This window comes from Saprospira grandis DSM 2844 (assembly GCF_000275825.1).
Lineage (GTDB): Bacteria > Bacteroidota > Bacteroidia > Chitinophagales > Saprospiraceae > Saprospira > Saprospira grandis_A.
In genome coordinates, this window is sequence record NZ_JH719942.1 from 2,177,594 (window position 1) to 2,235,264 (window position 57,671).

Here is a 57,671-nt window from a genome sequence, read left to right on the forward strand (position 1 = left end):
AAAGCTATTTTATATGCCTTAGGAACAACTAGCTGGACATTAGCTTTTTGCATTTCTATTAACTGATTTTTAGAAATTCCTTGTTGAAGCGTAAATAGATGTTTTTTAGGAATACGGTGGGCTTCATTAAGAATTTGCCTCCAACGGTCTTTGCAAGTTGTTTTAGCTGCTAATAGGGTAAGCTGTTTACTTTGAAAAAGCGGGTCTTGATAGGCTGTTTCATTAGGGAAGAGAAAATCTGGTTTTTTCTTCCCTTCAGTTTTTGCTTGAGTGGCAAATTCTAGTTTGTGAAGATAGAATACTTCCTCAAGATGATGTTCTAATGATTTGCCAGCACGACTTTTCCGTCGATTAAGCACTGTATTCGCGATAGCAACTAAATTATCTACAGAGCCTAAAGGATGTTTAATAAGCTCTTGATAGCGATTGTTTTCTAAGGCTCTAAATAACTCATATTCACTTTTAACCCAGTCTAAAAGAATAGCATCAGGATGCTTTAATACATCTGTGGGTTTAACTTGCTTGAATTGATTAAAACAGGTTCTTGCTTGTTTTGCAAGCGCTATAGTTTTGGGGAACTCAACGGTAAGTTGTTCAATATAACTCTGAAAACATTGGTCTATAGTTAAGGCAGATTTCTCAATAAGTTGGTTGCTATCTGTAGGTGATAGATTAAAGGCATTTAAGAAGTCCTCAATCTCTTCGTCTGTTTGTAGAACATAAGCTAGATATTCATCCTCTTCTGGTTGAGCAAGAATAAAGAGATCGCCAACATTACCCTCTTTAAGAAAGGGGAAACCTTTTCCAAATCGAGTTAAGCGATACTCATTTCTGCTCCCCTTACCATAGTAAATAAAACGGCTATCAGTAGTAAACTCATTTTGCCACTTTATTTGAATTAAACGATCCTTATTTGTGCCTTTAATGCCAGGCCCATCTTCAAACATTAAAGGAACTGTACTTTTGGGCATGTAGAAACCTGCTTGATGCCCCCCTGTTGTTCCAGCATCATTTGCAGATATAAATTTGAAGAAGGCGTAGCGACTATTGCTTACTGCGGTAATAGCTAGTTCTAGTGGGCTAGTCATACTGTAGTGTTTTTATCATTTCTTGACCAATAGCATGAATTAGGGGCATTACTACAGAGTTTCCAAATTGTCTATATGCTTGAGTATCAGATACTGGGATAATAAAGTTTTCGGGGAACCCTTGTAGGCGGGCACACTCTCTAGGAGTTAAACGTCTGGGGTTTGACTGTTCTTGAGGGATTAAGATTTCGGATCCGTCTTTATGATAACGTGCACTTAGTGTTCTTGTAATATTATCAGGTTGAGCTATCCCAAACCCAAAACCGTTGCCTTTTTCTTGGTGCTTTTTAGCATAAGCTTGAAGATATTCCCAAAGCTTATCACTTAAAGTATATTTTTGAGGTACATCAGATATTAAAATTTCTTCAACTACATGATTGGCTACAGGAAGGTCTGGAAACTGGAATTTCTCTTCCCGCTGAAAGTGAGTCTGGTCAAATCCGGCAATAAAAATACGCTCTCGATGTTGTGGCACAAAGTGCTTTCCATCTAGTACTCTAGTATGGATATTATAGCCTAAGCCCTCTAAAGTTTTTTTAATTACTTTGAAGGTATTTCCCTTATCGTGAGATACCAAATTTTTGACATTTTCGAGCAAAAAGGCTTTAGGACGTTTTGCTTCTAAAATCCGAACGATGTCAAAGAATAAAGTGCCTTGTGTTTCGTCTTTAAAGCCGTGTTTGCGCCCTAAACTATTTTTCTTACTTACTCCTGCAAGTGAAAAGGGCTGACAGGGAAAGCCACCTAAGAGTATATCGTGTTGAGGAATCTGTGACTCTTCAATTTTAGTAATATCGCCAAATGGAATTTCTCCAAAATTAGCTTCATAGGTTTTTTGAGAGAATCTATCCCATTCAGAAGTAAAAACGCATTTTCCTCCTAATTGCTGAAACGCTAAACGAAACCCCCCGATTCCAGCAAATAAATCAATGAATTTAAATTTGGCTGCTTCAGTAGGGGGGAAGGGAACATCATATTGGATTTCATTTTCAAGCTCAAAAAATGGGTGGGCTTCTAGTGCTCTTCCCGCTAAAAAGGTTTTAGCCGCTTCTGAAAAATATTTTTTAGCCCCATTTTCTTGATTTTGTAGATAATGAGTTAGAGCAGCTAAGCCATCATCAAATTTGGGAATTCGCTTTTCAATAGCCAATAATTCTCGAATGTCGGAATACTTGATACGTTCTTTATTCATAAAATAAGTCTATGTCGTAATTTTACACAAAGGTACAAGGAAAAAATTACGTTTGCCACAACTGTTTTGTTTTACTTCTTACAAACCTTCTTGGTTCCTACTACGGTAAGCCCCCATTTTTCATAGTTCTTAAATAAGTTCATTGAAAAATAGCCTCAAAAGTTGTAATATAGCAGCGTTCTTTGCGAAAAAGCTGAGCAACAGCTTCCTTTCCAACCTTATAATTACCATTTAAGCTATGCAAGAAGATATAGATTTAGCCCTAGAAGCTGCCGAAGAAGGCATGCAAAACAGTATTGTCCACTTTCAGCGCGAACTCATCAAGATTCGCTCTGGAAAAGCTAGCCCGCAAATGGTGGCGGACGTAAAAGTAGAGTATTACGGTATGCCTACACCACTCAACCAAGTGGCCGGCATCAAAACAACCGATGCTCGAACCCTCGTTATCCAACCCTTTGAAAAGAAAATGGTCCCTGTCGTAGAGCAAGCCCTCTATGGCGCTAATTTGGGAATTACCCCTCAAAGTGACGGAGAAGTGGTTCGTATGGTTGTGCCACCACTTACCGAAGAACGCCGTAAGCAATTGGTAAAGCAAGCTTCTGGCTTTGCAGAAGATGCCAAAGTGAGTATCCGCAACGCCCGCCGCGATGCCATCCAAGATGTAAAAGCTGCCGTTAAAGAAGGCTACCCCGAAGATGCCGGAAAACGCAGCGAGCAAACAGTACAAGAACTAACCGATAAGTATAGCAAGCAGGTGGATAGCATCTTTGCTAAAAAAGAAGAAGAACTCATGACGGTTTAATCTGCCTCAAGACAGACTTAACAAAAAAGAGCAACTGTTTTCAGTTGCTCTTTTTTTGTGACCAAAATCGCCATTTGAGGCTATAAGAGACAAAAAACTAAATCGCTTTTGTATCTTGATAGTCCATTTCAAAATTGTATAGTATGCCAAATACATTTACTTACTTGCTCAAGCGTCTCTGGGACGAAATTACCCGCCTGTTTAGCTTGCATCTAGATACCGATGAAGCCGGAACCACCGAGAACGTCAAAAAGAGCATCGAATTTAGAGGTGGCAACCTCTGGGCCCTCATTTTTGCCTGCCTGATCGCCTCTATCGGACTCAATACCAATTCTACCGCTGTGGTGATTGGGGCCATGCTTATCTCGCCCCTAATGGGACCGATCGTCGGGGTGGGCTTTTCCGTAGCCACCAATGATTTCGGTACGCTCAAATACTCTTTGCGCAATCTGGTCCTCATGATTGTCCTCAGCATCGGCGCCGCCGCTATTTACTTCTTAATGTCTCCCCTCAAAGAGCCTACCGCCGAGCTGATCGCCAGAACACAACCCTCGCTCTATGATGTACTCATTGCCGTTTTGGGTGGGGTGGTCGGTATTGTGGCCAGCTCTCGCCACGACCGAGGAAATGCTATTCCTGGGGTGGCCATCGCTACAGCCCTCATGCCCCCACTCTGTACGGCAGGCTACGGCTTGGCCACCCTGCAACTAGAGTTCTTTATGGGCGCCTTTTATCTCTTCTTTATCAACTCAATCTTTATTGCCCTGACCACCATGATCGTCGTGCGCTCTTTGCAATTTCCCCAAATTGAGTTCCTCGATAAGAAACGAGAAAAACAAATGAAATGGGCCATTTTATTCATCGTTGTAGTCACTGTGGTGCCCAGTATCTTTACAGCCATTCATGTGGTCAATGAGGCCATTTTTACCCGCCGCGCCAAAGATTTTGTTAGCGAAAACCTCATGATGATGGACAAAAGTGAGGTCCTGCAATATAAGGCCAAGTACGCTAGCGATTCCTCCGTCATTGAGGTCATTATGTTTGGTGAAGAACTTAGCGATGAACGCATTGCAGAGTTTAGCCGAAAACTGAAAAATTATGAGCTAGAACATACTTTTCTCGATATCCATCAGTCTACCGAAAAACGACCAATAGATCTCCCCCAACAAAATTTTGATGTGAGCAAATATGAGGAGATTTATCGCCGAAAAACCGAGGAGATCGAAAGCCGAGAAAGCCAAATCCGTGAACTAAGAGAGGAGATCGCCCGCATGAAGGAGGCCCAACATCCTATCCATAAAGCCAATCTGGACAAGATTTCTCGCAAAATTGCAGCCCTCTACCCCGATATTGAGGCTATCGGCCTGAGTGAGGTGGTCAAAAGTAGCCAGCTCCAAGATTCTGTCATTACAGATACCCTGCCCACAGCCCTCATCCACTGGAAAAATAACCGCCAAGCCGATAAATACACCCAAAACCTGAGTAGATATCTGCAACTAGAATTGGGCTTAGATACCGTAGAGGTGGTAAATTATTAGGTTTTGGGGCCTCCGCAGCAAAGCTGCGGCGCTACGTTTCGCAGCTCGCTATTCGCTCGGCCCTGCGCAAAAAAAAGTTTTTTGCTTGGTCTGGCCCTTCGGGCCACTGCTGCACATCGCTAGGCCGCTCAACGGTCTTTGGGCTTTTGGGCTTTCTTCTTCGGCGGTTAATTTAAGCTAGAAATATACATCCTACAGGCGGAGAAGCCGCCGCAGGCTGAGGGATGGTAGGGGGTGGCCGCAGGCCAGACCGAGCTTTTGAGCAAAGCGAAAAAGCGATGGGCCGAGCAGACCTGCGAGCCCCCACACAGCCCGACCCGCCCGCAGGGCGGGGCAGCCCCAAAACAACAGCAGACTCTAAAAACAAAGCATCTCCTAATGCCTGCAGCTAGGGAAATGTTTTCTATGCGCCGCTTTTTTCTTAATATTGAGCTCATCTATAGCAAAACTGGCTGTAGATGAGCTTTTTTATGATTTGATTGACTTGATGATATGGCAAAAAAGAAAAAACAACAACCGCCAAAAAAGGCGCCTAAGGTCCAGCAAGCCCCCAAAGCAAAAGCGCAAACTGCCGCCAAAGCTAGCTTTTGGCTAAAGACCAATTGGCAGCTCTACCTGCTATTTATTGTCTCTTTTCTGCTTTACGCCAATACCTTGGGCCACCAATATGCAGTAGATGATAGTATCGTGATTCAGAAAAATCAGTTTACTCGCCTTGGCCTGAAGGGCATGCCAGGCATTTGGGGGGAGGATACCTTTGTGGGCTTTTTTGGGAGCAAACGCAATTTGGTGGCTGGGGGCCGTTATCGGCCATTTACCCTAGCCACCTTTGCCCTAGAAATGCAGTTGTTTGGTACCCCCGCTAAGGATGCTCAGGGCAATCTGCTCAAAGACGAAAAAGACCGACAGCTCTATGATGGGAATCCCGAAATTAGCCATACTATCAATGCCATTTTATACGCTATCTTGGTGCTGGTCCTTTTTCTCTGGATTATGGCCCTTTTTGATCCTCAAATCAAGGACAAAAAGCTCTTGCACTTTTTGGCTTTTGCCACAGCCCTGCTCTTTGCCGCCCACCCCTTGCATACCGAGGCCGTGGCCAACATTAAGGGCCGAGATGAAATTATGGTGACCCTAGGCGCTATTTTGGCGGCCTATTGGAGTCTTAAAGCCGTGGACCAGCCCAAAAAACTCTTTCTCTATGCCGGCGGAGCAATTTTGGCCTTTTTTGTGGCCCTTTTTTCTAAGGAAAGCGCCATCCCCTTTATCGTTTTGATCCCGCTTTCGTTCTACTTTTTCCGTAAGCAATTGGGCATCGACAAACTATTGATTTGGACGGTTCCCTTTGTAGTAGCCGCTGCCGTATTTTGGTTTGCTATGCGCAATCCCGCTATTGGTTGGGATGGCAAAACAGAGCCCGCTGTAGAACTAATGAATGATCCCTACCTCAAGTTGGCCCCCGCCCCCGATGGCAAAACACAGGTATATGTTCCCTTTAGCGATTCAGAACGCTATGGAACGGTGCTCTATACCTGGGGCGAATATGTCCGCCTTTTGGTGCTTCCCCATCCATTAACCAATGACTATTATCCCAAGCATATCCGTGGGGCCAAAAATGAAATTCCAAGCCTAACCGATCCTTGGGTACTCTTGATCTTATTGTTCCATATTGCTCTGGCCGTTTGGGCCTTTATGGGCTTGCTCAAGCGGAAACCCTACGCCTTTGCGCTGATCTTCTATGCCGCTACTTTTTCAGTGGTCTCCAATTTATTCTTTCCCATTGGGACCAATATGGCCGAGCGCTTTATGTTTATGCCTTCTGTCGGCTTTAGTTTATTGTCCGCCTTGGGGCTGTTGGCCCTGCTGCGCCGTATGCCGGATAATAAAGAAGAGGTGAAAAACTATTCTATGGGACTTTGGAGCCTGCTCTTTGTTTCGGCCCTCTATGCCTATAAAACCATAGACCGAAATCCTGCCTGGTATGATGATTATACCCTCTTTACCACCGATGTGGAGGTTTCGCCCAATAGCGCCAAACTCAACAATGCAGTCTCTGGGGTGTTACAAGAACGCATTAAAGACCCCAAAATGCCAGCAGCCGAAAAAATGCGCCTCTTGCAAAAGGCCCAAGGCCATGCGGCCAAGGCCATCGAGCTGCACCCTAGCTATACCAATGCTTGGCTGTTGCAAGGCAATGCCTTTATTTATATGGGCGAACTGAAGGAGCAACAGAATGCGCCCCAAGAGGCCCTAAAACTATTTGATCAGGCCATTGCCTGCTTTAATCAGGTCAAGGTCTATCGCCCAGAGCACCCCGATGTAAATAACAATATGACCGTCGCGCATCGAGACAAGGCCAGAGTATTGGGCCAGCGACTCAATAAACTGCAAGAGGCCGTCAATGAACTACAAAAGGCCTATACTCTCAGCAATGGCCAAGATTTTGAAACCCTCCGCCTAATGGGTATTGCCTATGGCATTGGCGGAAATCCGCAGTTGGCCAGCCGCTATTTTGAGGAGGCCTTGGCCGTTATGCCCAACAATATTGCTATCCTCTACAACTTAGAAGCGGCCTATAAGCAATTGGCCGAAAATGGGGGAGGAGCCGCCGCCCAGCAAAAGGCCCAAGAATATGGCCGCCGCTGGAAAGCCATCAATCCCAATTACGATCCTAGAAAAGTACAGTAATGAAAAATATTTTGGCCCAAAGGCCTCCTATACATCAGATCCGCCAGCTGCCTTTGCCCGCTCCCGAGCGGCAAGAACTGGCCAATGGCCTCATTTTGCACGAGCTGCAAATGGGCAGCCAAGAGGTCCTCAAAATCGAATGGCTATTTCAGGCGGGCCGCTGGTTTGAAGAACATAAATTGCAGGCCCGAGCAACCGCCGCCCTGCTCAAGGCCGGAGCTGGCCAACGCACAGCCGATGAACTGGCCGATTTCTTTGATTTTTATGGGGCCAAGCTCAAGATTTCTGACGATTTTGATGGCTTGAGTATTCGCCTCTATTGTCTGTCTAAGCATTTGCCCAAATTGCTGCCAGCCATTATGGATCTACTCCTAGATCCTCAGTTTGAGCAAGAAGAGCTGGACCAATTTAAGCAGCTGAGCAAGCAAAGACTGCGCATTCAGCTCCAACGAAATGAGCTGCAAGCCTATCGCATCTTTACCGAAAAGCTCTTTGGTAGCACACACCCCTATGGCTATAATAGTGAGGCAGAAGACTACAATTTGCTTAATCGAGAGCTGCTCTTGGCCCATCATCAGCGCTGTTTTTTGGCCAATAATTGCCAAGTGATTATTAGCGGAAAAACCGATGCGGCAAGCATGGATTTACTCAAAACAGAGCTAAGCCGCCTGCCTCAAGGGCCAAGCCCAGAGGGCTCTGCCTTGCTTTTGCCCCCAGCCGAAATGGGCGCCTTCCACTATCCTGCCATCAAGGCCGAAAGCCAACAGGCCTCTATCCGCATTGGCCGCCGAGCACTCTCGCAAAAGTCGCCAGATTATGCGGCCTTCCATTTTAGCAATACGCTTTTGGGCGGCTATTATGGCGCCCGACTAATGCAAAACCTCCGAGAAGATAAGGGCTATACCTATAGCGTCTACTCGGCAGAGGAACTGATGCGGCATGCGGGCTATTTCTATATTTATACGGATGTGGCCAAGGAGGTGAAAACCGCCGCTTTGACCGAAATTTACAAGGAAATAGAGCGGCTGCAAGAGGAGCCCGTGCCCGAAGAAGAAATGCAAATGCTCAAAAATTACTCACTCGGTATGTTTCTTAGCGCTACAGACGGCGTTTTTAACCTATCCGAAGTCTGGAAGGAGCTGATTTTATCGGGCCTAGATGCCAGTTTCTATAACCAATTGGTAGAGGCTACTCTGGCTATGCCCGCCTCCGAGGTGATGCGCATTGCCCAAACTTATCTCCAAAAAGAACAGCTTACTGAGGTAGTTTTTGGCTAGTTTTTTTGGGGCGTTACTCCTTTTAGTCGTCGAACTGCGGTCTAAAGACCTTGTTGTCGCAGCTCGCTCTCTGCTCGGCCCTGCGCGGGCAAAGCCCGCTAGGTCTGGCCTGCGACCACTGCTGCACATCGCTAGGCCGAATGGAAGTCTTGGCGCTTCGGCCATTCTTTGATAAGAATTTCAGGCTAGTCAAGGCATTTTTTAAAGGCATAGCCTTAGCTATGGGGGAGAAAAATAACGCAGAATAGCAGGAAATTAAATCAAAGGATAGAAATGACAGGGCTTCTATTTGGCCTTTGCCTGCGGCGGCTTCGCCGCCCATCTGTCTTTTTCCTAGCTTAAGGTTCTTCTTCGGCGAGTCTGTTTAAAGTTTTGTAAGGGCTTTTATACTAGTAGTCGGGCTGAAGCTGATTATAGCCATGGGCTGAAGCCCATGGTTGCGGGTCTATGCAAACTAGCGGGCTAAAGCCCTTGTTTGCTGCTGGGGCTTGGGTTCATTTTCTTGTTTAGTGAATAGCCTTAGGAGTTGAAAAGCGAACAAGGACTTTAGTCCGTCCGTTCGCTCAGTCAATAACCCTGGGCTTCAGCCCAGGGCCCCAAATACCTTCTTGTTACTTAAGAACTTGTCCCTAGGCGCAGAAAAGGGCGCAAAATTTTAATTTTGCGCCCTTAGAGGGATAAAACTAAAGGCGGTTACTCCTCCTTCTGGTAGTGGTCATCCCAATTTTTAACCTCGGGTTCTTTGAGTTCGCCTAGGCTAGCGGCTACAGAGGTGGCCACCATGGCATCTCCGGTCACATTGGCTACTGTTCTACACATATCGAGGGGGCGGTCAATAGCGAAGATGAGGGCAATCCCTGCAGAGGGGACCCCAATAGACTCTAAGACCACCACCAGCATGAGCATACCGGCACCGGGTACAGCCGCAGAGCCAATAGAGGCTAGGGTTGCGGTCATCACAATGCTCAATTGGGCGCCCAAAGTGAGGTCATAGCCAAGTACCTGAGCAATAAATACGGCGGCAACGGCTTGGTACAAACTGGTTCCATCCATATTGATCGTTGCGCCAACGGGCAAGACAAAACTACTGACCTCCTTACTCACCCCAATATGCTCCTCTACTCGCTCCATCGTAACGGGTAGGGTGGCTGCGCTAGAGCTGGTAGAAAAAGCGAGTAATTGAGCGGGAAGAATATTTTTGGTGAAAAAGCTAGGCGACTTTTTGGCAAAGAGCATGACCAGTAAAATATCAATAATAATGAGGCTAGTTAGGCCAAGGACTACCGTTAGGGCGTACCAAATCAGGGCATAGAAAATCTCGGCATCGGGGGCTTCGGCTACCAGAGAGGCCATAAGGGCCAAAACGCCATAGGGAGCGCCCAACATAATGAGGTCAATTAGTTTGAGGACCACCTCATTGGCCCCATCAAAAAAGGCCTTGACGGGCTCGGCTTTTTTGGGATCAATGAGGATAATGCCGATGCCAAAGAAAATGACAAAGAAAATGGTTTGCAGCATCAGCCCATTATTAGAGAGGGCCACAAAAATATTGGAGGGGACCAGATCGATGAGGGCTTGGAGAGGGCCCTTGCCTTTTTCGGCGGCGGCGGCCATAATTTTGCTATCGGCATCGCCTTTAAACTGGGCCAAAAGGCCGTCGCGGGTGGCTTCAGAAACGCCGCCGCCGGGCTCAATGAGATTGACCATAATCAGGCCGATGCTCACGGCAATAATAGTGGTACAAACATAAAAGAGGATCGTGCGGCCGCCCATACGGGAGAGCTTAGAAATATCTTGGAGGTCGGCCACTCCTTTAATGAGAGAAGTGACAATAAGGGGGACCGCAATCATTTTGAGCAGGTTAATAAAAATGGTCCCAAAGGGTTTGATCCAATTTTGGATAAAGATGGCGGCGGTATTTTCTCCATTTTCGAGGGTGGTTCCAAATTGCAGGGCGATGACTGCTAGGACAATACCGGCTAACATGCCTAATAAAATTTGCCAGTGTAGGGCTAGTTTTTTCATGTAGATAATTTTTTTTGGGCAAAATTGCAGCTTGCAAACAAAAAGGCCTGAGCATCCTTGTATCTTTTGAGTAAATTTGTCTTAATAATAGTGGATAGACTTTGTTTTGGGCCGGGCGTTTATTGGCCTAGCGCTGTGGAGGGGTGGCCGTTAGGCCAGACCGAGCTTTTTTGAGCGAAGCGAAAAAAGCGAAGGGCCGAGCAGACTTGCGAGCCCTGCAACATAGCGCCGCAGCTTGCTGCGGAGGCCCCAAAAAATAAATAAAGTCTGTCGATAAATTAAATTCTTTTTTTCATGATGCGACTTTTGCTACTTTTTTCTGCTTTGAGTTGGGGGTTAAATGCCCAGCTGCAGCAAGATAAATTTGCTGGAGTTTATCCGGAACGGCCCTATTCGGTAGTGGCTTTGCGAGAGGCAGGCGGCTACAATGACCTATCTGTTTGGTTGGCTGTCAATGAGTTGGATAGTAGTTTGTCTTTGGGGGCTTTGGGGGCAGAAGTGCAGGCGGCCTATCAGTTGGAGCGGCACATTCTTCGGGATGGAAAGCCTCATAAAAGTACCTATTATTTGCCAACTGGAGATAAGGCCCGTCGTTTAGATTATTATTATCGGCAGGGGCAAATTTTGGCCATTGATGAATTTGAGTTTGACAGTTTGCAGGAGGAGCAATTGAAATATCTGCATAGTTATTTGTATAAAAAAGACTCGGTACCTTTTCAAAAGGTGACAGAATATAAGCAGGAGCGGCAGTTTCGGCAACTCTTTGTTTATGACTTTGATGAGCGGGGGCGTTTATTGCGGCAAAAAGTGGAGGATGTAGGACAAATGAGGGACCTCAATGCCATGCAGTCTATTTGGCCCAACAAAAGCTTACTTTTGTATAGTTATGAGCAAGAGGCGGAGCTAGCTCGTCTATATCATGACCAACATCGTTTAGTGTATAGAGAGCGGGCCCAGCTGAATGAAGAGGGCCAAGTATTGACAAAAACTAGGAAAGACCGAAGGAATCGACTAATTTGGGATGAAAATTACAAGTATAGTAGTCAGCGGCTTGCCAAAAAAGAGCGCCATCGTTTTAGTCCGGATGGCGATCGGAAATTGGAGGAGCGCATTTTCTATGAATACGAGGGGCCTGCGGGGCTATTATCTCGTAAAATTGTAGAAAAAGCAGGGCGACAATACGTCTATGATTTTCAATACTCTATTAGCGAATAGAACGCAGTCCGTTCACAGTAAGAAAGACAGATGAGTACATCTTCCAACCATATTCCAAAAACCCAAGAAGAACTAAAAGCCGAATGGGAGCTGATACAGCAGGCGCAGCAACAGCCCCGGGCTTTTGGCCCACTATATAGGCGCTACTACGAGCCCATTTTTCGCTTCATTTATAAGCGGACGGGGGATGAGAGCTTGAGTGCAGACCTTTGTTCTCAGGTATTTCTAAAAGCCATGCAAAATCTGGGCAGCTATGAGTTTAGAGGCTTAGCTTTTGGGGCTTGGCTGTACCGCTTGGCCAGCAATGAAATTGCCCAGTTTTTTAGAAAAAACCGCCGCCATCGAGTGGTGCACATTGAAGAACAACAACTGCAACTTTTGCAAGATGAAATGGAGATAGAGGATAAAATTGGTCTAGAGTTTCGCTACAAACAGATGCAAGAAATCATGGAGCAACTCAAGGCCGAGGAGGTCCAAATATTGGAGCTCCGCTTCTTCGAGTCGCGCCCCTTCAAGGAAGTAGGAGAGATCTTAGATATTACCGAAAACAATGCAAAAGTAAAGGTGTATCGCCTCTTACAGAAAATGAAGAAAATGCTCAAAAAGCTGGCATAGACCACTAACATAAACTAACTGTCATGAATAATAATTACAAAATTGAACGCGATTTACCTCCGCTGAGCAGTGATAAAATTGCGCAACACCAAGACTTTGAGGCCCTGATGGGGCAGTTTGAAGCACAAACTGGACAAGCTGAAAAGCAGCAGGCCATAGAAGAACCCAAGGCCAAAACGCCAGCCGCTATCCGTTATGGATTGGGGGCAGGCATGGCTATTCTTTTGGCCATTTTGACTTGGTGGATGCTGCCTAAAGAAAGCGCAAAAAATCAGGACGCACTCAATTTTTTAGCTGAATATGAGCAGTATGCAGCCCAAGCTGCCTCTCCACTCCAAGCAGCTCAGGGCGAGCTGCCCGCAGATTTGCTTTGCCGCTCTATCCAAACGCCTTTGGCTATGTACCAGGCGGGCTTGTTGCCTCTGGCCCAAACATCAGGCGAGTTCTTTTGGCAAAATGGGGTTTGGCAACTCCAAACGAAGACCGAGAATTTCCAAATGGATTGGCCACAAAAAGGGGAACAGCAGCTCTATCGATTTAATGCAGCAAACCAAAGTTGGCAGCCCGTTGCTAAAACCGAAGATCCAGCACTAAAGGCCCAAATCGAAGCAGAGTTCCCCTTGCCCAAAAAGCCTTTGGCCCCCGAAAAACTCAAGGAGAATATGCAGGTCTTTAATGTAGACCTAGATGCACGGGAGTTTCCAACTTTGGCCCAATATAAGGAGCTGCTTTGGGTGGCCCCTAAATCCAAAATTAAGAGCGACTGGTTTGAGGTGAACTGGACGGATATCAGTATCCAAAAACAGGACGAATTGCACTACCTATTACAACTTAAAAATAAGGACCAAAAGCTCTCTCTAGCCGTACAACCCCTTATTCCGTACACCCAAGCTAGCCAAGCTCGCTACCAAAAAGAACTGGCCCAATATGAAGAAAAATTGGCGGCTCAAAAAGAGCAAAGAACTCTCGCCTTGGCCAAAGCGCAGCAAGAGCTCATCCAAGAGCCAGGCAGTTGGGCCTATGGCCAAACTACCCTATGGCAAGAGGTGTTGGCAACAGATAAAACCCTTTCGCTAAAAAGCGAAACTGGCCAGCCATTAACCCTTCAAGAACTCATTATCGAGACCGAAGATGGACTGGCTTATCGTAGCAGCGCCCAACAACCACTACTCCCCAAAGCCAAGATTAAAAATATCTGGGGCCTAGATGCCCAAAACCAACTCTGGCAACAACAAGCCAATGGCCAATTTAAAGCCCTCGGCAAATTGAAATAAGCTAAAGCTAAGCCGCTCTACTTTTTGTAGGGGGGCTTTTTTTTGGGGCCCGCGGCCAGCTAGGCTTCGCCTAGGTTGGCCGCCGCTATGCTGCGGGGCTCGCAGGTCTGCTCGGCCCTGCGGGCTCCACTTCGTTCCGCCCTGGGTCTGGCCTTCGGCCACCCACTCCGCAGCGCTGGGCCAAGCCCAATTTTGGCCAAATCGCCCGCCGCCAAGCGCCAGCCCCAACCCCTAATCTTCTATTTGTAATTGAGGGAAAAAAAAATTACTTTTGTTGGGTATCCAAAAAGACGTTAATAAATGCCCTCGGGCAGTAATCATATGGGAAAAGTAATCGCCATCGCCAACCAAAAAGGAGGAGTGGGCAAAACCACTACAGCCATCAATCTGGCCGCTAGCCTTGCCATTCTAGAGCATAAGGTCCTCCTCATTGATGCAGACCCCCAAGCAAATGCCACCTCAGGAGTAGGCATTTCTCCAGATAGTATCGAACAGAGCTTATATGACTGTTTGGTCAATGAACTGGACCCCAAAACAATTATTCAATCTACCTCTACGCCAGACCTCGACCTACTGCCCGCCCATATCAACCTGGTCGGCGCCGAAATCGAACTGATCAACCGCTGGCAAAGAGAATATATCATGAAGGGCCTTATTGCCCCCCTCAAAGAAGAATACGACTTTATTATTATTGATTGCTTGCCCTCTTTGGGCCTAGTTACCGTAAACGCCCTGACCGCCTCAGATTCTGTGGTCATTCCCGTCCAATGCGAATACTTCGCCCTAGAAGGACTAGGCAAATTGATGAACACTATCCGCCTAGTCAAAAGCCAAATCAATAAACAACTCGATATTGAAGGGATCTTGCTCTCTATGTACGATGCCCGCCTCCGCCTCGCCAAAGAGGTGGTAGAAGAGGCCCGCAAGTACTTTGGCGAAAGAGTTTTTAAAACGGTCATCCACCGAAACTCTAGAATTGCCGAAGCCCCTGGCGAAGGTAAACCCGTGGCTATGTACGATGCTAGCTCTAAAGGAGCCATCAATTTCTTTAATCTGGCCCAAGAAATTCTGACTAAGAACGGACAAACAGGCCAAGAAAAAGAACTCAAAGCTCAGTTGCGCAAACAAGCCAATAAAGACTAAAGGCTTTGGGCCAACAGAAGCGGCTGCGCCCCAAGGGCGCAGCCGCTTTTTTGTCTAGCTCGTTTGGCCTAGCGATGTGAAAGGGTGGCCGTTCGGCCAGACCTAGGCGGCTTTGCCGCCGCAGGGCCGAGCGAGTAGCGAGCCCTGTAACGTAGCGCCGCAGCTTGCTGCGGAGGCCCCAAAACAAAACCCTCTGTGACAAAAATTACGACTAAATAGAAGAATAAACAGCTTCTTCTTTCATCAAAATAATGGAATGGGCCAAAGCGGCTAGGAAGTAAGCCGCCCAAATACAGCAGAATATATAGAAAAAACGACCGTCTATTGTAAGCGAAATTAGCTTTCAAGCGCAAGGACAGTTGTTTTTAAAGGAGTTCACTGAACTCCTTTGAGGATGACGTTCTTATAGCGCTTGAGTAATAATTTTAGGTTATTTTAGGCATTTTTTGACAGGATAGCAGGGCTATCGTGGAGAAAAATAACGAGGAAGGGCGTAAAATTAGCTTTCAAGCGCAAGGACAGTTGTTTTTAAAGGAGTTCACTGTATATTTGCCCAGATTTTTAAACCATAATTATCATTTCTAGGCTATGAATATTGCAATCGTAGGGACTGGCTATGTTGGGCTAGTAACAGGAACTTGTTTTGCCGAAACCGGCAATCACGTAATTTGTGTAGATATCAATGAAGAAAAAGTGCGGCAAATGCAGGCCGGACAGGTTCCCATTTATGAGCCCGAATTGGACCACCTTTTTGAGCGCAATGCTCAGGCTGGCCGCCTTAAGTTTACCACCAATCTGGCCGAGGCGATCAAAGATGCAGAAATTATCTTTTTAGCCCTACCCACCCCTCCAGGTGGCGATGGCGCCGCCGACCTCTCTTATGTGATGGGCGTAGCCGATGACCTTAGCAAAATAATCACTTCTTATAAGGTGATTGTCGATAAAAGTACCGTGCCCGTAGGCACTGCCGAAAAAGTACATGCCATCTTGGCCAAAAATCTAGACGAGTCTCTCTTCGATGTGGTCTCTAATCCAGAGTTTCTGCGCGAAGGCGTTGCCGTAGAAGATTTTATGAAGCCCGACCGAGTGGTGGTGGGTACAAACTCTGAGCGCGCCCGTGGACTGATGAAAAAACTCTATATGCCTTTCGTTCGCCAAGGTAATCCCATCTATTTTATGGATGAACGCTCTGCCGAAATGACCAAATATGCCGCTAACTCTTATCTGGCTACCCGCATTTCTTTTATGAACGAAATCGCCAACCTCTGCGAGCGTGTAGGCGCCAATGTAGATGCCGTCCGCAAAGGAATGGGCTCAGATAACCGCATCGGTAAGCGCTTCCTGTTTCCCGGTATCGGTTATGGCGGAAGCTGCTTCCCTAAAGATGTAAAGGCCTTGGCCAAAACTGCAGAAGAATATGATTTTGACTTTAAAATTCTAAAGTCGGTCATGCAAGTAAACCAAAGACAGAAAAACCGCCTAGTCGAAAAGCTAGAAAACTATTATGGCGACGAACTTAAGGGCAAAACTATCGCGCTTTGGGGCCTTTCTTTTAAACCCAATACCGATGATATCCGAGAAGCACCCGCCCTCTTGATTATTGAGCAACTACTAGAGCTAGGCGCAAAAGTACAGGCTTTTGATCCCGAAGCCATGAGCCATATTCAGCAAATCTTTGGCGATAAAATTACACTTTGCGAAAATAAATATGAGGCCCTAGAAGGCGCAGATGCTTTGGCTATCTTGACCGAATGGAACGAGTTCCGTACACCCGATTTTGAGAAAATCGCTACTGTACTCAATAGCAAAGTCATCTTTGATGGCCGCAATGTCTACTCGCTAGAACAAATGCGTGAGCAACCTTTTTATTACGAAAGTATTGGCCGTGCTACGGTTCACCCTAAAGCCTAATTAACTATGAAACGCGTATTGATTACTGGAGCCGCAGGTTTTCTAGGCTCTCACCTCTGCGATCGCTTTATTGCCGAAGGCATGCACGTAATAGGCATGGATAACCTCATTACTGGCGATATCAAAAATATTGAACACCTCTTCCCCCTAAAACAGTTCGAGTTTCATCATCATGATGTCTCTAAGTTTGTTCATGTGGCCGGAGAACTCGATTATATCCTGCATTTTGCCTCTCCCGCTAGCCCTATTGATTACCTCAAGATTCCTATCCAAACCCTCAAAGTAGGCTCTCTGGGTACGCATAATCTTTTGGGCTTGGCTAGAGCCAAAAATGCCCGCATTTTGGTCGCTTCTACCTCAGAGGTCTATGGCGACCCCCTTGTCCACCCCCAAACAGAAGATTATTGGGGCAATGTGAATCCCATCGGCCCCCGTGGAGTCTATGATGAAGCCAAACGCTTCCAAGAAGCCATTACTATGGCTTATCATACCTACCACAAATTAGAAACTCGCATCGTACGGATCTTTAATACTTATGGGCCCCGTATGCGCGTAGATGATGGCCGAGCTCTTCCCGCTTTCTTCTCTCAAGCTATGCTAGACCAAGAAATTACGGTCTTCGGCAAAGGACAACAAACCCGCTCTTTCTGCTATGTAGATGATCTAGTAGAAGGTATCTTCCGCCTGCTGATGAGTAACTACGCTATGCCCGTAAATATTGGTAATCCCGACGAAATCTCAATTCTCGATTTTGCCAAAGAAGTGGTCCAACTGGTCGGCAAAGGAAGTATCGGCTACCGCCCACTACCCAAAGATGACCCCCAACAACGCCAACCCAATATTAGCCTAGCTAAAGAAATTTTAGACTGGGAACCTAAGGTGAGCCGCGCCGAAGGGATGGCCAAAACTTATGAATACTTCAAAAAAGTACTCCTCTAATGAAGAATCAAAAAACTTTGCTCATTACTGGAGGCGCCGGTTTTATCGGCTGCCACCTAGTAGAGCTGCTCGTAAATAAATATCCCAATTACCAAATTGTCAATCTAGATGCCCTCACCTATGCCGGCAATCTAGAAAATCTCAAATCAATAGAGCAAGCCCCAAATTATACCTTTGTCAAAGGCAATATTTTGGACCAAAACCTGCTCGACCAACTTTTTGAGCAACACCAATTTGATGGCGTTATTCACCTGGCCGCAGAGTCTCATGTGGATCGCTCTATCGAGAATCCTCTCGCTTTTGTGGAAACTAATGTGATGGGCACCCTCCAACTCCTACAAGCCGCCCGTAAGGCTTGGGCCAATAATATGGAGAATAAGCTGTTTTATCATGTCTCTACCGATGAGGTCTATGGCACCCTAGGCGAAACGGGCCTCTTTACCGAGGAAACCGCCTACGATCCCCGCTCGCCTTATTCGGCCTCCAAAGCAAGCTCCGACCATTTTGTGCGCGCCTACCAACATACCTACGGCCTGCCTGTGGTCATCTCCAATTGCTCCAATAATTATGGCCCCAATCAGTTTCCCGAAAAACTGATCCCGCTCTGTATCAATAATATCAAAAAGCAGAAAACTCTACCCATTTATGGCGATGGCAAGTATACCCGCGACTGGCTTTGGGTGAAGGACCATGCCGCCGCTATTGATAAAATTTTCCATCAAGGAAAATTAGGCGAAACCTATAATATTGGTGGCCACAATGAATGGAAAAATATCGACCTAGTCCAGCTGCTCTGCAAAATTATGGACAAACAACTGGGCCGAGAAGCCGGCAGCGCAGAACAACTCATTACTTTCATTAAGGACCGACCCGGCCACGATCGCCGCTATGCCATCGACGCCAGTAAATTGCAAAATGAACTGGATTTTGGCCCCTCTCTCCAATTCGAAGAGGGCCTAGAAAAAACCGTCAAATGGTATCTCGATAATGAAGACTGGCTAGAGCATATTGTCTCTGGTAGCTACCGCGATTACTACGAAAAACAATATCAATAGATGATGTAAAGCCTCCTTTTTGGGGGCTTTCTGCTTTTTTAGGGGCCTCCGCTGCGGCTTCGCCTTGCGGCGCTACGTTACAGGGCTCGCTATTCGCTCGGCCCTTCAGCGCTTGCAGCGCTTCGGTCTGGCCTAACGGCCACCCTTTCACATCGCTAGGCCTGCGGGCCTTCGGCCCTGCAAAACCCAATTGGACCAATTATTTTCTCTCCCCACTAATCTTATTCAAATGCAACTTTATGGCTTATTGGGCAAATCCCTCCAACATAGCTTTTCCCCCAATTACTTTAATCAGAAATTTGCAAAAGCTGGCCTCCCCGCCAAATACAAGGCTTTTCCTCTAGACCAAATTGAGGCCCTGCCCAATCTCTTGGCCCAATACCCCAATTTGAAGGGACTCAATGTAACGATTCCCTATAAACAGGCTGTCGTTCCTTACCTTTCGGTTTTAGCGCCTACGGCGGTGGCCGTAGGGGCCGTCAATTGTATTCAGTTTTTGCCCAATGGCCAACTCATGGGCCATAATACCGATGTGATGGGCTTTCGCCTAGGCTTACAAGAGCTGCTAGGAGAGGGGCCCGCCCTACAAGCCCTAGTTTTGGGCCATGGCGGAGCCGCCAGAGCAGTGGCCCATGCCCTAGAACTAGAAGAGATTCCCTATAAGGTGGTGTCCAGAAGCCCCGAACGCTGGCAACTGAGCTACCAGGACCTCAGCCCCAAACTCCTAGCAGACTATCAATTGATTGTGAATGCAACCCCCCTAGGTATGTATCCCCAAATAGATCAGGCCCCGAACTTGCCCTATGAGGCCATTGGTCCAAATCATTATTTATACGACCTCGTTTATAATCCCGCCCAAACCCTATTTTTGCAAAAAGGGGCCAAACAAGGCGCCAAAACATTAAATGGCTTGCCTATGCTCATTGGACAAGCCGAAAAATCTTGGGAAATCTGGAATAGAGATGTGGTATCCTAAATATACGCCCCGCTTTTGGCAAGGCCTTTTTTCAACTATGCGCACGCATTATCCGCCTTCTTCTACTGGCCCTTGCCTCTACCTCACTTTTGATGATGGTCCCACGGCAGAACATAGCCGCTGGATTTTGGACCAACTCGCCAGCTATCAGGCCAAAGCTAGCTTTTTTTGCTTGGGCAAAAATGTAGCCGCCCTACCCGATTTGGCCCAAGCCACCCTAACCGAAGGGCATTGCTTGGCTATGCACGGCTATGCCCACCTCAATGGCTGGAAAAGCAATACCACCGACTATCTAGCCGATTTGGAAAAAGCCGAGCAGTTTATCCAATCTCGCTATTTTCGCCCAGCTTATGGCCGCATTCGACCCAAGCAAGCCAAGGCCATTCGGGCCAAAGGCTATGAAATCATTGCCTGGGAAATTATTCCCGGCGATTTTGATGCCCAAAGAAGCCCCCAACAATCTATGCAGCTGCTCAAAAAAAAGGCCCAAGATGGAAGCATTATCGTTTTGCATGATAGCCTGAAGGCAGGCACTCATCTTCGAGCTTTGTTGCCAGAACTCTTGGCTTATTTTAGCGCAAAAGGCTATTCTTTTAAGGCCCTGCCCTAAAAGAAAAAAGGAGCAAAACCCAAGTTTTGCTCCTTTTCTGCGTCTAGCAGGCGGCGAAGCCGCCGCAGGCAATAGCCAGATTTAAACGCACTCACTTTTATAGTTTGCAGCAATTTCCCGCTAGTCGGCCCTATTTTTCTCGGCCATAGCGAAGGCTATGCCCTTAAAAAATAGCTGGCCTAGCAGAAAATTCATAGCAAACTATGGTCAAAGCAGCGCGATTAAATCTGGCTGAGGGATGGACAGCAGTGGCGCGAAGCGCCAGACCAAGCCAGCTTGCTGGCGCAGGGCCGAGCGAGTAGCGAGCTGCGAAACAGCCCGACCCGCCCGCAGGGCGGGGCAGCCCCAAAAAAACTAAATTCCCTCGCCCAAAATGAAAGACGTCATATTGAGGCTACCGCCCAAAAGCTCATCATTGAACAGGCGGATTTGATCGTTTTTGTCGGCCAAGCCGATGCTGTAGATCATGGGGAAATAGTGGTCGGGAGTGGGCACGGCCAATTCAAAGGCTTTGCCCCCCTTTTTATAGTCGATGAGGGCCTGATAATTTTGGTCCCTGAGGTATTGGCCCGTTTTGGCGTGGACCTCCTTGGCCCAGTCGTAGCCATAACCAATGGTATTGATTTTAGAAAAATTGACTCGGCGGAGGTTATGAATAATATTACCGCTTCCTACGATCAAGACGCCCTTATGGCGGAGCTGTTGTAGCTTTTGGGCCAACTCAAAATGGTAGCTGGCAGGTTTATTATAATCAATGCTCATCTGGATAACAGGCACATCAGCCTTGGGATAGAGGTGTTTGATGACCGACCAAGAACCGTGATCGAGGCCCCAGCTGTGGTCCAAATCGCCACCGACCATATCGCGAACTTCCCGGGCCAGTTGTTGGTCGCCAGGAGCGGGATATTGCACATCAAAAAGGGCCTGAGGGAAGCCGCCAAAATCGTGAATTGTTTTGGGCGGATCAGAAGCCATGATTTTGGTCCCTTGGGTGAGCCAATGCGCCGAAACACAAAGAATCGCCTTAGGCTTGGGCAATTTTTTACCCAAATCTCTAAAGTTGCGCACAAATTGATTCTCTTCGATCGCATTCATAGGGCTACCGTGGCCCAAAAAGAGGACGGGCATTTTGGCACTATTGTCGAGCGAGTCGCTCCAATTGCCTAATTTAGATAGTGGTTGCATAGCAAATAAGAATGGGCTAAGGGCTAGCCATTTGACAAAATCTTTCCGTTTCATATTATAGATGTATGTACATTAAATGTATAGACTTTGTTTTGTTTTTCCAAGTTTCCCCTTTGATTTTAACGGATATTTTAGGGCCAAGGAAGAAAGCGCGGGGTAATCTTTAGGGGGCTTAAATCGTTAGTGCTGCTAGAGCTGGGCTTTTCGGCCTTTATTCCTTTTTGATTATCTTGTTGAACAAACTAGGCAGAATTTTATGCGCAATACCTATTTATATTTCTTTGGCCTCTTGCTTTTCCTTTGTCTTTTGCCCGAGCAGGGGAGGGGGCAGGCGGCTATTTTTGATCTTTGTGCTCGGCAATTGACGGGCAGCAGCAATGATTCTTTGAGTTGGTCTTCGGCCAATCTTTGTACGAATTTCACGGGCTATGTAGTTTTTTCTGGTCCAACGGCCAGCAACTTGCAGCCCATAGATACCATTACGGATCCGGCGCAGTTGGGGGAGTTGTATATCTATACGGCTTCGGCCAATCGGTTTTATCAAGTTGGGATGCTTTGCGGGGCGAGTATTTTGACTAGTTCTGCGGTCATTGACAATGCTCGGCCCATTACGCCCAATATTCAGTCGGTAGATTTGCAAACGGGTCTGCCTGTTTTGCGCTGGTCGGCTAGTCCGAGCCCGGGCATTATTGGGTATCAGATATACAAAGAGAATCCTTATGGATCGGGGAATTTCTTTCCTTATCCAGCCAACAACCAATTAGTAACAGGGACGCAGTTCACGGATCTCAATTCAGTGGATTTACTGGTGCGTTATGCTATAGTGGCCGTGAGCAATTGCAACAAAGGCCCATTGGGAGAGGGGACGGTTAATGATGGGACTACTGGACCACATAGCTCTATCTTTTTATCCTCTAACTTTGAGTCTTGTAGCCGCCGTTTAGATTTGAACTGGAACGCCTATGAAAACTGGGCGGATGGAGTAGCGGGTTATTTGGTTTGGATGGAAGAAGATGGAGGGAGTCCGCAGCTGGTCGATACCGTGCTGACGACTACTTATAGCTACCTAGGGGCCGAGGATGGGCAGCAGTTGCGTTTTTGGGTAGAAGCCATGGAGGAAAATGGCAGCTATCGAGCGAATAGCAATGTTTTAGATTTTAATATCTCGGCCAATCGGCCCATAGATTTTTTAGAATTGACCGAGCTAAGCTATGCCCCAGCCAATGCGGGCATAGAAGTGAGTTGGCGTTGGGATTTGGATAGTGATTTTGCCGAGGGGCGTTTGCAGCGTTCTACGGACGGGCAAAACTGGGAGGACCGATTAGTTTTGGCCAGTCAGTCGAGCCAACAAAATAGCTATTTGGATGCAAATATAGACAGTGCTGGGGGGCCTTATTATTATCGGATTATTGCAACAGACCTTTGCGGCCTAAGCTATTCGAGCAATCAGGCCCTAAGCTTAGAGTTGAGCGGAGAGGCCCTAGATAATTTTGAAAACCGCCTAGATTGGTCGCCTTTGCAGGGCGATAGCCTACAGGCCGAGTTTTATCAGCTCTATGCTTTGGAGCAGGGCCAATGGCAGCAAATTAGTTTTTTAGATAGCAGTCAGCAAACATTTTTAGATCCTATAGATTTAAGGGATGCAGAGCAGGCCAACCGCTGTTATTATCTGCAGGCCGAGGGCCGTCTAAAACTGGCCAATGGGCAGTACTTATTTTGGTCGAGCCGCTCCAATGAGTTTTGTTTGCAGCAAAAGCCCCTGCTTCATTTTCCCAATGCCTTGGCCCCCGATGGCCGAAACCCCATATTTAGGCCTCGGGCGGCCTTTGGCCAAAATATAGGCAATTACCACCTACAAATTTATGATCGTTATGGGGCCCTAATTTTTGAATCTGTCGATATTATGCAGGGCTGGGATGGCAGAATTAAGGGCCGCCCGGCTCCCCAAGGCGTATATATTTATTTGGCCCAATACCAACTGGAGGAAGGCAAAGACAAGCAGCAAAAGGGCTCGCTCTTTTTGTTGCGCTAAAGTAATTACAATATGAAAATTCGATTTTTAGGAACGGGGACCTCTCAGGGGGTGCCTGTTATTGGCTGCGATTGCGAGGTTTGTCAATCTAAGGACCCCCGAAATCAGCGCCTGCGGGTCTCTATTCTTGTAGAACATCAGGGCCAAAGGGTGGTCATTGATAGTGGCCCCGATTTTAGGGCCCAAATGCTGGCCGCCCAAGTCGATCGCCTAGATGCCTTGGTCATTACGCATGAACATCGAGATCATGTGGCGGGCCTAGATGATGTCCGCCCCTTTAATTTTCGGCAGCAAATGGATATGCCGCTCTATGCCACAAGCCGCGTCCAAAAGGCCCTCAAAGAGAGCTTTGCCTACATCTTTGCCGCCGATTATCCCGGGGTGCCTAGGGTTTTGCTGCAAAGGGTAGAAAAAAACCAGCCTTTTTCGCTCATCGGCCTAAACTGGATGCCTGTAGAATATAGCCATGGCCGCCTGCCCGTGATGGGCTATCGCATCGGCAATTTTGCTTACCTGACGGATTTTAAGGCCATGCCTGAGGACCAATACGCCTATCTGCAGGGGCTGGATACTTTGGTCATTAGCGCCTTGCACCATGAGGAGCATTATTCTCATATTACCCTAGCCCAAGCCCTAGAGGAGATCAAACGCATTGGCCCAAAACGAGCTTATATCACGCACATTAGCCACTATATGGGCCTGCATGAAGAACAAGAGGCCCAACTGCCCAAGCATATTCGCTTTGCCTATGATGGCCTAGAAATAGAAGTGGATTAGGGTTGTTTTTTCTTTTTGGGGCCTCCCGCCTGCGGCGGGCGCTACGCTTCAGGGCTCGCAGGTCTGCTCGGCCCTGCGGGCATCACTTCGTTCTGCCCTTGGTCTGCGGCTTCGCCGCCCCCTTTCACATCGCTAGGCCGCTCAACGGCTATGCTTTAGCCCGGCTTCCCGCTTCGGCCGCCTAAAAGGCGCAAAACCTAAGTTTTGCGCCTTTTTTATCCCCAATTGTTACTAATAAGTTAAAGTACTGACTTAGTGAACTTATCGCTAAGGTCCAATGAGCTAGCTTTTTGTTAGCTCCAGCTCTCCCTTTTTTAGGTCCATGGGGGGATTGTTCAGGATTTTCTGTATCCGAATAAAATTGAACCCACAACCTACAGGCCCATATAGCAGGCCCGAAGGGCCGCAGGCCACAACAAGGCCTTTAGGCCGCAGTTCGACGACCAAAGGGAGTAACCGATGCTGCGGGCTGGCCGTCAGGCCAGACCCAGGCGGCGCAGCCGCAGCGGAGGCCCCAAAACAACAGCAAGCTGCGACAACCAGCCTCGAAGAGGCGCCAGTTCGACGACTGAAAGGAGTAACGCCCCAAAAAAAGGCCTAGCCTTCTTTAGAGAAGAGCAGATGCTAATCGTTAAGCGTAAAAAAAATACTTCAAATGGCACATTGGGGGCTAATAGTCCTATATTGTAGGTTATTAGGCTATAGTTGCGTATAATTTTTACCTAAAGTATTTTATAAAGAGGGCTGCTATGTTAATTCGTTTTATAGTAAATAACCTGTACTCATTTGGTCAGGAGAAAGAGTTTAATATGTTGGCTGCACCCAAGTACAGCAAATTAAAGCATCATAAATATGAATTATCAAAGGGGGGGCGATTGCTTAAGTTGGCGGCTATTTATGGGGCGAATGGAGCGGGTAAATCTAATTTGGTAAAGGCCCTACATATTTTGGAGCGGATCATCAAGCAGCGGAAAATAGGGGTAGATATGCAGTGGGAGCGTTATAAGTATTCGGAAGCGGATGCGCCTATTTACTTGGGGATAGAATTGCATAGGAAGGGAAAAAACTACCTTTATTATATAGAGTTTTTGGGCCAAGAAATTATTCATGAAGAGCTGTATCAAACCTTTTTTGATAAGCAAGAGCCGAAATGTATTTTTGAGCGCAAAAAAGAGGAGAGTGGGCAGACGGTAATTTCTTTACCTGCTTTTTTTCAAAGCAGCAAAGAGGGGCAAATTTTGCAAACGATTATAGTCAATAACTTGCTGAAAAAGTCGGTTCCTTTATTAACTACCTTATCTGATTTGCGACATGAGGCCCTAGAGCAGGTAAGAGAAGTTGTGGATTGGTTTGAGGAGCAACTTGTTATTATTTATCCTAACTCGAAGCCAGTATCTTTTATTCATCGGATTGATAGTGACCCCAATTTTTTGAAATTTGCCAATGAGATGGTCAAGAGTTTTCATACGGGGATAAAGCAACTGTATGTAAGGAAGAGTTTGTTGCATGACTTTTTTGGGGAGGATAATCTACGTTTTGTTTATGAAAATCACCTCAGTAAATTAGAGGCTGGGCAAATAGTTGTGTTAGAAATCAATGAGAAGGAGCAGGTAGAAATAGTGATGGAGGAAGGGAAAGCTATTGTCAAGCAGCTATTATTTCAGCATTATGGTCCAGCAGGTAAAGAAGCGACTTTTTCTATGGGGGAAGAGTCTGATGGGACAATTCGTTTGATCGATTATATTTCTGCTTTTAGTGGAATGGTTAATGAGGCCCAAGTATATATTATAGATGAATTGGAGCGGAGTATACATCCTGTTATTATGAAGGCTTTGATTCGGAAGTTTGCAGAAGACAGTTCGACAAAGGGGCAGCTAATCTTTACTACACATGAATCTAACTTATTAGACCATACGATTTTCAGACGAGATGAAATTTGGTTTGCAGAGAAGGATAAGAAGGCTTGTACAGATCTTTATCCCTTGAGTGAATACAAAGAACATCATAGCAAAGATATTCAGAAAGGCTACCTACATGGCCGATATAGTGCTATTCCTTTTTTAACTAATCTCAAGGATTTAAACTGGCAGGCCTATGAAGCTGAAAAAACAAATAACCTATAGTAAAAAGGAAGCCTATAGAGATGCTACGCTTTTTATCATTATTTGTGAGGGCCAAAAAACGGAGCCAGCTTATTTTAGCTACTTTGATCGCCTAACCTCTAGGTTAAAGGTATTACCATTATTTAATGAGGAGGGAAAAAGTGCGCCCAAACATCTTGTCGGTTTAGCGACTACGGCTTATCAAAGGTATGCTAACACGGGGCCAATAAGTATTTGGATTGTTATTGATGTAGACCGTTGGAAGGCCCAAATTCCTAAGCTACAAAAAGATTGTAAAGAGAAAAACTGGAAGCTTTCAATTTCTAACCCCTGCTTTGAAGTCTGGCTCAATGCACATAGCGAAAAGCCAACTTTACCCAATAATATAGCGAATTGTAAAGATTGGAAGCCTCATGTAGCCAGGGCCTTTGCTGGGGAGGGTTTAATCCTCAAAAAGATCCCATATTTTTAGCTAGAGCGATTAGCAGTAGCCGAAAGGAGTATCAGGCTGACGGTTATTTACCTAAAGAAGGCTGTACACAGCTTTATGTATTAGGAGAGGAGCTCTACCAACATTGTAAGTCCTTTTTTGAAGAATAATTTTATTGTAGAGGCCCCCCAAAAAACGCCTAGTCTTCTTTAGAGAAGACTAGGCCTAGTCATTTATAGAAGGGCTATAGATTTAGCCGCGGTGATTAAAGCCAATAGAGCCGGGGCGTTGTTCGTCTTGTTCGATCAGGCGAAAATCCTGTAGATCGGTGGCCTTGATCGTTTTGACCATTTCGTGGCTGCGTTCGGCATGAGAGATGCTGGCCAAGCGGAGGTTTTGGCGGCGCACCACCTCATCTACCACCTTGCGGATGCTACGGGCATTGCCAAAATACTTATGCTTGTGGTCCAGCAGGTCTTGAATATAATTTTGGAGCAGCTTGCTGGCCTCCTCATCCAGATAAAGATCTTTTTGCTCGCACATATCCGAGGCAATTTGGAAGAGTTCTTCTGCGGTATAATCCTTAAACTTGAGGGTACGATCAAAGCGAGAGAGCAGGCCGGGGTTGCTTTCTAGAAACTGCCGCATTTCCTTGGGGTAACCGGCGACAATGACCATAAACTCCCCTCTTTTGTCCTCCATGCGTTTGAGCAAAGTATCTACGGCTTCCTTGCCAAAATCGCCTTGGCCGCCTTGGGTGAGCGCATAAGCCTCATCAATAAAGAGGCCGCCGCCCATAGCTTTCTCGATAGCTTCATCGGTTTTGATGGCCGTTTGGCCAGTATAGCCAGCCACCAAATCTTTGCGGTCGGTTTCTACCAAATGGCCACGTTCCAAAACGCCTAAGGCTTTATAGATTTTGACCAGAATGCGGGCCACAGTCGTTTTTCCTGTACCGGGGTTTCCGACAAAAACGGTATGTAGCGAAAAGGCCTTCTTCACATCGCGGCCAATTTCGGTATAGTAGCGGACCAATTTGGCCACTTCATCCACATCTCTTTTGACATCTTCTAGGCCAACCAGGCTATGCAGCTCATTGAGGGCCTCTTGCAAAAGGGGTTCATCAATGGGAATATGCACCTTGGCTTTATTGCTTAGGCCAAAGGCTTTTTCTACATCTTCTAGGATTACGGTAGAGAGTTGTTCGGCCTCCATTTTTTCCATTTCCTCAATGCCTAGGCGCATCAGGCGAAGGGCCATATTCTGCTTACATTCCTCAATCACGCCATTGATAAAGCGGGCATTGCCAAAATTATCATTGCGGCCACGATAAGCCTCGACCACCTTGCGATTAAGAAACTTGAGGGTTGCTTCATCTAGTTTGATATCGCGTTTTTCGGCGGCATAATCGGCAATTTGCATTAGCTCATCGGGCCGATAATCGGGGAAGTGAATTGTAGACTGAATCCGCGAGCTCATGCCTGGATTCTTATGGACAAAGAGGTTCATCTCTTTGGGGTAGCCGGCAAAGATGACCGCAATATCGCCAGCGCCATCAGACATCTCTTTAATAAGGACCTCAATAACTTCCTTACCAAAATCTTTTCCGTCATCGCCACGATCGGATAGGGCATAGGCTTCATCGACGAAGAGGATACCGCCACGGGCCTTATCAATAGCTTTTTTGACCTTGGGAGCGGTTTGGCCGATATATTCTCCAACCAAATCTACTCGGCCCACCTCATGCACTTGGCCTTTAGATAGGAGGCCGAGGCTGGCATAAATTTGCCCGAGCATTTTGGCCACGGTTGTTTTACCCGTGCCGGGGTTGCCCATAAAGACCGTATGCAAATTGATAGCGGCATTTTCCTTAAAGCCTTTTTCCTTACGGATTTGGATAAACTTGAGGTAAGTGGCCAGTTCATCAATCTGTTGTTTGACGGATTCTAGGCCAATCAGGGCATTGAGTTCGGCCACGGCCTCCTCATAGCTGAGTTTTTTCACTTCTTCCTCGCCTTCTTCGGTTTGTTGGCCCAAGGTTGTTGTTTTGCGGCCAGCAATTTGGAAAGGCATTTTACCTTGCAGGGCTTCTTCTTCTTGGCCCACTTCAAAGGGGACCACCCCTAGGAGTTGGTCCATGAAAATAATTTCTAGGGTATAGCGATCTTCAAACCAATAGCCGCCTTTATCGAGGCCATAGCCGGTATCGAAGCTTAGTTGCTGCCGTTTATCGGTAATTTCTGAGAAATACTCCATATAGGCCTTATGTTGGCCGGCATCATTATAGAAATTAAATTGAAACTCTAGGGGAAGCAGCTCCTCCTCTTTGAGGAGATCCACGGCCATTTCGATATTGATATAGCGAGTTTTGGCTTGAGAAAAGACCTGAAGATATTGGCGCTTTTCTAAATCAAGGCCTTCGCCATCGCTTTCGAAGAGGCGAACCTGTTTAATTTTGAGGTAGGGGTTTTCGGTGGGGGTCACTAGGCCGCCATCGGTAACATAAAAGTGGCTAGTGCCGATAAAATCGTCTCCGATATAGGCATCCCAGCGATACTTGCCTTTTTTCCACCAGCCGGGCTGCGGGGTTCCCCAGCCTTCACGCACATAAAAGACATTAGTATCCTTACTGACCTTAAAGTCTTTTTTGAGTTCGCAGAGTTGTTCTTCTGTGGCTTCGTTTGTACATATTAGGCGCAGGCTAATATTCCAATCTTTTTCATCGAACAATTTATTATAGAGGGCCATTTCTGCGTAGATATAACGAGCTTCTGACTCATCATATACCCGTCTATATTTCTTTACATTTTGGTAGAGGTTTTCTACCGAGCCAAACACCTTGAGGTGTTTGAATTTATAGTTTCCGCCTAGGGCACTCATATTCTTGGATTAAAAATTCGGTTAATTTTGGGGACTTTTGTGTCCTTAAAAATACAACTTTTTCAAACTTTTGCCTGCTATCTCTGCCAAAGAGTTTGTTTGGCTCTTTTTAGGGCTTAAATTTGGGCCAAATGGCGGGCTGCGGCAAGGCGGCAAAGCCGCCTTGGGCCCGAAGGGCCAATGGCCCAGCGCTGCGGAGGGGTGGCCGAAGGCCAGACCGAAGGCGAAACGAAGTGTAGCCTGAAGGGCCGAACAGCCCTGTGAGCCCCGCAGCATAGCGGCGGCCGCCCCAAATTGAAGGGCGGCCGCGGGCCCCAAGAAAAAATAAAAACTATGAACTATCCACTACAACTATCGGCGGCTTGGATTCTGCTTTTGCTTTTGGGCTATTTTATCTTTTTGAGTCTGCTCTCCTTTTGGCAGAGTCGGGGAAACAGCAGTAATGCGGCCTTTTATCGGGCGAATCGGGCGGCGCCCTGGCCTTTGGTGGCTTTTGGGATGATTGGGGCCTCTTTATCGGGCGTAACTTTTATTTCCATACCGGGCGTAGTGGGGGCTGGGGGGCTCAATCAGGGCTTTTCCTATATGCAGGTTGTTTTGGGTTATTTGGCGGGTTATCTGGTGATTGCAGAGGTTTTATTGCCCTTGTATTATCGCTTGCGTTTGACCTCCATTTATAGTTATTTGCAGGGGCGATTTGGGGATTGGACCTATAAAACGGGGGCTAGTTTATTCCTGTTATCGAGGACCCTAGGGGCGGCTTTTCGCTTATATCTGGTGGTTTTGGTTTTAGACAGCATTTTGCGCTTGGGCGGTTGGGAAATACCGCTTTGGGCGATCACTTCAGGCGCTGTACTTTTGATTTGGACCTACACCTTTCGCTCTGGATTACAGACGATTATCTGGACCGATAGCTTGCAAACGGGCATGATGTTACTGGCCTTGGGCTTTAGTTTGTACTACCTTTTATCGGGTATGGAGTTGGGGGCTGTTGAGAGTTTTTCGGCCCTAGATGCGGCCAATTTGGGACAATTTTTCTTTTGGGAAGATGGTTGGAGCAACCCCAATAACTTCTTCAAGCAGTTTTTGTCGGGCATGTTTATCACGATTGTCATGACGGGTTTGGACCAAGACATGATGCAAAAAAACTTGGCCTGCAAAGACCTTAAATCGGCCAAAAAGAATATGTATAGCTTTAGCGCTATCTTGTTGATTGTTAATTTTTTATTCCTTTGGATGGGGGGGCTTTTGTTCTTGTACATGCAGCAAAAAGGCCTAGATTTTCCGATGCGGGGCGATAAAATTGCCTATGATTTGATTTATCCGCAATTGGCCCTCACCCAGCTGCCGCTCTTCATGGGTATTTGTTTTTTGTTAGGTTTGGTGGCGGCGGCCTACTCTAGTGCGGATTCTGCTTTGACGGCCCTAACGACCTCCTTTAGCATAGATATTTTGGGGATGTCGGAAGAGGATGAGACAGCGGAATCTAAGCAAGTTCGGCAGCGGGTGCACCTCTTTTTTTCGGCCTTATTGGTGGGCGTTATTTTGTTGTTTGCCTACATCAATGAGCAGTCGGTGATCAATCAATTATTTAAGGCGGCGGGCTATACCTATGGGCCATTATTGGGCCTTTATAGCTTTGGGTTGTTTAGCAAAAGGCGGGTCAAAGACCAATATATTCCCTTTTTGGCGATTGGGGCGCCCTTGCTCAGTTTTGGCATCAATTACTATTCAGAAGAGTTATTCTGGGGCTACAAATTTGGCTTTGAAATCTTATTGTTGAATGGAGGATTGATGTTGTTGGGGCTGTTGCTTTTGTCGAGGCGGATGAAAGTTTAAAGCCATTTATTTGCTTTTATTTATGGTTTTTCTGCTGTATATTTACATGAAATAGTAGAAAACTTATGATTATAGAACTTACAGTAGAAAACTTTGGTCCTATCCAAGAAGCTCAGACCCTATCGTTTGAGGCGAATAAGGCGGAGCATTTAAGTGAATATTATATTCATCGGCCCAATAGTAAATTGAAGCTGCTTAAGTTGCTGTATATTTTTGGTCCCAATGCTTCAGGTAAAAGTAGTTGGTTGAAGGCCTTAAAACTTATGCGTGAGCTACAACTAGATGCGGCTAACGATAAAAGCGATAAAATTGACTATCAACCCTTTTTGTTTTGTGATAATCCACTAGAAAAGGATAGTGCGCTGAGTATTCGTTTTATTCATGAAGGGATTGAGTTTGACTACTATTTTCGCTTTAATCAAGAAGCAATTTTAGAGGAAAGTCTACATTATTATGAACCTCGTCGGGCGCTTGTTTATGAGCGAAAAACAGATTTAGCCAAGCAATTGAGTGAAATCAATTGGGGTTCTAAGATTAAACTCTCTGCAATAGAGCAGGAAAGTCTAAAGACTCATGTACTCTGGAACCGCACTGTTTTGGGGGCCTTTCATAAGGCCAATACAGATTGTCGAGAGTTAAGAATTGCGCTTTCTTGGTTTAAGGAGGTCTTGCATCCTATGATCTCTCCAGAAACAAAATTGACTAACTTCATATCTAGCAAATTAGATCAAGGAACTTTAGATAAGGAGCTCTTTTTGTCTTTTCTAAAAAAAGCAGACCTAAAGATAGAGAATGTGTTTTTTGAGGAACAAGAGGACTGGCCCGTGCGAATAAAAAAGGTCTTGAAACAAGATCCTGACTTAGCCAAGGCCTTGAAAGAGACTGGTATTAAACATAAAAGGGTCCGAATTGAACATTTGGTCAAAGGGGAGGAGGAAAGCAAGAGCTATCTATTAGATTTAAAACAAGAATCTCAAGGCACAAAACGCTATTTTGGTTTTAGTGGCTTGCTCGCTATTCTGGCCAGTCAAGCAGCTATTTTCTCTATTGATGAGGTAGGCAGCTCCTTGCATCCCGAACTATTAGAGCATTTTCTGCTTAGCTTTTTACTCAATAGTCAGCCCAATTCACAGCTTATTCTCAGCACCCACCAAAGAGAGCTTTTGCGCTCTAAGGATATTCTGCGGGCCGATGCCATTTGGTTTACAGAAAAACAAGCCAATGGGGCTTCAGCGCTTTTCTCTTTAGCTGATTTTGAGGCTAAAGATTTTCGCTCTTCAGAGGCTTACTATCATGCCTATGAAAAAGGAAGACTTGGTGCAATTCCCAATTTAGATGATCCCTATAATTCCTTAGCCAATGAGTAGAAGTATAAGGCGACAAAGATATTTGAAGTGAAAATGGGTTTATGAGATGAGTGAACTAAGATCAACAGAAGATGTCAAAAACTTTCTGGAGTATTCCTTTAATGCAGCTCTCGATAGTATTTAGAAGTTAACAGGGGTTCCTCGGCCAGGCCGGGGAGCCTTTTTCTATTATTTCCCTATCTTTGCCCAAAAGCCACAAAATTATGAGAGTTATTGGATATTTAGAAGAGGTCACCGACATGAAGGTCACCTTTTTCGAGCAGGGGTTACGCTACAGCATCAAGTTTGAAGATGGCCTCTATGAGCAAACCTACAAATTTAGACAAGGCGAGGGAATGAGCAACCTCAAAGAGCTCAAAGCCTTGGTCGATCAGCCTTTTTTGGAGGCCGTCCGGGCCCAATTTGAGCAAATGAGAGAGCAGATCAGCGGGCTGCTCAGCCGCCAATTTCCGGCCCAAGAAGAAACCGAATCCATCTTCATTATTTAAAAGAGAAAGCCTTTCTGAATCGCTCCTAATACACTGTTATTAGGGGCGATTTTTTTGGGGCTGCCCCTCCCTGCGGTCGGGTCGGGCTATGTCGCAGCTCGCTGTTCGCTCGGCCCTGCGGCGCTAAAGCGCCTGGGTCTGGCCCTTTGGGCCACTGCTTTCTATCCCTCAGCCTGCGGCCCTTCGGGCCTGTTCACCGCAAAAAAAGGCCCTTAGCCCGCTTATTTCTAATAAACTAGGGGGCTGCAATGGACAAGCCAAAGCCCAAAAACGTTTTTTAACTGCATCTGTAGGGATAAGAATCGAAAATTATTCTTTTCCAAAACTTAAATGCTATTTTTGTGAGGGTTTGGACCAGAAAATACAGATGCATTTGGGCCCCCTCGCAAAATGACTTTCCTCTTAATAACAATTGACCGATATGAGCGCGCGTATTTTATACACTTTTCTTTTTAGCTGTTTGCTGAGCCTAAGTATGCAGGCCCAGCAAGATCCTATGTTTACCAAATATATGTTCATGCCCATGGCCTATAACCCAGCTTATGCAGGAACAGCCAAGGTGTTGGATATGGGCGTTTTGCACCGCCAACAATGGTGGGGCATAGAAGGGGCACCCATGACGCAGGCCATCAACTTGCACTCTCCCATAGAAGGTAAAAACATTGGATTAGGGCTCAATATGTCTTTGGACCAAATTGCCAACTCTCGGCAGTTTAATGTCTATGGCTCTTTTGCCTATCATATCCCCATCAATAAATCGGTGAAATTGTCTATCGGTATGCAAGGTGGGGTCTCTAACTGGGCTGCCGATTGGACCGACCTAGAACTAGAGGACCTCAACGACCCCGCTTTTCAGAATTTGCAGCCCAACCTTTGGCTACCCAACTTTGGCGGGGGACTCTATCTCTTTTCTGAAAAATGGTTTGTGGGCCTTTCTGCTCCTATGCTGATCAATAATGCGCTGCGCCAAGAAACCAACAACCCCAATATTCCCCTGGCCCAACAATATCGCCACTATTATGTATCGGGTGGAGTGGCTATTCCTCTCAACTCTACTATGGTGTTTCGTCCCTCTTTGCTCGTGAAGCATGTGGGCCTCTTTGAAAAGAATGAACTGAACAATGTGGCGGCGCCTACAGAAATGGATGTAGATCTTTCGCTCTTGTTTAATAATCGCCTCTGGGTAGGGGCTTCTTTCCGTACCGCCCTACAAGTAATTGACCAAACAAGTACCTACGATTCTGTCGATTTCTGGATTTCTATGCGCTTTGAAAATGGCCTCCGTATTGGTGCCGCCTATGATTATACCCTAACCGAACTGCAAGGACCCGCCCAAGGATCTTATGAAATTATGCTGGGCTACGACTTGATGCGCTACAAAGGCAAAACCAAGCACGTCCGTTATTTCTAAAATTAGCTTGAACCCAAGCAAAGAGTAGCAAAAAAAAACGACTAAGTACAGGACCTTTTATGCTGCTCTTTCTGCGTTTGGCAGGCGGCAAAGCCGCCGCAGGCTGAGGGATGGATAAGGGTGGCCGAAGGCCAGACCAAGCAGGCAAAGCCTGCGAAGGGCCGAGCAGACCTGCGAGCCCTGACACAGCCCGACCCGAGCCAAAGGCGAGGGGCAGCCCCAAAATAAAAGCGTCTTGTGCTTAAATAAAACATATATGCGTTATAATAAATCCTTTCTTCTACTACTTTTATTTAGCCTTTTGGGCAGCGGCCTACTAATGGCCCAAAAAGGAAAGTTGCGTAAGGCAAAAGGCCTGATGGAGGACTATAATTATCAGGCCGCTATTGATGTCTATCTAAAGGTGTTGGAGAAGTATGATGAATCAGAGGCCAAACTCAATATTGCAGAATGTTACCGCATGCTCCGCAACTCTGATGAAATGGAGTATTGGTACGGACAAGTGTCGCTGATGCCGCAAGCCCCACCCATTACCCTACTTTATTATGCGCAGGCCCTACAAATGAATGGTAAATGCCAAAAGGCCACCAAATGGGTGAGAGAATACCTTAAACTTATGCCCGATGATACCCGCGCCCGCTTTTTAGAAAAAGGTTGCGAGGAATCTATGGTGGATAATCTTAGGGCCTCCGGAGACCTCTACGACCTAGAGGTACGGCCAGAATTGAGCAGTAATGCCGATGACTTTTCGCCCGTATTATATAAAGATGGCGAAAAAGAAAGAGTGATTATTAGCTCGACCAGAGACCGCGTTAAGTCTAAGTTCCCAGCCAAAATTGTAGAAGATAAATGGACCGAAGACGGCTTTGCCCAACTCTTTGACTTTGAACTCACCCTCAAAGATGAAAAGAAGTATATCTACGATTATGGCAAGCCCGAAAAATACGCCAAAAAGATCCGTAAAACACCCCGCCATATTGGCCCAATTACCTTTAATGCCGACCAAACCCAGGCTTATTTCTCAGCAACAGACCTAGACGGTAAGGCCGGAAATGAAGATGGCGTGCTCCGCCAAAAAATCTATCTGGTCAATAAAAAAGGCGATAAATGGGATAAACCCGAAGGGGTGGTCTTCAATGATGAAGGCTATAATGTGATGCACCCCTCTTTGTCTAAGGATGGAACAATGCTCTTTTTTGCCTCCGATATGCCCGGGGGATTTGGTGGACTAGATCTCTATGCCTCTTATATGGAGGGTGGCCGCTGGTCGGTGCCCGTCAATTTAGGCCCCACCGTAAACACAGAAGGCGATGAGGCTTTCCCCTTTGCCCATGGCGAAGGCGTCGATATGACCCTCTATTTTGCCTCTAATGGCCTAATTGGCCTTGGTGGACTAGACATTTATAAGGTGACCGAAAGCTATGGCGCCTGGCTAGATCCCGTCAACCTCGGCTACCCGATCAATAGTAATAAGGACGATTTCTCGATTACGATGAATGAAACCAAAACTTACGGACTGATCGCTTCTAATCGCGATAATGGCGAGGGCCAAGGCGATGAGGGCGTAGGCGACCAAATTTATAGCTTCACGAAGCTGTCTATCTCTGTAGAAGTTATCGTTTTTGATAAAACAACCGAAATGCCCATTGAAGGCGCTACGGTCTATACCGCCTGTAGCTCCGTAGATAGCTATACCACCAACCGAGATGGTAAGGCCTTCTTGGAAGTAGGGCTCGATAATCCCTGCGATTTTGCCGCAGAAATGCTCAACTATCGCCCCAATAATGTTCGTACAAAGGCCGCAGATATCAAACCCGGCCAAACAGTCGTTATCCAAATTCCCCTAGACCTCGAAAGAGTGTTTGATGTAGGAGGTACCGTAATCGATGGCTATTCCGAACAGCCCCTAGGCAATGCCTTGGTCCGCCTAAAATCAGATTGTGAAGGAACACTCAATGAACTCTCTACCCTAACCGATGAAACTGGCTATTACGAATTCCTCGAAATCAATGAGGATTGCGATTACCAACTGATCGTTTCTAAAGATGGCTATACCAAGTCTTCTTCTACCTTTACCACCAGAAATATCGGCAAAGGAGATGAAGCGATCGAGGTGGATTTGGCCATCAACTGCCTACCCGGCACCGCCGATTGCCCCGACCAAAAGAAGTTTCCCGAAGATTGCCTCCCCACAGGCAAACAAGATGAAAATGGCTATGATGAATGTGAGGACCAAAAAGGCAATAAGAATTATATCGATGTCAATGGCAATACCATCTATATGGTCACGCCAGAAGGCGATACCATCTGGTTCCAACGACCAGAAGGCGTACCCGAAATTGTACACATTTTCTACGATTTTAATAGAGCCAATATCCGCCCCGATGCCCGACCCGGCCTAGATTCTTTGGTGGCCTTCCTCCAAATGTTCCCCCAAGCTTCTGTACGCTTTACTTCTCATACCGATGCCCGCGGAAAAAGACGCAGTAATCAACGCCTCTCTAACCGCCGCGCCGAATCGGTGGTCCGATACCTCATGAGAAAAGGAATTCCAAAAAAACGCCTGAAAGCTAACGGTATGGGCGAAAAAGTAATGCTCAACGATTGCTATGATGGCATCCCCTGTACCGAAGAGGAACATCAGGAAAATCGCCGTACAGAGTTTACTATTATCGACTGGAAAGAGGACGGTACCGAACTCAAATCACTCAAACGTATGGAGGGCATTAACGTAGACCCCTGCCAAGATTGCCCTTCTGCCCCCGAAGTAGAAGAAGAAAATGCTAGAAACGAATCTACTTCTAGCACTAACTAAAAGCAGCTGCATAAGCACATAAAAAAAGACCACTTTCTCTAAAGAAAGTGGTCTTTTCTATTCCCCAAAACCTATTCCCGATTCCAGTTCTCTAAGGCCTCTGGCTCCAACAATAATTCAATTTTATTGCGACCCAAACGAAGCAGCTCCTTGCGCTCCAATTTCTTGAGCAAACGAGAAACCGCCTCCCTAGAAGCATTCAGCTCCCGAGCAATTTCCTGATGCGTGGTGTTGAGCATCTTCTGACCCAAAGAACGCGACTTGCTAGCCAAATAACGCAGCAAACGCTCGTCCATCTTCAAAAAGGCAATGTTGTCTAAAGCACTAAATAATTCCTCAAAACGATTGTTGTAAGAGGTCATCACAAACTCCCGCCAACTCCGATATTGCCCCATCCAATCTTCCATCTTTTGCAAAGGAATAAAAATAACCTGACTGGGCTCCTCCGTAATAGTCCGAATCTCACTCTTCCGACGCATCATGCAACAGGTAAAAGCCATCGCACAGGTGTCACCCCCATTGAGGTAGTACAAAAATAATTCATTGCCGTCATCAGACTGACGCAAAACTTTTATACTCCCCTCTATCATCAAGGGCACATAACGAATGTAATCGCCATAGTCCATTAAGGTCTCATTGGCATCAAATGCTCGCAAAGTCGAACATTCTACAATTTCATTTTGCAATTCTAGTTCCGTGAGTAAGGGAAAAGATTTGCGGATAAGGTGTGTCGTTAATTCCATCTTTAGTAGGACTTGTTTTTTTATTAGCTGATTATTTTTAGGGGCCTCCCCAGCGGCCCGTTGGGCCTCGGGGCGGGCTGTGCAGCAGCTCGCTGTTCGCTCGGCCCTGCGCCGCCTGCGGCGGCTGGGTCTGGCCCTTTGGGCCACTGCCTTCCATCCCTAGGCCGCACAACAGTTTTCTAGCTATTAAGCTGCCGCCCCTGGCCCGCTGTCACTTAAAAGCGATTTAGGTAGCCAAAATGAATTTTTGCATTGCGAAACAAAATAGCATTTTCCCAATAGTTTCCCAAAGCATAACTTATTGCAAATACCCCCACCGGGGTCTCTAATGCCAATCCGGCCCCAAAAGCATAAGTTTTACGTTGATTATTAGACTGCTCAAACTGAGCCAACTCCCCAAATAGGTAGCTGTAGCTGTTCTGTCCCAAAATATAACGAACTTCTAAACTGACCAAATGATAATATTCAGAGAGGATGCTTTGTTCATCAAATGCCCTTAAAAGTTGCTGCCCCCCCAAACGAAATAATTCATTGTCATACTTTTCTGCCGAACCAAGTAGGTAGCCCATCCGATGACGACCCATAATACTGAGCTGCCTCAATAGGGGCTGGTAATATTGTAAGTCGGTCTCTAACTGGTATTGAGCCACCGCACTGACACTATCGTAAAGCTGCCCAAAATCAAAGTCCAAATCAGCCGGGTCCCTTAAGTTCAATATAGCCGAATTGGACCTTACACTTTTCTGCCCCAAACTCCCCTTTACCCCCAATATAACCCCCCGCCTAGGGTTCCAACGATAATCTACCCGCCTCAACTGATAGGCCAAACCCAACATGTTCTGCCGACTATCCACCAAGCTGGGCAGTTTCCGACTCCGCAAAACCGCTAAGGTGTCCATCTGCTGAACACTCGTACTACTGTTTTTCCAAAAAGCAGTCAATTCCTGGTTCCCGTCAAAAAGATAAGTAATCCCCAACTCCCCAATGATGTCAATATAAGTGCTGTCTCTCCGGTAAATAGAAAAGTCCGCCGCCAAACCCAATGGCGTCCTAAAGATATAAGGGGCCGAATAGGCCAAGTTCAATTCCGAACGACCCGTCTCAAATTGTTGCCAGTTGCCCAATATCCGCTGCCCCCGCCCAAAAGGATTTAAGAGCTCTATGTCTACCTGCCCCGTAAATTTGAACTTTGGAGCTGGAGAAACCGCATTGTCATTGGGCAATATCCCAAAGATGATATCAAAGCGACTGGCGTTTTTCTTCTGCACAAATAAAATAGGCCGAGCCAAATTCCCCTCAAATAGAATGTAGGGATCAGCCGTTAGGGCCAAAAAAGGAAGCTCGGCTATCCGCTTGCGAATAGCCTGTATTTTCCGCTCATCATAGAGCTGGCCCTGCTTTAGCCCCAAATAACGAGACAAAAATCCCTTGCGAATAGGAGAAGGACCTTTCTTTTTCCCCTTCCTCCGAATATCCAAACTATCTAAGCGAATCAATGGCCCTTGCTCCAATAAGAGCTGGGCCGAAATATCCCGCCCCGCTATTTGGTTCAGCTGCCAATGGGTCTGCGCAAAAGGATAACCATGGCGCTCGGCATATTCCAATAAGGCCAATTCTAGCTCATCAATTTGGACCATAGAAAAAACCCGGCCCTCCAAATCCCAATACTTTGGCCCCAAGGCCGCCAACTGATAAGGCGAAATGCTATCTAAAGCCAAAGCATCTAGCCGATAGACGGGCCCCAAAATAACCGGCAAGACATAAGTCTGACTATCCAATTGCCTCGGCACACCCAATTGGGCCTCCAAATAACCCAACTGATGTAGCCTAGCCAATTGTTTGGGCCAGTATTGCTGCAAGGCCACAGCCGTTAAACCCTCAGGCACTGCCTCCTTCTTGAGCCAGCGCTTGGGCAAACTGTCTAAAGGAAAGGCTAAGGAAAATTGCTGCCCATAAACAACAATAGTAGAAAATAAACAAAGCAAAAATATAAGCAAAGAAGGCATAGACTAAGCTGTTTTGAAGAGAGGGGACCATAAGGTTGTTTGCATAAGGGCTTTAGCCCGCCCTTATGGCTGAGGGATGGTAGGGGGGGGCCGTAGGCCAGACCAAGCTTTTGAGCAAAGCGAAAAAGCGCAGGGCCGAGCAGACCTGCGAGCCCCCGAACAGCCCGACCCGAAGGCCCATAGGGCCGTAGGGGCAGCCCCAAATAAATAATAACAAAACTTTTAAGGGATTTGAAGTAGAGGACTTAGGCGAATTGAATAAAGATTGTAATTTCGTCTGTACAGAAAACAACAACTATGCAAGAGGATTCATTAAGCGTTTTTGATATGTTTAAGGTGGGCGTTGGCCCCTCGAGCTCACATACGCTGGGCCCCTGGAATGCCATGCTGCACTTTATTCACAAACGACTTGGGGCCGAGAATTGGCCAAAGGTAAAACAAATTCGGCTAGAGCTTTATGGCTCTTTGGCCAAAACTGGCATTGGCCACGGAACCGATATTGCGGTGCTGATGGGCCTGCTCAATGAGGACCCCAAAACAACAGATACCGACCTGATCGGGGCCCGTATTCAAGATATTAAGGCCAGTAAACGCATTTTGCTGGCCGGCCAAATAAAGGTCCCTTTTTGCTATGAACAAGACCTGCAGTTTTGGCCCGAAAACCTGCCGTATCACCCCAATGGCCTAAAGGTGAAGGCCTTTTTAACCAATAAAACCCTAGAGGAAACCTATTATTCAATAGGCGGCGGCTTTATTGAATGGGCCTCGGCCCTAGATCATGGCCCCATCCAAAAAGAAGAAGATTTTCCAGAACTGGTCACCAGCTATTCGGTCCGAAAAGCCAAGGATATTCTCAATTATTGCCAAGCTATGAATGGCGCCTCAATTAGCCAGTTTGTTTTGGAACGAGAGAAACAATGGCGGCCCGCAGAAAATAGCCTGCTACAGGCCTGGGATATCTGGGAGGTCATGAAGGCCTGTGTCTATAAGGGTTGCCACCAAACGGGAATCTTGCCCGGTGGCTTGCAGGTGCACCGCCGGGCTAACCGCATGATGAAACGCCTGTTGGGCGAACAAGTTAGCTATAGCAATGCCCAAGAATGGATCGGCCTGATCCGAGGCAAACAACATGCTCATCAAGATATTTTTAAGTGGGTCAGCTGCTTTGCGCTCTCCGCCAATGAGGAAAATGCCGCCTTTGGCCGAGTGGTTACGGCCCCTACCAATGGGGCTTCTGGCGTGATTCCCGCCGTGCTGATGTACTATATTTGCTTTGCCGATAACTTTAAGAAGGAGAATATCGCTCGTTTCCTCCTAACGGCTGGACAGGTGGGGGTTTTGTTCAAAATCAATGCAACCATCTCCGCAGCTATGGGCGGCTGCCAGGCCGAGATTGGGGTGTCTTCGGCCATGGCCGCCGCTGCCCTGACCGAATGCCTGGGCGGTAGCTACGAGCAGGCTTTAATCGCTGCCGAAATTGCCATGGAACACCATCTGGGCCTTACCTGCGACCCTATTGGGGGACTGGTCCAAATCCCCTGTATTGAGCGAAATAGCATGGGGGCCATTAAGGCCATCAATGCCGCCTACCTGGCCCTAGAAACCGACCCCAAGCAAGCTAGAGTCGCCCTAGATGAGGTTATTCTGGCCATGTGGGAAACCGCCCAAGATATGAACTTTAAGTATAAGGAAACCGCAGAGGGAGGGCTGGCTGTGCAGGTGCCTATTGGCCTTTCTGAATGTTAGGAGGAGGATTTGGGGCTGCCCCTACGGCCCTTTGGGCCTTCGGGTCGGGCTGTGTCGGGGCTCGCAGCTCTGCTCGGCCCTGCGCTTTTTCGCTGCGCTCAAAAGCTGGGTCTGCGGCTTCGCCGCCCCCCTATCCATCCCTCAGCCGATGCGCTGGCCAAAGGCCAGCGCAGGCCCTTAGCCCTAGGCTATAGGGTAGCATTGAAGCCAAGCAGCCCTATCTGTTTTTGCTGTGTTCTAGAGGACTAAATAGGAGCTAAGGCCTAGGGGCTTTGGCTCCTTTTTTCTGCGATTTGAGTGTGTTTAAAACTTTGTGTTTCTCCTTTGTCCCTAAGCGACTATTGGCCAAATCCTAAAAAGTTAAAGCCCCAAATTTTATTCGGACACACAAAATCCTGAACAGTCCTGAACAGTCCCTCTCGATGGGTATGGGTACCCCTCTTGATGGGTATGGGTACCCCTCTCGATGGGTATAGGTACCCCTCTTGACGGGTATGGGTACCCCTCTCGATGGGTATGGGTGCCCCTCTCGATGGGTATGGGTACCCCTCTCGATGGGTATGGGTACCCCTCTTGACGGGTATAGGTATCCCTCTTGACGGGTATAGGTACCCCTCTTGACGGGTATAGGTACCCCTCTTGACGGGTATAGGTACCCCTCTTGACGGGTATAGGTACCCCTCGCTGAGACCGCAAAGAGGAGCAACTACCATAGTAGTTGCTCCTCTTTGTTATTTGGCCAAATGGCCGTTTTAATTAAAGCAAAAGCCCTTATAGACGGCCTTTTGTTGCATCAGTAATAGGCCCAACTGCTTGACTTCATAGTGGAGTAGGGCTTTGCGGGCCTTGCTATTGGGAGGCAATTGCAGATAGTGTAGTTTGGCCTTATCTTGAATGGGGAGTTGGCTGAGCAGGTCAAACTCGCCCATATCATTTTGTAGGGATAGCGGAAGTGCTATGGGGTGTTGGGCTTTGAGCAGGCGAAGCTGTTGCATTAGCCAGTGGTCCTGAATGCGGGTATTTTGGGCATTGAGGACTTGAACTTGGCCGCCGGGATAGGGGTTGTCTAGCCATTTTGGGCTATAGTTATCCAATTGGATGAGGTCAATGACTTCGAGGTAGATATCGGCACGGCCATCTGGATGGGTCTTAATAATAGACTTTAGGCGGGCTAGGCAGCCTAATTGACCAGCTTGGGCGGGTTCCTCTATAGTGCAGGGAATACCGACAAGTGGCTGCTCTCCGGTTTTGAGGTCCTCTAGTAATTTGCGGTAGCGGGGCTCAAAAATATGGAGTTCGAGTAGTTCGCCGGGCATTTTGATTAGGGGGAGGGGGAAGAGTGGCAGCGTTTGAAGCATAGGCGGTTTTATTTATAGTAACATCATAAAGGTAAAAACAGTTGAGCAGTATGTTTGTGAGCCGAGTAGGCTAGGGGTAAAAAAGGGGACAAAACCAAAGTTTTGTCCCCTTTAGGGCCGGAGCAGATTGCTTGGCATGAAAAAGAGAGATGAGCGGCCTAGCGATGTGGAGGGGTGGCCGCAGGCCAGACCGAGCAAAAACTTGTTTTTTGCGAAGGGCCGAGCGAAGAGCGAGCCCCGCAACGTAGCGCCCTGAGGCCCTTTGGGCCGCAGGGGAGGCCCCAAAAAAGGACCTTATTTAAAAGCGTTCCCAGCTTTGTCTGTTGCCATTGCCGTTGCCAGCGACCTTAATATTGAGGTAAAGATAATCTGTAGGGCCACTTTTATCGAGCGTCATGGTTGCATCATAAAACTCATTATTGCTGCCTTTATCTTGGTAGTTAAAATTGGGGCCATCGGAGGGGCGGATACGGCGCCATTTTCGTTGGCCGAGTAAAAAATAGGAAGTATTGCCATTGGTGGCCCGGATAAAAGCGTTGCTGCTATCCACCTCTACCTCCATAGCATCTAGGCTTGGTTTATTGCTATCGATTCGGCGCCAATTTCCGGCCAAGTCTTCGAGGCTATAGAGTGGGTCTGTGCTAGAAGACTGGCAGGCGGCAAGGCTGAGGAGCAATAGGCTGAGGAGGAGTAATTTACTGATAAAGTTTTTCGATAGCATCTTCATAATTGGCTAAAATGACTCTTCTTTTGAGTTTCATGGTGGGGGTGAGTTCTCCTGTTTCTACGCCCCATGCTGTAGGGACCAGATGAAACTTTTTGATTTGTTCGACCTTAGAGAAGCGGGGGTTATAGCGGTTGATTACGGCTTGGAAGTAAGCGAGGACCTTAGGGTTAGTGATCACCTCTTCGGGCTTGCTCCAGGCAATATTTTTGTCTTGGCACCAATTCTTGAGGCTTTCAAAATTGGGTTGAATAAGGGCTGAGACAAACTTGCGTTTTTCGCCAACCACCATCACCTGCTCTACCAAAAGATCTTCTTTGAGCGTGCTTTCGATAGGGGTGGGGGCGACATATTTTCCGCCAGAAGTTTTGAGTAGTTCTTTTTTGCGGTCGGTAATTTTGAGGAATTTGATGCCTTTTTTGTTTTCTACAATTTTGCCGATATCGCCAGTGAGGAACCAGCCTTCATCATTAAAGACCTCGGCGGTTTTATCTTCTTTGCGGTAGTAGCCCATCATGACGGAATTTCCTTTGACTAGGACCTCGCCTTCGTTGGGGCCATAGCTATCGTCTTGGTCAATTTTGACCTGCACACTAGGGAGAATAGGGCCAACGCTACCGATCATGGCTTGGTAGGGTTCAAAAATATTGATAGAAATAGCGGGTGAGGTTTCGGTCAGGCCATAGCCTTCACGGATAGGGACGCCCACAGCGGAGAAGAGTTGTGTCATGCGAGGGGGGCAGGCGGCGGCGCCTGTTACAATTCCTTTCAAGCGGCCACCGAGGCGTTCTCTAACCTTAGAAAAGACTAGTTTATCGGCAATCTTCCATTTGATGGCTTCTAGGCCGGCGGCCTGCCAATCGAAGTCATATTTTTCGGTTAGTCCGAGGGCCCAATTAAATATTTTTTCTTTGAGGCCGCCTTCGGCTTGGACCTTCAGCATCATTTTCTCATAGACCTTTTCGAGTAGTCGGGGGACGGTAGTAAAGAAATGGGGGCGGATATCCTGTAGGGTTTCCGAGAGTGTATCGAGGTCTTTAGCATAGAAAACCTGGGCTCCTTTGGCCATATAGCTATAGGTAACGGTTCGTTCAAAGACATGGCAGATTGGCAGGAAGCTCAGGGCGATATCTTGGGGTTGTAGGGGGATAAAGGGGAGTACATCACGGACATTGGTGGCAATGTTATTATGGCTGAGCATTACGCCCTTGGGTTTGCCTGTGGTTCCGGAGGTATAAATAATTGTTGCTAGATCTTCGGCTTTAATTTTATCTTTATGGGCTTGGATAATGTCCATATTGGGATGTTCGCCCCAGATATGCTCCCAGAAACTAACCTCTTGGCCATTGGCGTCTACTTGTCCTTGGGCATCGGCCTCATCAAAGGTAAAGATGGCTTGAAGAGAGGGGATATCACTTTGGGCGGTACGGACCTTATCGAGGAGGTCGCCATGGCCAACAAAGGCATACTTAATGGTAGCGTCATTAAAGATATAGACATAATCATCGGGGCTAATGGTAGGGTAGACGGGAACGTTAATCACGCCAATTTGCTGCATACCAAGATCCATGATATTCCACTCTGGGCGGTTATTATAAGAAATCAGGGCAATTTTATCGCCGGGTTTCATGCCCATTTGCAAGAGTCCCCAGCTCACTTTATTGATGAGCTCTAGCACTTTTTCTGTGCTATAGTAGTACTTTTTGCCACTAATATGTTGTCCTCCTATTGCTTTGGGGAGGGGATAATGGGCAGCTTGATAATAAGGGATATCAAAAAGACGACGAATTTCCATAAGGTTGATTATTTTTGGCCTAGAGCGATAAAACGCATACTAAATCATGGCTTGAATGTAACAATTTGGGCCTTTTGGCTTTCTTGTTTGGAGCGGGTAGCTTTAAGGCTGCTGTTCTAAATTTAGAAAATATCTTAGATATAAATATCCTTGCTTGCAAAATTATCTTAAAAATATATTATATCTAAGCTACTATATGAAAATATAATTTGGTCCACTAGCATCTTATTCTTATGCCTATTTTAGTACTTCTGCTGATTCCCTCAGGTATTGGCACCTTAATTTTTGCCTATCTACTGCTCAATGACTTAATTGTTGATGAGTGGAAATGGCTGGGGGCGATTCCCTTAGGAATTTTTGTTGGCACCTACTTGATTCGTAGAGGAATTTACGAATGGTGGGCGGTAAAGCACCCTCCTGGCTTGGCCAAGGTAGAGCAAGATATTCTGGGGCAATTCTTTCCTTATTACCGAAATTTGGGGGCAGAGCACAAGCGTTTTTTTGAGCAGCGCTTGAGCATTTTTAGAATGCAAAAGCAGTTTCAGATGAGGGGCGCAGATAAGCTCCCTGGTGATATACAGTTATTGGTTTCTGCTCGGGCCATTCAGATGACAATGGGCAAGACTTTCAAGAAGGAGTTCTTTCCTAAATTGGGGATGATTGTTCTTTTCCCCAGAACCTTCATTACGCCTAAAATTAATGAGAAGATCCATGCGGTAGAATTTGAGGAGGAAGAGCCATTTAGCAGCTTGTTCATTTCTGTCAATATGTTTATCCGAGGACTAAAAGCGCCGCATCAGTATTATGATGTTTGTTTGTATGGCTTTGCCAAAGCCTTTAAGGCCGAGCATCATATTCATGATGAAGATTTACCGATAGGGGACCGTATGGACTTTTTGGCTCGGCTGCATGTTTTGCGTCAGTTTAAGGTGGGCTATAGCCTAGAGTATACAGCTTTGCCAGACTTTGAGCTCTTTGAGTTGGCTTCTGAGCACTTTTTTACTTACCCTGAGGCCTTTAAGGGAGAGTTTCCGGAGGTCTATGAGTTTTTGGTAAAAACCTATGGACAGGATCCCCTCAGTTTTAGTGCACCAGCTTTACAAGATGGGGCGGGCAACTCTGCCCTAGCCGAAGAGGAAGATGACGATCTAAATTAAACGATAGAGAAAATGATTTCGCTAAGCCTTTCTGATATCCAGCTGATTCAAAAAATTGCCGAAGAGGCAGGGCAAGCTATTGTGCAAGTCTATGAGCAGCCAACAGCCAATTGGCAGCTAGAACAAAAAGCAGATGATAGCCCTTTGACCTTGGCGGATCAGCGCTCGAATGCCATTATTTGCCAGGCCTTGGCTTGCCATTGGCCCGAGATTCCAATCATCTCGGAAGAAGAGCAGATAGCGCCCTATGAGGAGCGCAAAAATTACCGCTATTGTTGGCTGATCGATCCTTTGGATGGCACTCGAGAGTTTGTTAACCGAAATGGAGAGTTTGCCATCAATATCGCTTTGGTTAAAGGGGGAGAGGTCGTTTTTGGCTTGCTCTATGCCCCCCTAACTCAGTCTTTATATTGGGCGCAAAAAGGAGCAGGGGCTTTTGTGGTAGAAGAAGGCAAGAATAAACGGATTTGGGCCAGCAGTTTCTCTTTTGAACAGAAGGGCTTGCGGGTTTTGGGCTCTCGCTCACATCTTCGACCCGCCACAACGGCCTATATTCAGTCTCTAAATCAGCCGCAATTTATGGCCAAAGGCAGCGCTCTGAAGTTTATGGCCCTGGCCCAAGGCCAAGCCGATATTTACCCCCGCTTAGGCCCCACTATGGAGTGGGATACTGCCGCCCCTCAAATTATTCTAGAAGAAGCTGGGGGCCAAATTCTCGATTGGGAGAGCCAAAACCCTCTGCGCTACAATAAGGCCGATTTGCATAATCCGCATTTTATGGCCCAAGGAAAAGAAGAGCAATAAGCAGCACAAAAAAAAGCCCTAGTTCGCTAAAGAACTAGGGCTAAAATTTAGCGTCTATATAATAACTTACTCAATCTCAATGATCTCGTCACCAATTTTGATATCTCCAGTTTTGAGCTCAATCTGAGCATCAGACTTAAGTGTTGTTTTTAGAACAGGCTTGATTACGATGACAGTCTCAATGTTGCGCTTCATGTTACCACGAGCAGCTAGACCCGCATCAGGCATGAGACGGTTTTCGCTAAGTACATAGTAACCAGGTGTTTTTACATTGAAGTTGATCACTTCTTCCAACAACTTGCCACGAACAGTAACCTGCTTTTCCATTTTAGGCGCATTCACATAGAAAACACCATCTTCTGTGCGACCTTCGAGCTCATAACGGCCCGCTTTTACCAATTGCTCCAATACAGAAACAGGCATATTAGAAATAACTTCAATTTCTACACGCATTCCTTTCTGATCCCAAGGTTCCGAGCCAATGCTGGCATTTTTGGTTTCAAAAACTACTTCCGAGCTTTCTTCAGGCATTAGAGTTTTTACTAAAGTTTTTTCGCTATTGTCTTGGGCCTGAACCAAAAAAGCAAAAGACATAAATAGAGCAATAAAGGCAGAGATTCTCATGATTGTGTGTTTTGTAATCAAAATAAAAATAAGGCGAGAGAAAATGGCTATCTGTAGTCGAGTTCGTCTTCTACCAAAATCCAAATTCCTCCATATTGACTTTTAAATTCTTCAGCAGTCATGTTAGGCTGCATCGTCCCACGACGGCTAGCCCCAACAGGCTCCTCCTCAGATAGACCATGCACGCGGCTTTTGGTCTTTTCATTCTTCTTCTTGAAGCGCTCTTTCATATTGGCTTTGGCGGATGATTGCTCATTCACGCCAGTCCAAACAAATTCTACTTCCACTTTGTCCTCAATGTCTTCCTTAATCTGACGCATCTTTTTCAAGGCGGCCTGATTCCCTCTGGCATTAACCACCAAAGCCGGATCTAGCTTTTTCTTAATGGTTTTTCCTTCTTTCTGAAAGTAGCCGGGCGTTTGTACCGATACAAAAATTTGCTCCTCCAATAACAAGTTACCAACCGTAATCATCTTATCCAAATTTGGCATCGTGATATAGTAGGTGTCCCCATCCAATAAACCTTGCATTTCATAACGACCCGCCTTGAGCAACTCTTTCATGATTGATTCTGGATAATTAGAGTGAACCAAAAGACGAATACGCAAGCTGCCCTGCTCCCAAGGCTCTAGGTCTAACTCTTCAAAGTTAAACTTAAAGCTGATGTTTTCAGCACCCTCTGGGTCCAAAGTCTTAATCAGGTTTTTTTCCGTTGCCTGAGTTTTCTGCGCTTGTACTGCACTAAAACCAAAACTTAGGAAAAGAAATAGAAATGCTAATTTTTGCATGTATATAAAGATAAAAGTTGGTGATGAATAAATGAAGGGCTTGTCTTGTATTGGTTTTTTTTATTGGGCAAACTACTTGCCAAGCTGCCTTTTATCCCTCCGCTTTTTATTCTTTTACGCAATTCTTCTCCAAAAGATTGTTTTTCTACAAAAATATTTCTGTCAAGGAGATATTTTTTTGCCGCTCTTCTCCCGCTTCCCAAAGGTCTACAATGGCTTTTTTAGGCCCCTCTGTTACCTTGATGTTTTTGCCAGTCCCCAATTTGCGAACTAAGATTGCATTCATTTTGGGCAAGACAATATCCCACTTAATAAAGGGCCGCAGAAGGGACGGAATCTTCCTGAGCTGCTGCTGTATGGCCTCGTCTTGCAGCAGCTGCTGAGCGGTCATCCGCACCAAGTTTTCTCCCGCCAAATTACGCAGACAAACAAAGGGCAGGCCCTGCTCTACCTCCACCCACATATATAGGTCGGGGTCCCCAAATTGCTTTTTCCGATAAATTAAAGCCTCATTCAATTCCTCTTGGGCCTTCCCAAAGACCATGTCCAAAACTTTGGGGTTCTTCAAAGGGTTGCTAAATAGTCCCATCTGTTTTTGTTTTATGTTGTTTTTTTTGGGGCCTGCCGCCTTCGGCGGCCGGGCCCTTGCATGGCTCGCAGGTCTGCTCGGCCCTGCGCGGGCTGCGCCCGCTGGGTCTGCGGCTGCGCCGCACCATTTCAGGCCCCTAGGCCTGCGGGCGCTCCGCGCCCTGTCCACCGCAAAATTATTGAACCACTACCCATTTGGCCAAGGCCTGGGCCACTTTCTGCCCATCCATAGCCGCCGAAATGATGCCGCCCGCATAACCCGCTCCCTCTCCACAGGGAAATAGGGCCGCTAGTTCCGGATGCATGCAGCTATCTGGCGCTCTCGGTATCCGAATAGGAGAGCTGGTCCGACTCTCTACCCCTATCAATTGGGCCTCCTCGGTATAATAACCCCGCATTTTTTTGCCCATCTGTTGCAAACCGCGCTGCAACCGTCGGCTAATCCCCGCCGGAAGCAATTGGTCCAATCGAGCCGAGTAAATTCCAGGGATATAAGAGGTTTTGGCTAAACTATTAGAGGTTTTCCCCTTGACAAAGTCGGTTAGGCGCTGAGCTGGCGCCGCCTGGCTGCCATCTCCCGCCCGAAATAGGGCTTGTTCTACCTCTTGCTGGAAGCTCATGGCCGCAAATGGCCCCAAATGCGCATACTCTTTCAAGTCTTCCATATCTACAGCGACCACCATGCCCGAATTGGCAAAAGGAGAGTCTCGTCTAGACATCGACATCCCATTGACGACTAGTTCGCCTGGGGCCGTAGAAGCGGGCACAATCAATCCGCCCGGACACATACAAAAGGAGAATACGCCTCGGTTTTCTACCTGGCAAACTAGGCTGTAGCTAGAGGCAGGCAGTTCTTTGGGCCGCTCTTTTATGCCATACTGCAATTCATCAATTAGGGCCTGAGGGTGCTCTATCCGCACGCCAAGGGCAAAGGGCTTGGCCTCTATGGCCACCTTTTTTTGGTCCAATAAACGGAAGATATCTCTGGCCGAATGGCCCGTAGCTAAAATAACGCCTTGGCCCCACCACTCTTTTCCATCAGCCGTGCGCAAGCCTTTTAGGCTTCTTTGGCCCTGCTTCTCTTCAATGAGGAAGTCGGTGACCCAAGCCTCAAAATGGATTTCTCCGCCCTTGCTTTCTATGGTCTCTCGCATGGCGGCCACTACCTTGGGCAGTTTATTGGAGCCAATATGCGGATGGGCATCAATGAGAATATCGCTAGGGGCGCCATGCTCAACAAACAAGCGCAAGGATTTTTCTATGCTGCCTCTTTTCTTGGAGCGGGTATAGAGTTTTCCGTCAGAATAAGTACCGGCTCCACCTTCGCCAAAGCAATAATTAGAATGTGGGTTTACCTCGCCAAACTGCTGAATGGCCCGAAGGTCTCGGCGGCGGGCCTGCACATCTTTTCCTCTTTCGAGGATAATGGGTTTTAGGCCAAGTTCAATAAGTTCTAGGGCGGCAAAATAGCCTGCGGGCCCCGCCCCAACAATTAAGACTTCTGGGCGATTTTGGACCTGCGGCAGGGCCGCAATAATAGAAGGTGTTTTGGGAACAAGCTCTCCCGTTTTATAGGCCACAATACGGAGGCGGAAAAGTGGCTGCCGTCCTCTGGCGTCTAGGCTTCTTCTGCGGATATGCCAATGGGCCAATACTTGTTCTTTGGGCCAGCGCAACTTTTTGCGCAATTTTTTTTCGATCAGGGCTTCTTGCTCCAGTTCTTGGGGCAAAATGCTAATTTCTACTTCTTGAGGCATGACTACGATTTAGGTAGTAAATGATAAAATAGGGGCAGGGGAGGGGGCCAGACTTGGGCCTCGGCCTAGCGATGTGGAGGGGTGGCCCGAAGGGCCAGACCCAGCCGCCAAAGGCGGCGCAGGGCCGAGCAGACTTGCGAGCCCCGCAACGTAGCGCCTGCCGTAGGCAGGAGGCCCCAAAACAGCAGCGAGCTGCGACAACAAGGACTTCAGTCCGTCTTCGATGACCAACGGGAGTAAACGTAGCGCCTGCCGAAGGCAGACAACAAGGCTGCAAGCCGCAGTTCGACGACTGAAAGGAGTAACGCCCCAAAACAACTTACTAATAAGCGGTCATATTGGGATCAATCTCCTTGGCGTAGGCGATAATGCCACCATCTAGGCTATAGAGATTATCGAAACCGTGTTGTTGTTGTAGAAAGAGGGCGGCCATATAGGAGCGGCGGCCTGTTTTGCAGTGCAAAACCACGGGTTTATCGCGGGCAATTTCTTGGGCGCGGACATCAATTTCTCCTAGGGGAATATGCGTCCCATTGATATGGCAAATCTCGAGTTCATCGGCCTCTCGAAGGTCGATGAGTTGGAAATCGAATTGATCGTCTTGCATCCGTTTGAGTTCTTGCACATTAACGGCTTTTACCTGCTCCATAGTGGTTTGTTTTGCTGTTTAGATAATGACATTTTTATAGTCGGGCATTTCGCCTAAGGCATCTTTGAAGAGCTTCCAGATTTGCTCATTGGGGATAGGGGCCCAAATATCGATAGCTTCTTTTTTGACGGGGTGAATAAACGAAAGGCTGGCGGCATGAAGGTGAATGCGGCCATCTTTGTTTTTATTTTTTGCGCCATACTTAACATCTCCACGGATAGGGCAGCCCATGCGGGCGAGTTGTGCACGGATTTGGTGGGGGCGGCCCGTGTGTGGAATCACCTCTAGCAAATGGTGCTCACCGATGCCGCCAAGCAGGCGATAGTCGAGTTTAGCGAACTTATAATGTTTATTTCGGGCGGTATTGGAGACCGAAACGATATTGCGTTCTTTATCTTTGGAAATAAAGTGCATGAGGGTGCCTGATAGCTCCTCGGGGCGTTTTTCTACGATAGCGAGGTAGCGTTTTTGGACCTCTCTTTCCTTAAAGAGCTTATTCATTCTTTCGAGGCCCTTAGAGGTGCGGGCAAAGAGGACGGTACCGCTAACGGGGCGGTCGATACGGTGAATGACCCCTAGGAAAACGGCGCCGGGTTTTTGGTATCGAAACTTGATATAGTCTTTGGCAAATTCGGAGAGGGGGCGGTCGCCAGTTTGGTCGCCTTGGACCAACCAGCCCGCGGGTTTATTTAGGGCAATCAGGTGGTTATCTTCATGGATAACGGTATAGTTTTCTTCTCGCATGATATTATTTTAGGGCACAAAGATAATCAAGTTGTTGAAGAACTCATATTCAATTGGCTGCAAAGCAAGGAAAGAGGGGGGGAGTTGGGGGCTTATTTTATTAGGAAAAGATTAAAGAGGGGGCGGCGGCTAGTCCTGTAATTTTTCAGGACCTTTGGGCTAACAAAACAGAAAAAATTGAGAAACAAATCTGCTATTCGATTATTATTAGGGGCCAATTTTATTTCGGGGGTGGCCCAGGGCATTAGTATGATAGCGGTACCGCTTTACTTTGCCGAAAGTGGGCAGTCGGCTTGGTTTGGCTTGGCCTATACCCTAATTACTTTGGTGACCTTATTTTGGGCACCTTATGCGGGCAGTTTGGTAGATAAGCACGACCGTAAAAAGCTATTTTTGGTATTGATGGCCTTTATGGCCTTGGCCTTGGCGGCTTTATCGGCTTTAGGGTTTAGCCAAGGGCTGAACAACTATATTGCGGTGGGGGCCTTTGCCCTGACCTTTTGGAATTACAGTCTGCATTATCTCTGTTTTTATGCCTTTATGCAGGAGATAACGGAGCGGGAGCATTATGGCAAAATTGCCTCTTTGTTAGAGGTCCAGGGGCAGTTGGCCTCGGCTTTGGCTGGGGGGGCGGCTGTTGTGTTGTTGGACCCCCAAATGGCGGCTTATTGGGGCTTTGAGGCCTGGGAACTTCCTCAAATATTTGCCTTAGATGCGAGTACTTATGTCTTGGGCTTGCTGATTATCTTTTTCATGAAATTTGAGTCCTTAACCAAGCGTGAAGCAGAGCAGGGCAGTTTGTGGAAGCGGTTAAAAATTGGTTGGGACTACCTTAAGGGCGAGCCTTATGTCTTTTTGTTTGGGGTCTTGACCCATGCCGTATTTATTACGGTTCTTTTGCATGTTTTTGAGCTTTCGCCCACTTATGTCAAGCAGTGTTTGGCTGGAGAGGGCGATAGTACGGCTAGTATTTTTGCCATTTCGGAGGTGCTCTATTCTGTAGGGGCGGTTTTGGCGGGTTTGGCCATACAGCGCATCTTCAAGGGATTTAGCTTTTTATCGGCGATTATTCTGCTCACGCTCATCACGCTTTTAGAGTATGGGGCGATGTTTTTGTTTTATTCGGTGGGGGTATTTTGGGCCGTGAGTTTGCTCTTGGGGCTAAGCAATGCGGGGGTACGTGTGATTCGGGTTTCTTATTTGTTTGAGGTGGTGCCCAATCAGGTGATTGGGCGGGCCAATAGCATTTTTGGCATTAGCAATACGCTTTTTCGGCTGGGCTTTTTGGCCTTATTTAGCCTACCTTTTTTTCATGAAAAGGGCCAAGTGGTCTTTAGCTTCCTTATTTTTATGGGCTTTTTGGGCTTGTCGGCGGGCATTTTGGGGGCTTATTATGGCCCAATTGTGGGCAAAAGAGAAGCTGCCGAAGAAGAGGAGTAGTTGTTTTTTTCTTTTGGGGCCTCCTGCCTGCGGCAGGCGCTACGCTTTGGGGCTCGCAGGTCTGCTCGGCCCTTCGCTTTTTCGCTTTGCTCAAAAAGCTCGGTCTGGCCTTCGGCCACCCCTCCGCATCGCTAGGCCAAAGGCAGTATGGCTGCGCTAAAACTCCTGTTCATTGCCACGGACTTGTTGCAGGGCGCTATTAAAAACCTGGACCAGATATTCGCTTTCTTCTTGAGAAATGGAGAGTAGGCTAGCATCAAATAGTTGTTGGCGTTCTCCGTTTCGGAGTTGGACCGAAATGGGGTAGATATAGCTTATAGAGGTTCCATTCTTTGTGTTGTTAACTACTTTTTCCTCTACAAAGTCCCAGTATTCAATATCTTGGATAGGGATATGAATTTTTCTGCCTGCTCGGAGAGGGCGGTGTCTGAGGCTAAAGAAATCGGTATTTAGCTGAAATTGGCTACTATTGACTAGGTTGATTAGGGCTCTGCGGAGGAGCCAGAGGCCAATGCCGACAAAGATCATCAGAAAAGCTATGGCGAAGAGTGTAATGCTATGGGGTTGTTCTAGATAAATTTGGAAGAGGAAAAAGCTGAAACTTCCCGTGATGCTGGTCCAGATCAAGCCAAAGGCTAGGAGTAAATAGCCGATAGGGCTATACCAGCTTTTGACCAAAAAGAGGCCATCTTGATTAAAGTCGGTGAGGATGCTATTGGGGCGAGCTTTTAGTAATTTCTGGAGGTCAGAGAAGCTTTGAGGGCTGTTTTCTCTTTGCGTTTCTGCTTCTTCTAGGAAGTTGGGAAGCTCTTTTCTTGTGCTGTATTTGGGTAGTTCATCTTTAATGGGAGCATCTTGGATGCCCCAAAAATCTTCGATGAGCTCTTCTAGGGTTCGGGCTTCTTCGAGCGTTAAGAAGCAGGGGTTGGGCAGACTAAAAGTTTGGCCAAAAAGGTATTGGCGTTGGCCATCTTGGTTGAGATAGGCGGGCAGTACTCCCTTGCTATTTTGCTTAGCGGAGTCGATGATAAAAATCTGCTGGACCTGATTTTTCCAGATTCGTTTTTTATTAAAGAAGGGAATAGGGCCGTTAGAGATAAGGAGTTCATCCTCGGAGAGGAGTAGTTTTGTTTTGTTCAGGATATTGCCGAGGGCTGTATAAAGCAGGCCAATACCAATGAGGATAAAAAAGCCAGGCACAATAATAAAGAGGAGATCTAGGGGCGAAAAATTACCTTTAAGTTGGCTATTGGTCATATAGAGGAAAAAGCTGCTGAAGCTGGTCCAAATAAGGCCAAAAATGAGTAGGCCAATGCCTGAAAAGCGGCTCCAAGGGTTGCTAATGAGGTAGCCTTCATTTGTTTTTTGAATATTCATGGGGATAGGTTTAGAGTTCAATTAGGGCCTGTTGTAGCAATTGGGCTAAAAACTGGCTTTCTTCTTTGCTGATGGTTAGGGCCAAGGGGGCGTGGATTTCCTGATATTCTTGATTTTTAAGCAGAAGGCTAAGGAAATACTCTTCATGGTTGACTTTGCTGCTTTTTCCTTGACTTTCGTGAATAAAATAGCCTGCGCGTTGGTCGGTAAATATAGCTTGAATTTGCGTTTTGGGGATAGATAGCTCTTGCTTTCTTTTTTGTCCGTTGTATCGAACCTTCAGCTGATCTTGCTTAAGGTGAATTTGGAGGCTGATCTGTTTATCCTGTCTGTTTTTTCGGATTAGGGCTAGGGCTATAGCAATAAAGCAGAGGGGTAAAATTAGGCTAAAGAAAGGGAGTGGGTCTGTAGGGGGGAATTTGAGCAAGAAGCCAAGGATAATTAGAAGAGAAAGCAGCCCAATAAGGCCAAAGGCCCAGCCAAAAAGGGCGAAAATGGGCGGTTGGTCTTTGGGGCTTGTTTTGAGGATAAAGAGTTCATTTTCATGGAGGTCAATAGTGATGGGGTAGTTGTGTTCATGGATTAGCTCGCTTAGAGAAGCCTGTAGAGTAGATTCTGTAGTGGCAGACTCTAGTTTGCTATGGTTTTTTTGTTGGTTTTGGAGTTCTTCTTCAAGGGGGGCATCTTCAATCTCCCAAAATTCTTCTATGAGTTGTTCTAGCTGTTGGGCTTCTCTCAGGCTGAGTTGAAAGTAATTGTGGGCTTGCCCTAGAAAGTCGCCCAGCAGAAAGCGGTGCCAGTCATCGGTTGTTTGGTAGGCAAGGATAAAGTGGCCGCTTTCTATTTGGCCTTTAGGGAGGATATAGATTTGTTGAATATTTTTGCGGGAAAGAAGCTGTTTAGGGCTTAGGGGGAGTGGGCTGCTCCAGCTAGAGAGCTGTTCTTTTTCTACTAGGATAAAGCTATGATTAAGGGATTGGGCTAGTCCTAGATAGAAGCAAAGGCAGCCAATAGCGATAAAAATAGCGATAAAGAAATAGCTAAGGGCTAGGTCGTTTTCAGCAAAGGGCAGATAGAGAAGGAGGAGGGGGCCGCTAGAGAAAAGGAAGCCGAATAAAAACAGTTTAGGTTGTGCGGCCCATTTCTTTTTGATCAGTAGGCTTTGGGTTTGTTTTTGGACTGTAATATTCATGCTATTGAGGATATTGGTAGAGCGGGAAAAACAGAAAAAGGATTGTTGACTAATTTAGTCAACAATCCTTTGATATAGTAAGTCTTGAGTAGAAAAACTTCTTATTTGTTTCCGAAGGTCCAGCTATACTTACGACCTTTATCTTCAGCGGTTTGGCGCTTAACAAACGTTTTCTCTTTCACGCGGCCAGCTTTTCCGATAGCATTGCGAAGGTAGTAAAGGCGAGCGCGACGAACGCGGCCTTTTTGGTGGTTCACGATGCTCACCAAAGTGGGGCAGTTCAAAGGGAAGATACGCTCGATGCCTACACCGTGCGAGATTTTGCGAATAGTGAAAGTTTTAGTTACACCAGTTCCTTTAACTTGGATAATGGTGCCACGGAAAGTTTGTTCCCGTTCTTTTTGACCTTCAATAATTTTATAAGTGACAGACACAGTATCACCAGCCTTGAAATAATCGAACTGGCCCGTCTCTCTGGCTGTCTGCTCTTCTACGTACTGAATCA

At 46.8% G+C, this 57,671-nt stretch carries 45 protein-coding genes (2 of these 45 running past the window's edge); 26 read left to right on the plus strand and 19 right to left on the minus strand.

From position 1 onward, the window contains the following. Window positions 1-1,088, minus strand: partial view of a type II restriction endonuclease gene (locus tag SAPGRDRAFT_RS10010; protein WP_002659166.1) — the 5' portion only. It extends 76 nt beyond the left edge of the window; 1,088 of the gene's 1,164 nt are visible here — the first part of the coding sequence; it begins with the start codon at window positions 1,086-1,088; its stop codon lies beyond the left edge, outside the window. After that, window positions 1,081-2,280: a DNA (cytosine-5-)-methyltransferase gene (dcm, locus tag SAPGRDRAFT_RS10015; protein WP_002659167.1), complete on the minus strand. Its 1,200-nt coding sequence runs from the start codon at window positions 2,278-2,280 to the stop codon at window positions 1,081-1,083. Before dcm ends, SAPGRDRAFT_RS10010 begins: the two co-directional genes overlap by 8 nt. 238 nt (window positions 2,281-2,518) lie before the next feature. Between dcm and frr the strand changes: the two genes are divergently transcribed. The 4 genes from frr (at window position 2,519) to SAPGRDRAFT_RS10035 (ending at window position 8,585) form a co-directional block, all read left to right on the plus strand. Next, entirely contained in the window at window positions 2,519-3,082 is a 564-nt protein-coding gene (gene frr / locus SAPGRDRAFT_RS10020) for a ribosome recycling factor (RefSeq protein ID WP_002659168.1), read from the plus strand. A 143-nt stretch (window positions 3,083-3,225) separates the two neighbouring features. Further along, entirely contained in the window at window positions 3,226-4,620 is a 1,395-nt protein-coding gene (locus SAPGRDRAFT_RS10025; protein ID WP_002659169.1) for a DUF389 domain-containing protein, read from the plus strand. Window positions 4,621-5,112: 492 nt separating this feature from the next. After that, the gene (locus tag SAPGRDRAFT_RS10030) at window positions 5,113-7,308 is read left to right on the plus strand and encodes a tetratricopeptide repeat protein (RefSeq protein ID WP_002659170.1); all 2,196 of its coding nucleotides are present in this window, start codon (window positions 5,113-5,115) and stop codon (window positions 7,306-7,308) included. Then, complete coding sequence (locus SAPGRDRAFT_RS10035) at window positions 7,308-8,585, plus strand: M16 family metallopeptidase (RefSeq protein ID WP_002659171.1); 1,278 nt, start codon at window positions 7,308-7,310, stop codon at window positions 8,583-8,585. Before SAPGRDRAFT_RS10030 ends, SAPGRDRAFT_RS10035 begins: the two co-directional genes overlap by 1 nt. Window positions 8,586-9,278: 693 nt before the next feature. Here the strand turns inward: SAPGRDRAFT_RS10035 and SAPGRDRAFT_RS10045 are convergent. Continuing rightward, the gene (locus tag SAPGRDRAFT_RS10045) at window positions 9,279-10,610 is read right to left on the minus strand and encodes a dicarboxylate/amino acid:cation symporter (protein WP_002659172.1); all 1,332 of its coding nucleotides are present in this window, start codon (window positions 10,608-10,610) and stop codon (window positions 9,279-9,281) included. Between the two features lie 294 nt (window positions 10,611-10,904). Between SAPGRDRAFT_RS10045 and SAPGRDRAFT_RS10050 the strand changes: the two genes are divergently transcribed. The 9 genes from SAPGRDRAFT_RS10050 (at window position 10,905) to SAPGRDRAFT_RS10095 (ending at window position 20,348) form a co-directional block, all read left to right on the plus strand. Further along, window positions 10,905-11,825, plus strand: a complete 921-nt coding sequence (locus SAPGRDRAFT_RS10050) for a hypothetical protein (protein ID WP_002659173.1) — start codon at window positions 10,905-10,907, stop codon at window positions 11,823-11,825. Window positions 11,826-11,855: 30 nt separating this feature from the next. Then, window positions 11,856-12,440, plus strand: coding sequence for an RNA polymerase sigma factor (locus SAPGRDRAFT_RS10055; protein WP_002659174.1), 585 nt, complete (start codon window positions 11,856-11,858; stop codon window positions 12,438-12,440). A gap of 23 nt (window positions 12,441-12,463) precedes the next feature. Then, entirely contained in the window at window positions 12,464-13,714 is a 1,251-nt protein-coding gene (locus SAPGRDRAFT_RS10060) for a hypothetical protein (protein WP_002659175.1), read from the plus strand. A 321-nt stretch (window positions 13,715-14,035) separates the two neighbouring features. After that, a complete protein-coding gene (locus SAPGRDRAFT_RS10070; protein WP_037350806.1) occupies window positions 14,036-14,857 on the plus strand; it encodes a ParA family protein in 822 nt (273 codons plus the stop codon). Window positions 14,858-15,445: 588 nt separating this feature from the next. Continuing rightward, on the plus strand, window positions 15,446-16,768 hold the full coding sequence (locus SAPGRDRAFT_RS10075; protein WP_002659177.1) for a UDP-glucose dehydrogenase family protein: 1,323 nt from the start codon (window positions 15,446-15,448) through the stop codon (window positions 16,766-16,768). A 6-nt stretch (window positions 16,769-16,774) separates the two neighbouring features. Then, window positions 16,775-17,707 carry a UDP-glucuronic acid decarboxylase family protein gene (locus tag SAPGRDRAFT_RS10080; protein ID WP_002659178.1) on the plus strand — a complete coding sequence of 311 codons (933 nt, stop codon included), beginning with the start codon at window positions 16,775-16,777 and terminating at the stop codon, window positions 17,705-17,707. After that, window positions 17,707-18,762, plus strand: coding sequence for a dTDP-glucose 4,6-dehydratase (rfbB, locus tag SAPGRDRAFT_RS10085; protein WP_002659179.1), 1,056 nt, complete (start codon window positions 17,707-17,709; stop codon window positions 18,760-18,762). The genes SAPGRDRAFT_RS10080 and rfbB overlap by 1 nt, the downstream gene beginning before the upstream one ends. Before the next feature lie 229 nt (window positions 18,763-18,991). Next, entirely contained in the window at window positions 18,992-19,738 is a 747-nt protein-coding gene (locus SAPGRDRAFT_RS10090; RefSeq protein ID WP_002659180.1) for a shikimate dehydrogenase family protein, read from the plus strand. After that, window positions 19,725-20,348: a polysaccharide deacetylase family protein gene (locus tag SAPGRDRAFT_RS10095; RefSeq protein ID WP_002659181.1), complete on the plus strand. Its 624-nt coding sequence runs from the start codon at window positions 19,725-19,727 to the stop codon at window positions 20,346-20,348. The genes SAPGRDRAFT_RS10090 and SAPGRDRAFT_RS10095 overlap by 14 nt, the downstream gene beginning before the upstream one ends. Before the next feature lie 354 nt (window positions 20,349-20,702). On the opposite strand, the gene ygiD is transcribed toward SAPGRDRAFT_RS10095, so the two are convergent. Beyond that, complete coding sequence (gene ygiD / locus SAPGRDRAFT_RS10100; RefSeq protein ID WP_002659182.1) at window positions 20,703-21,587, minus strand: 4,5-DOPA dioxygenase extradiol; 885 nt, start codon at window positions 21,585-21,587, stop codon at window positions 20,703-20,705. Window positions 21,588-21,789: 202 nt separating this feature from the next. Here ygiD and SAPGRDRAFT_RS10105 point away from each other — a divergent pair, with 202 nt between their 5' ends. The 4 genes from SAPGRDRAFT_RS10105 to SAPGRDRAFT_RS10125 all read left to right on the plus strand — a co-directional run bounded on the left by SAPGRDRAFT_RS10105 (window position 21,790) and on the right by SAPGRDRAFT_RS10125 (window position 26,916). Beyond that, entirely contained in the window at window positions 21,790-23,565 is a 1,776-nt protein-coding gene (locus tag SAPGRDRAFT_RS10105; RefSeq protein ID WP_002659183.1) for a gliding motility-associated C-terminal domain-containing protein, read from the plus strand. 12 nt (window positions 23,566-23,577) lie between these two features. Next, window positions 23,578-24,342: an MBL fold metallo-hydrolase gene (locus SAPGRDRAFT_RS10110; RefSeq protein WP_002659184.1), complete on the plus strand. Its 765-nt coding sequence runs from the start codon at window positions 23,578-23,580 to the stop codon at window positions 24,340-24,342. A 749-nt stretch (window positions 24,343-25,091) separates the two neighbouring features. Beyond that, window positions 25,092-26,465, plus strand: a complete 1,374-nt coding sequence (locus tag SAPGRDRAFT_RS10120; protein ID WP_002659185.1) for an AAA family ATPase — start codon at window positions 25,092-25,094, stop codon at window positions 26,463-26,465. Beyond that, window positions 26,437-26,916 (plus strand): RloB family protein, encoded by a 480-nt coding sequence (locus SAPGRDRAFT_RS10125; protein ID WP_002659186.1) that lies wholly within the window; start codon window positions 26,437-26,439, stop codon window positions 26,914-26,916. The genes SAPGRDRAFT_RS10120 and SAPGRDRAFT_RS10125 overlap by 29 nt, the downstream gene beginning before the upstream one ends. A 210-nt stretch (window positions 26,917-27,126) precedes the next feature. Here SAPGRDRAFT_RS10125 and SAPGRDRAFT_RS10130 read toward each other — a convergent pair whose 3' ends face one another. Next, the gene (locus SAPGRDRAFT_RS10130; protein WP_002659187.1) at window positions 27,127-29,754 is read right to left on the minus strand and encodes an AAA family ATPase; all 2,628 of its coding nucleotides are present in this window, start codon (window positions 29,752-29,754) and stop codon (window positions 27,127-27,129) included. A 333-nt stretch (window positions 29,755-30,087) separates the two neighbouring features. On the opposite strand from SAPGRDRAFT_RS10130, the gene SAPGRDRAFT_RS10140 reads away from it, so the two are divergent. From SAPGRDRAFT_RS10140 to SAPGRDRAFT_RS23755, 5 genes are all read left to right on the plus strand, one after another. Continuing rightward, complete coding sequence (locus tag SAPGRDRAFT_RS10140; protein WP_002659188.1) at window positions 30,088-31,593, plus strand: sodium:solute symporter; 1,506 nt, start codon at window positions 30,088-30,090, stop codon at window positions 31,591-31,593. A 65-nt stretch (window positions 31,594-31,658) separates the two neighbouring features. Next, window positions 31,659-32,960, plus strand: coding sequence for an AAA family ATPase (locus tag SAPGRDRAFT_RS10145; RefSeq protein WP_002659189.1), 1,302 nt, complete (start codon window positions 31,659-31,661; stop codon window positions 32,958-32,960). 203 nt (window positions 32,961-33,163) lie between these two features. After that, window positions 33,164-33,448 (plus strand): hypothetical protein, encoded by a 285-nt coding sequence (locus tag SAPGRDRAFT_RS10150; protein ID WP_002659190.1) that lies wholly within the window; start codon window positions 33,164-33,166, stop codon window positions 33,446-33,448. Window positions 33,449-33,869: 421 nt separating this feature from the next. Beyond that, a complete protein-coding gene (locus SAPGRDRAFT_RS10155) occupies window positions 33,870-34,859 on the plus strand; it encodes a PorP/SprF family type IX secretion system membrane protein (protein WP_002659191.1) in 990 nt (329 codons plus the stop codon). A 256-nt stretch (window positions 34,860-35,115) separates the two neighbouring features. Beyond that, complete coding sequence (locus SAPGRDRAFT_RS23755; protein ID WP_002659192.1) at window positions 35,116-37,674, plus strand: OmpA family protein; 2,559 nt, start codon at window positions 35,116-35,118, stop codon at window positions 37,672-37,674. Window positions 37,675-37,745: 71 nt separating this feature from the next. Here SAPGRDRAFT_RS23755 and SAPGRDRAFT_RS10165 read toward each other — a convergent pair whose 3' ends face one another. Continuing rightward, entirely contained in the window at window positions 37,746-38,417 is a 672-nt protein-coding gene (locus SAPGRDRAFT_RS10165; RefSeq protein WP_002659193.1) for a Crp/Fnr family transcriptional regulator, read from the minus strand. A 215-nt stretch (window positions 38,418-38,632) separates the two neighbouring features. Continuing rightward, window positions 38,633-40,423 (minus strand): BamA/TamA family outer membrane protein, encoded by a 1,791-nt coding sequence (locus tag SAPGRDRAFT_RS10170; protein WP_002659194.1) that lies wholly within the window; start codon window positions 40,421-40,423, stop codon window positions 38,633-38,635. 297 nt (window positions 40,424-40,720) lie between these two features. Here SAPGRDRAFT_RS10170 and SAPGRDRAFT_RS10175 point away from each other — a divergent pair, with 297 nt between their 5' ends. Then, a complete protein-coding gene (locus tag SAPGRDRAFT_RS10175; protein WP_002659195.1) occupies window positions 40,721-42,169 on the plus strand; it encodes an L-serine ammonia-lyase in 1,449 nt (482 codons plus the stop codon). 752 nt (window positions 42,170-42,921) lie between these two features. On the opposite strand, the gene SAPGRDRAFT_RS10180 is transcribed toward SAPGRDRAFT_RS10175, so the two are convergent. From SAPGRDRAFT_RS10180 to SAPGRDRAFT_RS10190, 3 genes are all read right to left on the minus strand, one after another. Continuing rightward, window positions 42,922-43,527 (minus strand): LON peptidase substrate-binding domain-containing protein, encoded by a 606-nt coding sequence (locus tag SAPGRDRAFT_RS10180; RefSeq protein WP_002659196.1) that lies wholly within the window; start codon window positions 43,525-43,527, stop codon window positions 42,922-42,924. 298 nt (window positions 43,528-43,825) lie between these two features. Next, window positions 43,826-44,254: a hypothetical protein gene (locus SAPGRDRAFT_RS10185; RefSeq protein WP_002659197.1), complete on the minus strand. Its 429-nt coding sequence runs from the start codon at window positions 44,252-44,254 to the stop codon at window positions 43,826-43,828. Beyond that, window positions 44,223-46,046 carry an AMP-dependent synthetase/ligase gene (locus SAPGRDRAFT_RS10190; protein ID WP_002659198.1) on the minus strand — a complete coding sequence of 608 codons (1,824 nt, stop codon included), beginning with the start codon at window positions 46,044-46,046 and terminating at the stop codon, window positions 44,223-44,225. The genes SAPGRDRAFT_RS10185 and SAPGRDRAFT_RS10190 overlap by 32 nt, the downstream gene beginning before the upstream one ends. 233 nt (window positions 46,047-46,279) lie before the next feature. Between SAPGRDRAFT_RS10190 and SAPGRDRAFT_RS10195 the strand changes: the two genes are divergently transcribed. Both SAPGRDRAFT_RS10195 and cysQ read left to right on the plus strand, forming a co-directional pair. Then, the gene (locus SAPGRDRAFT_RS10195) at window positions 46,280-47,203 is read left to right on the plus strand and encodes a zinc-dependent peptidase (protein WP_002659199.1); all 924 of its coding nucleotides are present in this window, start codon (window positions 46,280-46,282) and stop codon (window positions 47,201-47,203) included. Window positions 47,204-47,215: 12 nt separating this feature from the next. Next, complete coding sequence (gene cysQ, locus SAPGRDRAFT_RS10200; RefSeq protein ID WP_002659200.1) at window positions 47,216-48,007, plus strand: 3'(2'),5'-bisphosphate nucleotidase CysQ; 792 nt, start codon at window positions 47,216-47,218, stop codon at window positions 48,005-48,007. A 66-nt stretch (window positions 48,008-48,073) separates the two neighbouring features. On the opposite strand, the gene SAPGRDRAFT_RS10205 is transcribed toward cysQ, so the two are convergent. The 6 genes from SAPGRDRAFT_RS10205 to SAPGRDRAFT_RS10230 form a co-directional block, all read right to left on the minus strand. Next, complete coding sequence (locus tag SAPGRDRAFT_RS10205; protein WP_002659201.1) at window positions 48,074-48,631, minus strand: hypothetical protein; 558 nt, start codon at window positions 48,629-48,631, stop codon at window positions 48,074-48,076. 47 nt (window positions 48,632-48,678) lie between these two features. Then, the gene (locus SAPGRDRAFT_RS10210; protein WP_002659202.1) at window positions 48,679-49,419 is read right to left on the minus strand and encodes a hypothetical protein; all 741 of its coding nucleotides are present in this window, start codon (window positions 49,417-49,419) and stop codon (window positions 48,679-48,681) included. 145 nt (window positions 49,420-49,564) lie between these two features. Next, a complete protein-coding gene (locus tag SAPGRDRAFT_RS10215; protein WP_002659203.1) occupies window positions 49,565-50,008 on the minus strand; it encodes a hypothetical protein in 444 nt (147 codons plus the stop codon). A 175-nt stretch (window positions 50,009-50,183) separates the two neighbouring features. Beyond that, complete coding sequence (locus SAPGRDRAFT_RS10220; protein ID WP_002659204.1) at window positions 50,184-51,764, minus strand: NAD(P)/FAD-dependent oxidoreductase; 1,581 nt, start codon at window positions 51,762-51,764, stop codon at window positions 50,184-50,186. A 322-nt stretch (window positions 51,765-52,086) separates the two neighbouring features. Further along, window positions 52,087-52,413 carry a rhodanese-like domain-containing protein gene (locus SAPGRDRAFT_RS10225; protein ID WP_002659205.1) on the minus strand — a complete coding sequence of 109 codons (327 nt, stop codon included), beginning with the start codon at window positions 52,411-52,413 and terminating at the stop codon, window positions 52,087-52,089. A gap of 18 nt (window positions 52,414-52,431) precedes the next feature. After that, entirely contained in the window at window positions 52,432-53,157 is a 726-nt protein-coding gene (locus tag SAPGRDRAFT_RS10230) for an RluA family pseudouridine synthase (protein ID WP_002659206.1), read from the minus strand. 177 nt (window positions 53,158-53,334) lie between these two features. On the opposite strand from SAPGRDRAFT_RS10230, the gene SAPGRDRAFT_RS10235 reads away from it, so the two are divergent. Next, on the plus strand, window positions 53,335-54,597 hold the full coding sequence (locus SAPGRDRAFT_RS10235; RefSeq protein WP_002659207.1) for an MFS transporter: 1,263 nt from the start codon (window positions 53,335-53,337) through the stop codon (window positions 54,595-54,597). 156 nt (window positions 54,598-54,753) lie between these two features. Here SAPGRDRAFT_RS10235 and SAPGRDRAFT_RS10240 read toward each other — a convergent pair whose 3' ends face one another. The 3 genes from SAPGRDRAFT_RS10240 to rplS form a co-directional block, all read right to left on the minus strand. Further along, the gene (locus tag SAPGRDRAFT_RS10240) at window positions 54,754-55,974 is read right to left on the minus strand and encodes a hypothetical protein (RefSeq protein WP_002659208.1); all 1,221 of its coding nucleotides are present in this window, start codon (window positions 55,972-55,974) and stop codon (window positions 54,754-54,756) included. Between the two features lie 10 nt (window positions 55,975-55,984). After that, window positions 55,985-57,166: a hypothetical protein gene (locus SAPGRDRAFT_RS10245; protein WP_002659209.1), complete on the minus strand. Its 1,182-nt coding sequence runs from the start codon at window positions 57,164-57,166 to the stop codon at window positions 55,985-55,987. Between the two features lie 101 nt (window positions 57,167-57,267). After that, a protein-coding gene (gene rplS / locus SAPGRDRAFT_RS10250; RefSeq protein WP_002659210.1) for a 50S ribosomal protein L19 crosses the window boundary here: on the minus strand, window positions 57,268-57,671 show its 3' portion. The gene runs 10 nt beyond the window's last position; 404 of the gene's 414 nt are visible here — the last part of the coding sequence; the start codon falls outside the window, past its right edge; the stop codon is at window positions 57,268-57,270.

Bases quoted from the DNA above. Each gene is read 5' to 3' on its own strand.
- dcm (WP_002659167.1), bottom strand. From the start codon at position 2,280: ATGAATAAAGAACGTATCAAGTATTCCGACATTCGAGAATTATTGGCT.
- frr (WP_002659168.1), top strand. From the start codon at position 2,519: ATGCAAGAAGATATAGATTTAGCCCTAGAAGCTGCCGAAGAAGGCATG.
- SAPGRDRAFT_RS10025 (WP_002659169.1), top strand. From the start codon at position 3,226: ATGCCAAATACATTTACTTACTTGCTCAAGCGTCTCTGGGACGAAATT.
- SAPGRDRAFT_RS10030 (WP_002659170.1), top strand. From the start codon at position 5,113: ATGGCAAAAAAGAAAAAACAACAACCGCCAAAAAAGGCGCCTAAGGTC.
- SAPGRDRAFT_RS10035 (WP_002659171.1), top strand. From the start codon at position 7,308: ATGAAAAATATTTTGGCCCAAAGGCCTCCTATACATCAGATCCGCCAG.
- SAPGRDRAFT_RS10045 (WP_002659172.1), bottom strand. From the start codon at position 10,610: ATGAAAAAACTAGCCCTACACTGGCAAATTTTATTAGGCATGTTAGCC.
- SAPGRDRAFT_RS10050 (WP_002659173.1), top strand. From the start codon at position 10,905: ATGATGCGACTTTTGCTACTTTTTTCTGCTTTGAGTTGGGGGTTAAAT.
- SAPGRDRAFT_RS10055 (WP_002659174.1), top strand. From the start codon at position 11,856: ATGAGTACATCTTCCAACCATATTCCAAAAACCCAAGAAGAACTAAAA.
- SAPGRDRAFT_RS10060 (WP_002659175.1), top strand. From the start codon at position 12,464: ATGAATAATAATTACAAAATTGAACGCGATTTACCTCCGCTGAGCAGT.
- SAPGRDRAFT_RS10070 (WP_037350806.1), top strand. From the start codon at position 14,036: ATGGGAAAAGTAATCGCCATCGCCAACCAAAAAGGAGGAGTGGGCAAA.
- SAPGRDRAFT_RS10075 (WP_002659177.1), top strand. From the start codon at position 15,446: ATGAATATTGCAATCGTAGGGACTGGCTATGTTGGGCTAGTAACAGGA.
- SAPGRDRAFT_RS10080 (WP_002659178.1), top strand. From the start codon at position 16,775: ATGAAACGCGTATTGATTACTGGAGCCGCAGGTTTTCTAGGCTCTCAC.
- rfbB (WP_002659179.1), top strand. From the start codon at position 17,707: ATGAAGAATCAAAAAACTTTGCTCATTACTGGAGGCGCCGGTTTTATC.
- SAPGRDRAFT_RS10090 (WP_002659180.1), top strand. From the start codon at position 18,992: ATGCAACTTTATGGCTTATTGGGCAAATCCCTCCAACATAGCTTTTCC.
- SAPGRDRAFT_RS10095 (WP_002659181.1), top strand. From the start codon at position 19,725: ATGTGGTATCCTAAATATACGCCCCGCTTTTGGCAAGGCCTTTTTTCA.
- ygiD (WP_002659182.1), bottom strand. From the start codon at position 21,587: ATGAAACGGAAAGATTTTGTCAAATGGCTAGCCCTTAGCCCATTCTTA.
- SAPGRDRAFT_RS10105 (WP_002659183.1), top strand. From the start codon at position 21,790: ATGCGCAATACCTATTTATATTTCTTTGGCCTCTTGCTTTTCCTTTGT.
- SAPGRDRAFT_RS10110 (WP_002659184.1), top strand. From the start codon at position 23,578: ATGAAAATTCGATTTTTAGGAACGGGGACCTCTCAGGGGGTGCCTGTT.
- SAPGRDRAFT_RS10120 (WP_002659185.1), top strand. From the start codon at position 25,092: ATGTTAATTCGTTTTATAGTAAATAACCTGTACTCATTTGGTCAGGAG.
- SAPGRDRAFT_RS10125 (WP_002659186.1), top strand. From the start codon at position 26,437: ATGAAGCTGAAAAAACAAATAACCTATAGTAAAAAGGAAGCCTATAGA.
- SAPGRDRAFT_RS10130 (WP_002659187.1), bottom strand. From the start codon at position 29,754: ATGAGTGCCCTAGGCGGAAACTATAAATTCAAACACCTCAAGGTGTTT.
- SAPGRDRAFT_RS10140 (WP_002659188.1), top strand. From the start codon at position 30,088: ATGAACTATCCACTACAACTATCGGCGGCTTGGATTCTGCTTTTGCTT.
- SAPGRDRAFT_RS10145 (WP_002659189.1), top strand. From the start codon at position 31,659: ATGATTATAGAACTTACAGTAGAAAACTTTGGTCCTATCCAAGAAGCT.
- SAPGRDRAFT_RS10150 (WP_002659190.1), top strand. From the start codon at position 33,164: ATGAGAGTTATTGGATATTTAGAAGAGGTCACCGACATGAAGGTCACC.
- SAPGRDRAFT_RS10155 (WP_002659191.1), top strand. From the start codon at position 33,870: ATGAGCGCGCGTATTTTATACACTTTTCTTTTTAGCTGTTTGCTGAGC.
- SAPGRDRAFT_RS23755 (WP_002659192.1), top strand. From the start codon at position 35,116: ATGCGTTATAATAAATCCTTTCTTCTACTACTTTTATTTAGCCTTTTG.
- SAPGRDRAFT_RS10165 (WP_002659193.1), bottom strand. From the start codon at position 38,417: ATGGAATTAACGACACACCTTATCCGCAAATCTTTTCCCTTACTCACG.
- SAPGRDRAFT_RS10170 (WP_002659194.1), bottom strand. From the start codon at position 40,423: ATGCCTTCTTTGCTTATATTTTTGCTTTGTTTATTTTCTACTATTGTT.
- SAPGRDRAFT_RS10175 (WP_002659195.1), top strand. From the start codon at position 40,721: ATGCAAGAGGATTCATTAAGCGTTTTTGATATGTTTAAGGTGGGCGTT.
- SAPGRDRAFT_RS10180 (WP_002659196.1), bottom strand. From the start codon at position 43,527: ATGCTTCAAACGCTGCCACTCTTCCCCCTCCCCCTAATCAAAATGCCC.
- SAPGRDRAFT_RS10185 (WP_002659197.1), bottom strand. From the start codon at position 44,254: ATGAAGATGCTATCGAAAAACTTTATCAGTAAATTACTCCTCCTCAGC.
- SAPGRDRAFT_RS10190 (WP_002659198.1), bottom strand. From the start codon at position 46,046: ATGGAAATTCGTCGTCTTTTTGATATCCCTTATTATCAAGCTGCCCAT.
- SAPGRDRAFT_RS10195 (WP_002659199.1), top strand. From the start codon at position 46,280: ATGCCTATTTTAGTACTTCTGCTGATTCCCTCAGGTATTGGCACCTTA.
- cysQ (WP_002659200.1), top strand. From the start codon at position 47,216: ATGATTTCGCTAAGCCTTTCTGATATCCAGCTGATTCAAAAAATTGCC.
- SAPGRDRAFT_RS10205 (WP_002659201.1), bottom strand. From the start codon at position 48,631: ATGAGAATCTCTGCCTTTATTGCTCTATTTATGTCTTTTGCTTTTTTG.
- SAPGRDRAFT_RS10210 (WP_002659202.1), bottom strand. From the start codon at position 49,419: ATGCAAAAATTAGCATTTCTATTTCTTTTCCTAAGTTTTGGTTTTAGT.
- SAPGRDRAFT_RS10215 (WP_002659203.1), bottom strand. From the start codon at position 50,008: ATGGGACTATTTAGCAACCCTTTGAAGAACCCCAAAGTTTTGGACATG.
- SAPGRDRAFT_RS10220 (WP_002659204.1), bottom strand. From the start codon at position 51,764: ATGCCTCAAGAAGTAGAAATTAGCATTTTGCCCCAAGAACTGGAGCAA.
- SAPGRDRAFT_RS10225 (WP_002659205.1), bottom strand. From the start codon at position 52,413: ATGGAGCAGGTAAAAGCCGTTAATGTGCAAGAACTCAAACGGATGCAA.
- SAPGRDRAFT_RS10230 (WP_002659206.1), bottom strand. From the start codon at position 53,157: ATGCGAGAAGAAAACTATACCGTTATCCATGAAGATAACCACCTGATT.
- SAPGRDRAFT_RS10240 (WP_002659208.1), bottom strand. From the start codon at position 55,974: ATGAATATTCAAAAAACAAATGAAGGCTACCTCATTAGCAACCCTTGG.
- SAPGRDRAFT_RS10245 (WP_002659209.1), bottom strand. From the start codon at position 57,166: ATGAATATTACAGTCCAAAAACAAACCCAAAGCCTACTGATCAAAAAG.